This is a genomic window from Pseudolysinimonas sp. (genome assembly GCF_057350545.1).
The window spans coordinates 1-49,031 of record NZ_JBMRCP010000034.1 but is presented as its reverse complement, the minus strand read 5'-3'; the positions used below and the strand labels follow the sequence as shown (position 1 = coordinate 49,031).

At 70.8% G+C, this 49,031-nt stretch carries 46 protein-coding genes, 1 tRNA gene and 1 pseudogene; 25 read left to right on the top strand and 23 right to left on the bottom strand.

Annotated features, from left to right (window positions below; translation table 11 throughout):
• Positions 1–25 precede the first annotated feature (25 nt).
• A complete protein-coding gene (locus tag ACO1X9_RS04955; protein WP_191283440.1) occupies positions 26–508 on the top strand; it encodes a CarD family transcriptional regulator in 483 nt (160 codons plus the stop codon).
• Positions 509–554: 46 nt separating this feature from the next.
• A complete protein-coding gene (gene ispD / locus ACO1X9_RS04950) occupies positions 555–1,709 on the top strand; it encodes a 2-C-methyl-D-erythritol 4-phosphate cytidylyltransferase (protein ID WP_486349722.1) in 1,155 nt (384 codons plus the stop codon).
• 75 nt (positions 1,710–1,784) lie between these two features.
• Here the strand turns inward: ispD and ACO1X9_RS04945 are convergent, their stop codons facing one another.
• Positions 1,785–2,261 carry a GNAT family N-acetyltransferase gene (locus ACO1X9_RS04945; RefSeq protein WP_486349721.1) on the bottom strand — a complete coding sequence of 159 codons (477 nt, stop codon included), beginning with the start codon at positions 2,259–2,261 and terminating at the stop codon, positions 1,785–1,787.
• A 34-nt stretch (positions 2,262–2,295) separates the two neighbouring features.
• Here ACO1X9_RS04945 and cysS point away from each other — a divergent pair, with 34 nt between their 5' ends.
• Positions 2,296–3,711 (top strand): cysteine--tRNA ligase, encoded by a 1,416-nt coding sequence (gene cysS / locus ACO1X9_RS04940; RefSeq protein WP_486349720.1) that lies wholly within the window; start codon positions 2,296–2,298, stop codon positions 3,709–3,711.
• Positions 3,712–3,713: 2 nt separating this feature from the next.
• Positions 3,714–4,703 (top strand): 23S rRNA (guanosine(2251)-2'-O)-methyltransferase RlmB, encoded by a 990-nt coding sequence (gene rlmB, locus ACO1X9_RS04935; protein WP_486349719.1) that lies wholly within the window; start codon positions 3,714–3,716, stop codon positions 4,701–4,703.
• Here rlmB and ACO1X9_RS04930 read toward each other — a convergent pair.
• The 5 genes from ACO1X9_RS04930 to ACO1X9_RS04910 all read right to left on the bottom strand — a co-directional run bounded on the left by ACO1X9_RS04930 (position 4,700) and on the right by ACO1X9_RS04910 (position 11,272).
• A complete protein-coding gene (locus ACO1X9_RS04930) occupies positions 4,700–5,341 on the bottom strand; it encodes a helix-turn-helix domain-containing protein (protein ID WP_486349718.1) in 642 nt (213 codons plus the stop codon). The two genes, rlmB and ACO1X9_RS04930, sit on opposite strands and share 4 nt — an antisense overlap.
• Positions 5,342–5,475: 134 nt before the next feature.
• On the bottom strand, positions 5,476–7,728 hold the full coding sequence (locus ACO1X9_RS04925; RefSeq protein WP_486349717.1) for an MMPL family transporter: 2,253 nt from the start codon (positions 7,726–7,728) through the stop codon (positions 5,476–5,478).
• Between the two features lies 1 nt (position 7,729).
• Complete coding sequence (locus ACO1X9_RS04920) at positions 7,730–9,013, bottom strand: DUF4032 domain-containing protein (protein ID WP_486349716.1); 1,284 nt, start codon at positions 9,011–9,013, stop codon at positions 7,730–7,732.
• Between the two features lie 126 nt (positions 9,014–9,139).
• Positions 9,140–10,015, bottom strand: coding sequence for an endonuclease domain-containing protein (locus ACO1X9_RS04915; protein ID WP_486349715.1), 876 nt, complete (start codon positions 10,013–10,015; stop codon positions 9,140–9,142).
• A 225-nt stretch (positions 10,016–10,240) separates the two neighbouring features.
• Positions 10,241–11,272, bottom strand: a complete 1,032-nt coding sequence (locus tag ACO1X9_RS04910) for a ketopantoate reductase family protein (protein WP_486349714.1) — start codon at positions 11,270–11,272, stop codon at positions 10,241–10,243.
• Positions 11,273–11,454: 182 nt separating this feature from the next.
• Here ACO1X9_RS04910 and ACO1X9_RS04905 point away from each other — a divergent pair, with 182 nt between their 5' ends.
• From ACO1X9_RS04905 to ACO1X9_RS04895, 3 genes are read left to right on the top strand one after another with little or no spacing between them, the layout of a single operon-like run.
• Positions 11,455–12,915 (top strand): amidohydrolase family protein, encoded by a 1,461-nt coding sequence (locus ACO1X9_RS04905; protein ID WP_486349713.1) that lies wholly within the window; start codon positions 11,455–11,457, stop codon positions 12,913–12,915.
• Entirely contained in the window at positions 12,912–13,220 is a 309-nt protein-coding gene (locus ACO1X9_RS04900; RefSeq protein ID WP_486349712.1) for a Dabb family protein, read from the top strand. The genes ACO1X9_RS04905 and ACO1X9_RS04900 overlap by 4 nt, the downstream gene beginning before the upstream one ends.
• A complete protein-coding gene (locus ACO1X9_RS04895) occupies positions 13,217–14,284 on the top strand; it encodes a zinc-dependent alcohol dehydrogenase (protein ID WP_486349711.1) in 1,068 nt (355 codons plus the stop codon). Before ACO1X9_RS04900 ends, ACO1X9_RS04895 begins: the two co-directional genes overlap by 4 nt.
• Here ACO1X9_RS04895 and ACO1X9_RS04890 read toward each other — a convergent pair.
• On the bottom strand, positions 14,281–14,994 hold the full coding sequence (locus tag ACO1X9_RS04890) for a helix-turn-helix domain-containing protein (protein WP_486349710.1): 714 nt from the start codon (positions 14,992–14,994) through the stop codon (positions 14,281–14,283). The two genes, ACO1X9_RS04895 and ACO1X9_RS04890, sit on opposite strands and share 4 nt — an antisense overlap.
• Positions 14,995–15,183: 189 nt before the next feature.
• Between ACO1X9_RS04890 and ACO1X9_RS04885 the strand changes: the two genes are divergently transcribed.
• Both ACO1X9_RS04885 and ACO1X9_RS04880 read left to right on the top strand, forming a co-directional pair.
• Positions 15,184–16,572, top strand: a complete 1,389-nt coding sequence (locus ACO1X9_RS04885; RefSeq protein ID WP_486349709.1) for a M24 family metallopeptidase — start codon at positions 15,184–15,186, stop codon at positions 16,570–16,572.
• Between the two features lie 37 nt (positions 16,573–16,609).
• Complete coding sequence (locus ACO1X9_RS04880; RefSeq protein ID WP_486349708.1) at positions 16,610–17,317, top strand: SDR family NAD(P)-dependent oxidoreductase; 708 nt, start codon at positions 16,610–16,612, stop codon at positions 17,315–17,317.
• 118 nt (positions 17,318–17,435) lie between these two features.
• On the opposite strand, the gene ACO1X9_RS04875 is transcribed toward ACO1X9_RS04880, so the two are convergent.
• From ACO1X9_RS04875 to ACO1X9_RS04860, 4 genes are read right to left on the bottom strand one after another with little or no spacing between them, the layout of a single operon-like run.
• A complete protein-coding gene (locus tag ACO1X9_RS04875; protein WP_486349707.1) occupies positions 17,436–18,305 on the bottom strand; it encodes an NAD(P)-dependent oxidoreductase in 870 nt (289 codons plus the stop codon).
• Position 18,306: 1 nt separating this feature from the next.
• Entirely contained in the window at positions 18,307–19,683 is a 1,377-nt protein-coding gene (locus tag ACO1X9_RS04870) for an NADP-dependent succinic semialdehyde dehydrogenase (RefSeq protein WP_486349706.1), read from the bottom strand.
• A 14-nt stretch (positions 19,684–19,697) separates the two neighbouring features.
• A complete protein-coding gene (locus ACO1X9_RS04865; protein WP_486349705.1) occupies positions 19,698–20,375 on the bottom strand; it encodes a GntR family transcriptional regulator in 678 nt (225 codons plus the stop codon).
• Entirely contained in the window at positions 20,372–20,899 is a 528-nt protein-coding gene (locus tag ACO1X9_RS04860; RefSeq protein ID WP_486349704.1) for a VOC family protein, read from the bottom strand. Before ACO1X9_RS04860 ends, ACO1X9_RS04865 begins: the two co-directional genes overlap by 4 nt.
• A 92-nt stretch (positions 20,900–20,991) precedes the next feature.
• Between ACO1X9_RS04860 and ACO1X9_RS04855 the strand changes: the two genes are divergently transcribed.
• Both ACO1X9_RS04855 and ACO1X9_RS04850 read left to right on the top strand, forming a co-directional pair.
• Positions 20,992–23,196: an alpha-ketoacid dehydrogenase subunit alpha/beta gene (locus tag ACO1X9_RS04855; protein WP_486349703.1), complete on the top strand. Its 2,205-nt coding sequence runs from the start codon at positions 20,992–20,994 to the stop codon at positions 23,194–23,196.
• Positions 23,196–24,494: a dihydrolipoamide acetyltransferase family protein gene (locus ACO1X9_RS04850; protein WP_486349702.1), complete on the top strand. Its 1,299-nt coding sequence runs from the start codon at positions 23,196–23,198 to the stop codon at positions 24,492–24,494. The genes ACO1X9_RS04855 and ACO1X9_RS04850 overlap by 1 nt, the downstream gene beginning before the upstream one ends.
• Positions 24,495–24,610: 116 nt before the next feature.
• Here ACO1X9_RS04850 and ACO1X9_RS04845 read toward each other — a convergent pair whose 3' ends face one another.
• Positions 24,611–25,003 (bottom strand): nuclear transport factor 2 family protein, encoded by a 393-nt coding sequence (locus ACO1X9_RS04845; protein ID WP_486349701.1) that lies wholly within the window; start codon positions 25,001–25,003, stop codon positions 24,611–24,613.
• Between the two features lie 207 nt (positions 25,004–25,210).
• Between ACO1X9_RS04845 and ACO1X9_RS04840 the strand changes: the two genes are divergently transcribed.
• Genes ACO1X9_RS04840 through ACO1X9_RS04830 form a run of 3 tightly spaced genes read left to right on the top strand, consistent with a single transcriptional unit; the run spans position 25,211 to position 28,785 of the window.
• On the top strand, positions 25,211–26,242 hold the full coding sequence (locus tag ACO1X9_RS04840; RefSeq protein WP_486349700.1) for a sugar ABC transporter substrate-binding protein: 1,032 nt from the start codon (positions 25,211–25,213) through the stop codon (positions 26,240–26,242).
• 3 nt (positions 26,243–26,245) lie between these two features.
• Positions 26,246–27,772 carry a sugar ABC transporter ATP-binding protein gene (locus ACO1X9_RS04835; RefSeq protein WP_486349699.1) on the top strand — a complete coding sequence of 509 codons (1,527 nt, stop codon included), beginning with the start codon at positions 26,246–26,248 and terminating at the stop codon, positions 27,770–27,772.
• Positions 27,769–28,785, top strand: coding sequence for an ABC transporter permease (locus tag ACO1X9_RS04830; RefSeq protein ID WP_486349698.1), 1,017 nt, complete (start codon positions 27,769–27,771; stop codon positions 28,783–28,785). The genes ACO1X9_RS04835 and ACO1X9_RS04830 overlap by 4 nt, the downstream gene beginning before the upstream one ends.
• A 35-nt stretch (positions 28,786–28,820) precedes the next feature.
• Here the strand turns inward: ACO1X9_RS04830 and ACO1X9_RS04825 are convergent, their stop codons facing one another.
• From ACO1X9_RS04825 to ACO1X9_RS04800, 6 genes are all read right to left on the bottom strand, one after another.
• The gene (locus tag ACO1X9_RS04825; RefSeq protein WP_486349697.1) at positions 28,821–29,525 is read right to left on the bottom strand and encodes a hypothetical protein; all 705 of its coding nucleotides are present in this window, start codon (positions 29,523–29,525) and stop codon (positions 28,821–28,823) included.
• Entirely contained in the window at positions 29,515–31,002 is a 1,488-nt protein-coding gene (locus ACO1X9_RS04820; protein ID WP_486349696.1) for a hypothetical protein, read from the bottom strand. The genes ACO1X9_RS04825 and ACO1X9_RS04820 overlap by 11 nt, the downstream gene beginning before the upstream one ends.
• A 4-nt stretch (positions 31,003–31,006) precedes the next feature.
• Complete coding sequence (locus ACO1X9_RS04815) at positions 31,007–31,291, bottom strand: hypothetical protein (RefSeq protein ID WP_486349695.1); 285 nt, start codon at positions 31,289–31,291, stop codon at positions 31,007–31,009.
• Positions 31,288–32,091: an ABC transporter ATP-binding protein gene (locus ACO1X9_RS04810; protein WP_486349694.1), complete on the bottom strand. Its 804-nt coding sequence runs from the start codon at positions 32,089–32,091 to the stop codon at positions 31,288–31,290. Before ACO1X9_RS04810 ends, ACO1X9_RS04815 begins: the two co-directional genes overlap by 4 nt.
• A gap of 28 nt (positions 32,092–32,119) precedes the next feature.
• Positions 32,120–32,317 carry a hypothetical protein gene (locus tag ACO1X9_RS04805; protein WP_486349693.1) on the bottom strand — a complete coding sequence of 66 codons (198 nt, stop codon included), beginning with the start codon at positions 32,315–32,317 and terminating at the stop codon, positions 32,120–32,122.
• A gap of 183 nt (positions 32,318–32,500) precedes the next feature.
• Positions 32,501–33,607: an ABC transporter ATP-binding protein gene (locus tag ACO1X9_RS04800; protein ID WP_486349692.1), complete on the bottom strand. Its 1,107-nt coding sequence runs from the start codon at positions 33,605–33,607 to the stop codon at positions 32,501–32,503.
• Between the two features lie 284 nt (positions 33,608–33,891).
• On the opposite strand from ACO1X9_RS04800, the gene ACO1X9_RS04795 reads away from it, so the two are divergent.
• From ACO1X9_RS04795 to ACO1X9_RS04780, 4 genes are all read left to right on the top strand, one after another.
• On the top strand, positions 33,892–34,773 hold the full coding sequence (locus ACO1X9_RS04795) for a DsbA family protein (protein WP_486349691.1): 882 nt from the start codon (positions 33,892–33,894) through the stop codon (positions 34,771–34,773).
• Positions 34,774–34,799: 26 nt separating this feature from the next.
• A tRNA-Thr gene (locus ACO1X9_RS04790) sits at positions 34,800–34,873 on the top strand.
• A 284-nt stretch (positions 34,874–35,157) separates the two neighbouring features.
• Positions 35,158–35,409: a hypothetical protein gene (locus ACO1X9_RS04785; protein WP_486349690.1), complete on the top strand. Its 252-nt coding sequence runs from the start codon at positions 35,158–35,160 to the stop codon at positions 35,407–35,409.
• Complete coding sequence (locus ACO1X9_RS04780) at positions 35,409–36,386, top strand: DMT family transporter (protein WP_486349689.1); 978 nt, start codon at positions 35,409–35,411, stop codon at positions 36,384–36,386. Before ACO1X9_RS04785 ends, ACO1X9_RS04780 begins: the two co-directional genes overlap by 1 nt.
• Here the strand turns inward: ACO1X9_RS04780 and ACO1X9_RS04775 are convergent.
• Together ACO1X9_RS04775 and msrB are read right to left on the bottom strand one after the other, a co-directional pair.
• Complete coding sequence (locus ACO1X9_RS04775; protein WP_486349723.1) at positions 36,365–36,895, bottom strand: nitroreductase family protein; 531 nt, start codon at positions 36,893–36,895, stop codon at positions 36,365–36,367. The two genes, ACO1X9_RS04780 and ACO1X9_RS04775, sit on opposite strands and share 22 nt — an antisense overlap.
• 23 nt (positions 36,896–36,918) lie before the next feature.
• Entirely contained in the window at positions 36,919–37,335 is a 417-nt protein-coding gene (gene msrB / locus ACO1X9_RS04770; protein ID WP_486349688.1) for a peptide-methionine (R)-S-oxide reductase MsrB, read from the bottom strand.
• A gap of 187 nt (positions 37,336–37,522) precedes the next feature.
• Between msrB and ACO1X9_RS04765 the strand changes: the two genes are divergently transcribed.
• From ACO1X9_RS04765 to groL, 7 genes and pseudogenes are all read left to right on the top strand, one after another.
• The gene (locus ACO1X9_RS04765; RefSeq protein ID WP_486349687.1) at positions 37,523–41,470 is read left to right on the top strand and encodes an HtaA domain-containing protein; all 3,948 of its coding nucleotides are present in this window, start codon (positions 37,523–37,525) and stop codon (positions 41,468–41,470) included.
• Positions 41,471–41,499: 29 nt separating this feature from the next.
• Positions 41,500–42,432 carry a DUF2332 family protein gene (locus tag ACO1X9_RS04760; protein ID WP_486349686.1) on the top strand — a complete coding sequence of 311 codons (933 nt, stop codon included), beginning with the start codon at positions 41,500–41,502 and terminating at the stop codon, positions 42,430–42,432.
• A 52-nt stretch (positions 42,433–42,484) separates the two neighbouring features.
• Positions 42,485–42,766, top strand: a complete 282-nt coding sequence (locus tag ACO1X9_RS04755; RefSeq protein ID WP_486349685.1) for a DUF3263 domain-containing protein — start codon at positions 42,485–42,487, stop codon at positions 42,764–42,766.
• A 27-nt stretch (positions 42,767–42,793) separates the two neighbouring features.
• A complete protein-coding gene (locus ACO1X9_RS04750; RefSeq protein WP_486349684.1) occupies positions 42,794–43,375 on the top strand; it encodes a LytR C-terminal domain-containing protein in 582 nt (193 codons plus the stop codon).
• Positions 43,376–43,541: 166 nt separating this feature from the next.
• Positions 43,542–43,745, top strand: coding sequence for a cold-shock protein (locus ACO1X9_RS04745; RefSeq protein WP_486349683.1), 204 nt, complete (start codon positions 43,542–43,544; stop codon positions 43,743–43,745).
• Positions 43,746–43,769: 24 nt separating this feature from the next.
• Positions 43,770–44,798, top strand: coding sequence for a DUF3048 domain-containing protein (locus tag ACO1X9_RS04740; RefSeq protein ID WP_486349682.1), 1,029 nt, complete (start codon positions 43,770–43,772; stop codon positions 44,796–44,798).
• Positions 44,799–44,924: 126 nt separating this feature from the next.
• Positions 44,925–46,544 (top strand): annotated as a pseudogene (groL, locus tag ACO1X9_RS04735) (chaperonin GroEL).
• A gap of 187 nt (positions 46,545–46,731) precedes the next feature.
• Here groL and ACO1X9_RS04730 read toward each other — a convergent pair.
• The 3 genes from ACO1X9_RS04730 to ACO1X9_RS04720 form a co-directional block, all read right to left on the bottom strand.
• Positions 46,732–47,022, bottom strand: a complete 291-nt coding sequence (locus tag ACO1X9_RS04730) for a WXG100 family type VII secretion target (protein ID WP_486349681.1) — start codon at positions 47,020–47,022, stop codon at positions 46,732–46,734.
• Positions 47,023–47,031: 9 nt separating this feature from the next.
• Positions 47,032–48,756: a sensor histidine kinase gene (locus ACO1X9_RS04725; RefSeq protein ID WP_486349680.1), complete on the bottom strand. Its 1,725-nt coding sequence runs from the start codon at positions 48,754–48,756 to the stop codon at positions 47,032–47,034.
• A 29-nt stretch (positions 48,757–48,785) separates the two neighbouring features.
• A partial coding sequence (locus ACO1X9_RS04720) for a winged helix-turn-helix domain-containing protein (RefSeq protein ID WP_486349679.1) occupies positions 48,786–49,031 on the bottom strand: 246 nt, incomplete at its 5' end.

The window sequence follows — 49,031 nt, the reverse complement described above, 5'->3', positions numbered from 1 at the left end:
GGCGGTCTGCGGAAGGAACAACTCCATGCTTTTTGAGGTCGGCGAAACCGTCGTTTACCCCCACCATGGCGCCGCCACCATCATCGAGGTCAAGAACCGGGTGATCCGAGGCGAAGAGAAGCTGTACCTGAAGCTCAACGTCACCCAGGGTGATCTGACCATCGAGGTGCCGGCTGACAACGTCGATCTGGTCGGCGTCCGAGATGTGATCGGCAAGGAGGGCCTCGACCGCGTGTTCGAGGTGCTGCGCGCCCCGTTCACCGAGGAGCCCACCAACTGGAGCCGCCGCTACAAGGCGAACCTCGAGAAGCTCGCCTCGGGCGACGTCATCAAGGTCTCCGAGGTCGTGCGCGACCTCTGGCGTCGCGACCAGGACCGCGGCCTGTCGGCCGGTGAGAAGCGGATGCTCGCGAAGGCTCGCCAGATCCTCATCTCCGAGCTCGCGCTCGCCGAGAAGACGGACGAGGAGAAGGCGTCCACCGTCCTCGACGAGGTACTGGCCTCTTAAGCCGTCCTCGCCCGGGCGCACAGTTCGTCCTCGGTCGGAATCCCTCGTGCCAGAGCTAGGAATCGTGGTCGTCGCCGCGGGAAGCGGCACGCGGCTCGGTCATTCCGAGCCGAAGGCGTTCGTCGAACTCCGCGGCAAGGCCATCCTCGAGCACGCGCTCGCGGGCGTCTTCGACTCGGTCGAGCCTGCGCAGGTCGTGATCGTCGCACCGGAGTCCCGTCTGGCGGCGGCGCGCGCGATCGCACGACGAGTCGCCGGACCGGCCGAGGCATCCGTCTCGGTCGTCGTCGGCGGTGAGACACGACAGGCCTCTGTACTCGCGGGGCTCGCCGAGCTCGACGCCGACGTCGATGTCGTGCTCGTGCACGACGCGGCGCGGGCCCTCACCCCGGGCACGCTCACCGATCGCGTGGTGCGCGCCGTGCGCTCGACCGGCGGCGGTGTCATCCCGGCGTTGCCCGTCGCCGACACGATCAAGCGCGTCACCGACGACATCGTGCGCGAGACGGTCGACCGCAGCGCCCTCGTGCACGTGCAGACCCCGCAGGGCTTCCCGCGCGCAGCGCTCGACGCGGCCTACGCCGCGGCGACGACCGAGTTCACCGACGACGCCGCCGTGTTCACCGAGAACGGCGGCACGGTGACGACGGTCGAGGGTGACGCCCGCGCGTTCAAGATCACCACCCCGTGGGACCTCCGCCGTGCCGAGAACGTGCTCGGGGCGCGGACGGGCGGACTCCGCACGGGCCTCGGGGTCGACGTGCACGCCTACGACGAGACGTCGCCCCTCTGGCTCGGCGGCCTCTACTGGTCGGGCGAGCCGGGGCTCTCCGGACACAGCGACGGGGATGCCGTGCTGCACGCGATCTGCGATGCACTGCTCTCGGCGGCCGGTCTGGGCGATCTCGGCAGCCGGTTCGGCACCGCCGATCCACGCTTCCGCGGTGCCGCGAGCGAGGTGTTCGTGAAGGAGACGCTCGCCCTCGTCTCCGGCGCCGGGTTCTCGGTCGTCAACGTGAGCGTGCAGGTCGTCGCCGCGCGCCCGAAGATCGCGCCGCGGCGCAGCGAGCTCGAAGCGCGGCTCAGCGAGCTCGTCGGCGCACCCGTGACGCTCGGGGCGACGACGACCGACGGGCTCGGGTTCACCGGCCGGGCCGAGGGGATCGCGGCGATCGCGACCGCGCTGCTGTCGGCATCCTGACGATCTCGGTCGTCGAGTAGCGCCGCAGGCGCGTGTCGAGACGTCACGAGGGTCTCGACACGCCCGCTGCGCGGGCTACTCGACCGCCGAGAGGGACTTGGTCATGAAGACGCTGAACGGGTTCTCGGGATAGTCGCCGAAGGGGCCGCACTCGATGAAGCCCTCGCTCTCGTAGAGGCGGCGGGCCGGCAGGAAGTCGTCGGGCGTCCCGGTCTCGAGCCACAGCGTCGTGATACCGCGACCGCGCGCCTCGGCGACGATGTGACGCAGGATCGCGCGGCCCGCGCCCGTTCCGCGCGCCGCGTCGGTGGCGCGCATCGACTTGAGTTCGCCGTTCGTCGCGTCGAGCTGCGTGAGCGCTCCGATGACGACGAGTTCGTCGCCCGCCCACCCCGACCAGAACGTGATGCCCGCACCGCGCAGGGCGTCGACGTCGAGGGCGAAGACGTTCTCGGGCGGCGTCGAGTCGTGCATTCCGAGCAGGTGGTGGGCGACGAGCGCGCGCGTCGCGTCGCCCGTCAGGTCGTCGACGCGGAAGACGAGCTCGGGCACGTCACCAGAGTAGAGGCGCGGATAAGCTCGGGCGGTGAGCATCCGGCTGTACGACTCGAAGGCGCAGGCGACGGTCGACTTCGTCCCGCGCGAGGCGGGCAAGGTCGGCATGTACGTCTGCGGCCCGACCGTGCAGTCGTCGCCCCACATCGGGCACCTCCGCAGCGCCCTCGCCTACGACCTGTGGCGTCGCTGGCTCACCTACCGTGGGTTCGACGTCACATTCGTGCGCAACGTCACCGACATCGACGACAAGGTGCTCGCCAACGCGAGCGAGCGCGAGCCGTGGTGGGCGGTCGCCTATCGGGTCGAGCTCGAGTTCACGCGCGGCTACAACGCGCTCGGCATCCTGCCCCCCACCTACGAACCGCGGGCGACGGCGAGCATCCCGGGGATGCAGGAACTCATCGCCGTGCTGATCGAGAAGGGCAACGCCTACGTCGCCGACGACGACACGGGCGACGTGTTCTTCTCCGTGGCGTCGTGGCCGTCCTACGGCGACCTCACGAACCAGAAGCCCGACGACATGGCGGCGTCGGCCGACGCCGAGACTCGCGGCAAGCGCGACCCCCGCGACTTCGCCCTGTGGAAGGGTACGAAGGCGGGCGAGCCCGAGTCGGCGTCGTGGGAGTCGCCGTGGGGGCCGGGTCGTCCGGGATGGCACATCGAGTGCTCCGCGATGTCGCGGCGGTACCTCGGGCCGGCCTTCGACATCCACGGCGGCGGACTCGACCTGCGCTTCCCGCACCACGAGAACGAGCTCGCCCAGTCGACCGCAGCCGGGGATGCCTTCGCGACGCACTGGGTGCACAACGGACTCGTCGTCGTCGACGGTCAGAAGATGTCGAAGTCGCTCGGCAACTCGATCTACGCCTCCGAGTTCCTCACCGCGGCGCGACCGATCGTCGTGCGCTACTACCTCGGCAGTGCGCACTACCGCTCGACCATCGACTACCACGCCGGCTCGCTCGTCGAGGCGGAGGCCGCGTTCCGCCGCATCGAAGGCTTCCTCGATCGGGCCTCTACGGCGATCTCCGCGACGCCCGAGGTCGAGCAGACCGGTGCCGTCGCGGTGCCCGAGGCATTCGCGACCGCGATGGACGACGACCTCGGGGTGCCGCAGGCGCTCGGGGTGCTGCACGAGACCGTGCGGCAGGGCAACGCCGCGCTCGACGCGGCCGACACGGCACGCGCGGCGAGGCTGCGCGCCGAGGTCACCGCGATGCTCGGCGTGCTCGGGCTCGACCCGTCCGCACCGGAGTGGGCGACCTCCGCCGACGGCGGCGCGGCCGAGACGACCCTCACCGCGCTCGTCGAGCATCTGCTGACCGAGCGCGAGACCGCGCGCTCGTCGAAGGACTTCGCCGCGGCGGACCGGGTGCGCGATGCACTGGCCGCCGCCGGGGTGACCCTCGAGGACACCCCCACCGGACCGAAATGGAGCAGTTGAGAATGGTCAAGCCTGGACGACCCGGAGCACGGGGCAACAAGAAGGGCCCTACCGTCGGCACCGGCGGTCACGGCCGCAAGTCGCTCGAGGGCAAGGGCCCGACGCCGAAGGCGACCGATCGCAGCTGGCACGTCGCCGGCAAGCGGAAGGCCGCTCAGGACCGCCTCGCCGAGGCCCGCGCCAAGCACGGCAAGGGCGGCGACGCGAAGCCCGCCCCGCGCGGACGTCCTCCGAAGAAGGACGGCGACGCCGAGATCGTGACCGGCCGCAACTCGGTCGTCGAAGCTCTGCGCGCGAAAATCCCCGCGACGACGCTCTACCTCGCGTCGCGATTGGAGATGGACGACCGCATCAAGGAGGCCATCTCGATCGCCGGCAAGCGGGGCATCCCGATCGTCGAGGTGATGCGACCCGAGCTCGACCGCCTGTCGGGTCCCGACGCCGTGCACCAGGGCATCGCCCTCAAGGTGCCGCCGTACGAGTACCGCCACCCCCTCGAGCTGCTCGACGAGATCATCGCGAGCGGCAAGACGCCGCTGCTCGTCGCGCTCGACGGCATCACCGACCCGCGCAACCTGGGCGCGATCGTACGTTCCATCGCCGCGTTCGGCGGCCAGGGCGCGATCGTGCCGCAGCGGCGCAGCGTCGGCATGACGGCCTCCGCGTGGAAGACGTCCGCGGGGGCCGCCGTGCGCGTGCCGGTCGCGATGGCCGGCAACCTCACGACGACGCTCAAGGAACTCAAGGCGCGCGGCGTCTTCGTGCTGGGCCTCGACGGCGGCGGTGACGTGTCGCTCCCGGCTCTCGAGCTCGCGAAAGAGCCCGTCGTGATCGTCGTCGGCAGCGAGGGCAAGGGGCTGTCTCGACTCGTCACCGAGACGTGCGACGCGATCGTCAGCATCCCGATCGAGTCGTCGACCGAGTCGCTCAACGCCGGCATCGCGGTGTCGGTCGCGCTCTACGAGGTCTCGCGGAAGAGGGCCGCGCGCTAGGGTCCGCTCGCGCGCGACACGGGGGCGTCCCCCGGACGCCGCCGCCCCACGACGAACCACACGCCGCGCGCCGGCGCGTCGCCGCGGTTGGCGTAGAGGTGCGGGCGCACCGAGTCGAACTGCAGCGAGTCGCCCGCGCGCAGGACGAAGGTGTCGAACTCGAGCTGCAGCTCGAGCTCGCCTTCGAGCAGGTAGGCGTACTCGATGCCGGAGTGGCGCATGAGACGGCCCTCGATCGAGCTCGACGCACCCGGTTCGTACGTCACGAGGAGTGCATCCGCGGGGCCGTCCTCGCCCGAGGCGAGGCGTTCCCAGCGCACCCCGTTCTCCATCTCGAGCACCGGGTTCTGCCCGCCGTGTCCGAAGTGCGGGTCCGACGGTTCGGTGGGCGGGCGTCGCGGGTCGGTGCGCGAGCGCCGTCGACGCGCGGGCGGGCCGCCGTCGTCGAGGAGGTCGTCCATCGAGATGCCGAGGTGGCTCACCATCGCGTAGAGCGTCGAGACCGACGGCTGGGTCTTGCCCGTCTCGACCTGCGACACGAGCGACGCCGAGACGCCGACCGCTTCGGCGACTCCGCGCAGGCTCAGCCCCTGCTCGAGTCGAGCGCCGCGCAGCCTCGCTCCGATCTGCGTCGCCACGCCGTCTCCGTCCTCATCGACCGATTCGCGTCCGCGGTGTGAAGTTGCAGCGAACGTTCACCCCGAGGTGCGACTCACCCTAGCGGAATCCCGGGCCTTCGAGTTCATTCAGAGTGAACATCCGCGGCGATGGCTCAGTGGGTGAGCCCGAATCGCGTGTGCAGAGCCTTCATCCACCGCGGCGCCCACCACAGGATGCGACGCTGCCAGGTCATGAACGCGGGAACCAACAGGCAGCGCACGATCGTCGCGTCGAGCAGCACGGCGACCGCGAGCGCCGTGCCGAGCTGCTTGATCACCATGAGGTCGCCCGTGGCGAAGCCGGCGAACACGACGATGATGATGAGCGCCGCCGAGGTGATGATGCGGCCGGAGCGTTGCAGCCCGCGCGCGATCGCCTCCTCGTCGTTCACACCCTGCGCCGTGAGCTCGACGATGCGCGACAGGATGAACAACTCGTAGTCCATCGCGAGACCGAAGCCGAAGATGAAGGTGAGCACGAGAACGAGCACGTCGACCCCGTGCACCCGCTCCGCCTCGAAGTTCATGAACCCCGCGAAGTTGCCGTACTCGAAACCCCAGACGGGCACCCCGACGCTCGCGCCCAGGGAGAGCGCGCTCGCGACGAGTGCCTTGAGCGGGATGACGAGCGAGCCGGTCATGAGGAACAGCAGGATGATCGTGCCGAGCGCGAGGACGAGGGCCGCCCACGGAGCACCTCGGAGGAGGGCGTCGGTGAGGTCGACGGTCCGCGCGTCGGACCCCGTGACGAGGGCGTCTTCGAGAGCGGGGTCGGCGTCCCTGTCGGCGCGGAGCTCACGCACGACGTCGGTGCCGTTCCCCGCATCGTCGACCCGCACGACCGTCTGCCAGCCGTCACCGACCTCGACGGTCGGCCCGACCTCGTCGACGTGGGGGAGTCCGGCGACGTGTTCGGCCCAGTCCTCGCCTGTCGCCGCGTCGAGGGTCACGAGCGCGACACGCGGCGTCGTCGCGGCCGGGAAGTGCTCGTCGAGCGCGTCGATGAAGGGATACGCCGTGGCGGAGCGCGGCGTCGCGTCGAGGCTCGTGTTGGCGATCGTGAGGGTGGCGAGTGGCGTGCCCACGAGTACGAGCACCGCGACACAGCCGAGGGTGACGATCGCCGGGTGCCGTTGCACGCGTCGCGCCAGTCGGGAGAAGAAGCCCTCCTCGGGCGCGACGTCGCCGAACCGCGTGAGCAGCCGGCCGACCCCCGGCAGGCGGGTGAGCAGCCCGGGCCTCGCCAGGCGATCGCCCGTGAGCGACAGCAGCGCGGGGACGAGGGTCACGGCCGAGATGATCGCGATGACCGTGACGCCGATCGCCCCCAGGCCGACGGCGCGCACCATGCGCGGCTCGAAGACGAGCAGACCCGCCGACGCGATGAGGAAGACGAGCCCCGAGTAGAACACCGTGCGCCCTGCGGTGCCGGCGGTGCGGGTGATGGCGGCGAGCCGGGCCGCTCGCGAGGCCCCCGCGGCCGCGACGCTCGGGCGGTACTCCTCGCGGAAGCGCGACACCATGAGCAGCCCGTAGTCGATCGAGAGCCCGAGCCCGACAGCGGTGATGACGTTGATGACGGTCGAGTCGATGTCGGTCAGCTGCGTGACGCCGAAGAGCAGCCCGAGCCCGCCGCCGATCGCCGCGCCCGCCCCGACGAGCGGGATGCCGGCGGCGAGGAACCCGCCGAACACGACGAGCATCACGACGAGTGCGATCGGCAGCGCGACCCCTTCGCCCCGGCGCAGGTCGTTCTCCGACACCTCGAGGATCGAGTCGACGAGCAGCCGCGCCCCGCCGACCTCCACCGTCGCATCGGGGTAGGCGTCGCGGTATTCGGCGGCGGCGGCGTCGAGTTCGTCGTGCGCCGCATCCACGGCGACGGGATCGGGCTCAGCCGCCCCGTCGCCCTCGACCGTGAGGGTGAGGAGGAAGCCGTCACCGTCCTCCGCGAGCAGCCGGGCGATGCGCGGGTCGGGCTCGCCCGACGGGAGAGGGGGGACTCCGAACGGCGCCACGAGCGTCGCGGAGTCGAGGTCGGCGACGCGCGCGGCGAGGTCGGCGGCGATCATCCCGGCCTCGGGGTCGGCGGGGTCGACGCCGTGCACGAGCAGCGTGAGCGACTCCCGCTCGTCGGCGTCGCCGCGCAACAGGTCGTCGGCGCGCGAGCTCTCCCCGTCGACGCTCGGGGGGTCGCCCTGGAGGCGCTCGAAGAGGGTGTCGCCCGTGACGCCGCCGACGGCGGTCGCGAGCGCGGCCGCGAGCAGCAGCGCCCACGTGACGACGGTGACGACGGGATGTCGCGCGGCGAGACCGGCGAGGCGTGCGAGGGATCCCCGGGGTGCCGGGGTGAGCGGTGCCGACATGTCAGACCTTGTCGCGCCAGTCCTCGACGACCCCGATGGGCTGCGTGACCGCGTTGAACGACCCCGTCGGCGGACCCGTGACCATCAACTCGTCGCGACGGTGGCGCAGCACCTGGTCGATGTAGGAGGTGAGCGCCTCGGCGAGCGGCACGTTGCGCTTCTCGTCTTGCGACCGATACCAGCGGTGCTCGAGCAGCTGGTGGAACATCTCCGCGGGCTCGAGTCGTCCGCGGAGATCACGCGGGATGGCGCGCACGACGGGCTCGAAGACGCGCGCGAGCCACTCGTGCGCCACCTCCTCCTCGTCGAGGTCGGCACGTCCGCCCTGCGAGCGGTAGGCGTCGAGGTCGTTGAGCAGGCGACGCGCCTGGTTCTCGCCGGCATCCAGCCCCGTGAGCCGCAGCAGACGCCGCGAATGGTGGCCGGCATCCACGACCTTCGGCTGGATGCGCACCTTGGTGCCGTCCTCGTCGCGGCTGATCGCGAGCTCCTCGATGTCGAAGCCGAGGTCGTTGAGCCGTTCGACACGGCGGGCGATGCGCCAGCGCTCGCTCTCGGGGAACGACTCGGACGCCGTGAGCTCCGTCCACAGCTCGCGGTACGACGCGGCGATGCGGTCGGCGAGAGCGACGGGTTCGACGTCGTCGTCGAGCTTGCCGCCCGACTGCAGGTCGAGCAGCTCGCCCGCGATGTTGATACGCCCGATCTCGAGATCGTGCTCGCGCTGACCGTCGGAGAGGCGCCGATCGTGCAGCGTGCCGGTCTCGGCATCCACGAGGTACGCGGCGAAGGCGCCGGCGTCTCGGCGGAAGAGGGTGTTCGACAGCGACACGTCGCCCCAGAAGAAGCCGGCGACGTGCAGCCGCGCGAGCAGCACCGCGAGGGCGTCGACGAGGCGCGTCGCCGTGTCGGGGCGCAGCGACTGGGAGAAGACCGCGCGGTAGGGGAGGGAGAAGCGCAGGTGCCGGGTCACCAACACGGGGGCGAGGGCTTCACCGTCGGCCGCGGTGCGGTTCGTGATGACGGCGACGGGTTCGACGCACGGCAGATCGAGGCGGTTGAGGGTGCGCAGCAGGTCGTACTCCCGCGTCGCCATCTCCTCGGTGGTCTCCTTCACCGCGAGCACGTGCTCGCCGAGCCTCACGAAGCGCACGAGGTGCCGCGAGATGCCCTTCGGCAGCGCCGCGATCGTCTCGTCGGGCCACAGCTCGAGCGGCAGGCTCCACGGCAGGTCGAGCAGCGCCGGATCGGGGACGGCGGAGGTGATCGACAGCGCGGAGGTCACGCGTCGAGCCTAGGACGGTGGGGGTGCTTTGCGTTTTCAGGAGTTCGTGAGGCTGGAGCCCAGTGAAGTCCTCTCGTCGACCGCAGGAATGGGCGCAGGCCTCACGAAGTCCTGAGAGGCGAGAGGTCAGCTCAGTGCTCCCGGGCGGTGAGACAGAGCAGCAAGGATGTCCGCGACACACCCCGGCCAGTCAGAGCGGATGCGGCGAGTGCGCAGCCGGATGACGGGACGTCCTCTGGCAGCCAGCCCGGCATCCCGGATGGCGTCGGCCTCGCGCGCTGCGGGGGTGTCGTGGAACTCCGACCCGTCGATCTCGAGGAACAGGAAGCCCTCGACCTCGGCGTCGACCCGCCCGACCCCCATGACGACGACCTGCTGGCGGACTCGCAAGCCGATCGCACGAAGCCGCCGCACGACGATCGACTCGTAGCCGGAGCCGCTGCCCGGTGCGGCCGAGGCTGCGCGAAGACGCGACGCCGCAGGCTCGGCGGCAAATGCGCTCACGAGCGAGGCGCGGGTGACGTGCCCCGCGTCGAGCGCGGTGTCGAGGGTCGCCATCGCGGTCTCCTGGTCGCACCACGACGCGACCTGACGCAGCGCATCCAGCAGACCGACCCGCCAGCACTCGCGATTCGGTCCGGCATCCTGCCAATGCACGGCGACGTGCCGGTCACCGGTGTCGGGCGTCGCGATGTCAGTTGTCGAAATGAGCCGTAGCCTCGACGCGTTCGTGGCGACGACGACATGGCAGCGGTCGTCGAAGCCTGCCCAGAGGCCATAGGTGCGAGCCGCGCTGAGCCCGCCCAACCGGCCGCCGACACGGGTCGCGACCACGGCATCCGCGAGTGCCCGTGGACTCGCATAGTACGCACGACGCACGCGACGGAGTTCGCCCCGCCGGACCGCCGCCGTGATGTCCGTGCCGCTCAGCCCGGTCGCGAGGATTTGGTCGCGGCGCGCGATGCCGCCGAAGGCGTCGACGACCGCCGCTGCTGAGTACATCGCGGCAGACTGCAACTTTCGCTGCGGCCTCGGACTCGTGCACTCGGGCGCCGGGGGATCGTCCTGCTGGGTCCGGCCTGGGGAGGAGTCGATTCGCTGGCGCCGAACGCTCCGTTCTCAGGAACTCACGGGGCGGATGTCGGTCAGAGTGAACCGTCGGTTGACTTCAGTCGACATCAGCAACACCAAGTCCTGAAAACGGAAAGCCGGTTGGAACCCCTCGGGTCACCCCTCCGCGAGGCTCTCGAGCAGGGCGAGGTTGTCGGAGCCGGGGGTGAGTTCTCCCGACTCGATGCGGCGGGCGACCTCGAGGATGGCGGCGTTCACCGGCGTCGGGTCGCCGGTCTCGGCGCCCGAGCGCACCACGACGCCGTTGATGTCCCCGGCTTCGCTGCGGCGGCCCTTCGTCCAGTCCTGGAGCACGGTGGTCGTGGCGCCGGGACGCACGAATCCTGCGTAGAGGGCATCGAGCATCGTCGAGACGACCGATTCGGGCTGCGCGACATCGTCGGCGCGCAGCCCGAAGATCGGGAGGATCGGGTGCCCGAGCGCGCGACCGACGTCGAGCGCCTCCTGACCGGCCCGGGTCATGAGCTCCCGCATCCCGGGCACGACGAGCGCGTCTGCCATCGGCATCCCGAGCGCCGCTGTCGGCACGAGCACGCTCGCGTTGCTGACGAGCTTCATCCACTTGGCGGCGAGGATGTCGTCGACGACCGCGACGGTGCCGGCGTGACGCAGGATGCCGGCGAGCTCCTCCTCGCGACCGTGCGTCGCAGGGGTCAGGCTGCCGACCGCGAACCACGAGCGCTCGCGCGGCGTGTGCCGATGGATGACGCCCGGCTCGTACATCGTCGACGAGACCTCGATCACGGCTCCGAGCGTGCGCGCGTCGCCCGCGATGGAGCCGACATCGGACGCCGTCATCCCGTTCTGCACGCCCGCGATGAGCCCGTCGGGCGCGAGTCGGGGGAGCACGAGCTCGGTCGCCCAGCGCGTGTCGTAGGCCTTCACGAGCAGCAGCACGATGTCGAACGTGTCGCGCAGTTCGGCGACCTCGCACACGTGGTGCACGCGTACCGGGGTGATCTCGGGCTCGGCGTCCTCGGTCTCGACCCGCACGCCGTGCTCGCGCATCGCCTCGACGTGCACGGGCCACTGTTCGATGAGCGTGACGTCTTCTCCGGCGCGCGTGAGGTCGGCGCCGACCCCCGCTCCGTTCGCTCCGGCTCCGACGACGGCGATTCTCGTGGTCACGGGCGGGAGCCTAGCCGATCGTTCATGTCTGGTGAACGGGAGGAAGTAGGACGCCACAAACTCAGAGCCCGAGGGCCGACGGGCCCCGGAAAGCTTGTTCGCAACGCACACTACGTATAGCCTCACTGAACACGGGAGCGGCCCGATCGCATCCTGATCCACTCAACGTCGACTGGAGAGACATGTCCAACCCCCAGCCCCGCGCCGACGAGTTCCCCGCCGGTCGGCCCGTCGTCTTCCGCAACGCCACCGTCATCACGGTCGACACCGCGGGCACGCTCGAGAACGCCGACGTGCTCGTCACCGGCGACACCATCACCGCGGTGGGACCGAAGCTCGAGGTCCCCGCCGACGCGCTCGAGATCGACGCGACCGGCGGCATCATCACGCCCGGCTTCATCGACACCCACCGGCACATGTGGCAGACCAACCTGCGCGGCTACGGCGGCGACTGGGCGCTCAGCCAGTACTTCGTCTTCTACTACCTCCAGCACGGGTTCGCGTTCCGCCCCGAGGACATCTACGCGGGCAACCTGCTGAGCGCGCTCGAGTCGGTCGACACCGGCGTCACGACGACCCTCGACTGGTCGCATGGCCTGCGCAGTCTCGAGCACGGCGAGGCCGCGCTCCAGGCGCTGAAGGACATCCCGGGCCGCTTCGTGTTCGCGTACGGCAACCACATGGGCAGCCCGAACGACTGGGCCGCCGACCCCGCGTTCAAGAAGTTCCTCTCCGACAACATCGGCACGCACGACCTCATCGACTTCGAGATCGCATTCGACGTCACGGGCGCCCCCGAGTTCCCCGAAGAGGGCGGCTTCCTCACGGCCCGCGAGTTCGACCTGCGGGTCACCACGCACGCCGGTGTGTGGGGCGCCACGACCGACACCTCGATCGACCAGATGTGGGATGCCGGCTACATGACCGACAAGGTCACCTACGTGCACGCGACGAGCCTCGGCGAGAGCAGCTACCAGAAGATCGCCGCGTCGGGCGGCACGGTCTCCGTCGCCACCGAGAGCGAGCAGAGCGCCGGCCAGGGGTACCCGTCGACGTGGACCATCCGCCGCCACGGCATCCCCGCCTCGCTGTCGATGGACACGAGCGTGTGGTGGAGTGCCGACTTCTTCTCGGCGATGCGCGCGACGCTCTCCGCCGACCGGTCGCGCGACCACCTCGAGGCCCACGCGAAGAACGAGACGATCGTCGCCAACCGCCTCACCGCGGGCGACGTGCTCTACATGGCGACCATGGGCGGGGCGAAGTCGATCGGACGCGAGCACGACCTCGGGTCGATCACGCCCGGCAAGAAGGCCGACCTGCTGCTCATCAAGAACGACGAGTCGCCCGCGATGACGCCGATCGTCTACCCGGAGGCGCACGTCGTCTACCAGGCGGGCACCGCCGACATCCACACCGTCATGGTCAACGGCAAGGTCGTGAAGTACGACGGCAAGCGCATCGGGCTGCCGCTCAAGCCGATCGCCGACAAGGTCGCGGCCTCGGTCGAGCACGTGCGGTCGCAGCTCGGACCCGAGGCGTGGACCGCGGGCATGCACCCCGAGATCGAGCGCGACGAGCCGATCCAGAACCCGTACACGTACACCGACGGCGGCGCCGCCCAGGTGCAGGCCGAGTCGTGATCCTGCATCTCGTCGCGTTCACCTGGAAGGAGGGGGTGAGCGCCGACCAGGTCGCCGCGCTCACCTCCGCCCTCGAGGCGATGGCCGACGGGATCCCGGAGCTCGTGTCGTACCGGTGCGGAGAGAACCTGCGGCTGCGGCCGGGGGCGGACTACGCGGTCGCCGCGATCGTGCGCGACGAGGCGGGCCTCACCGCCTACCTCGACTCCCCGGCGCACGCCGCGGTGTACGAGAACCACATGGGGCGCATGCTCGAGTCGCGGATGGCGGCGCAGCTCCCCGTACCGGAGGACGCACGTCTGTGACCGAGAAGTACTCCGCCTCGATCTATCGGGGCCCGAACGACATCGTCTTCGAGCAGCGGGAGGTGCCCGAGCCCGGACCGGGTGAGGTACTCGTGAGGGTCGGGGTCTGCGGCATCTGCGGCAGCGACGCCACCGAGTACGCGCGCGGCCCCGTGCTCGCGCGTCCGCCGATGGTGCTCGGCCACGAGTTCGCCGGCACGGTCGAGCGCACCGGTCCCGGCGTCGCCGGTTTCCCGCCCGGTGCCTCGGTCGTCGCCGGCGCCGGCATCGCGTGCGGTGAGTGCAAGATGTGCCGCACGGGTCGCACGAACCTCTGCCGGGAGTACTCGACCCTCGGACTGCAGCACGACGGCGGCCTGCAGGGCTACGTCGTCGCTCCCGCGTCGACGCTCCTCGACGTGAGCGACTCGGGGCTTCCGATGGACACCCTCGGGCTCGCCCAGCCGATGTCGATCGCCGTGCATACGGTGCGACGCAGCGGGCTGCGCGCGGGGCAGGATGCGGTCATCGTCGGCGTCGGCGGGATCGGCACGTTCATCACCGTCGCGGCCGCGGCCGTCGGCGCGCGCGTGCTCGTCGTCGACCGTGACGAGGAGCGACTCGATCTCGCGATGACCCTCGGCGCGCACGCGAAGCTCGTCGCCGGCACGTCCACGCTGACCGAGAAGCTCGACGAGCTCGGGATGGAGGCCGACGTCTTCTTCGAGGTGAGCGGCAGCCGGCCCGGCATCGACTCGGTGTTCGAGGCCGCCCGACCCGGCGCGACGATCGTGCCCGTCGGCATCCAGAAGGCCCCGATCGATGTGCTGTTCTCGGACTGGACGATGCGGGAGCTCACGATCGTCGGCACGGTCGCGCACGTCTACGCGGAGGATCTGCCGGAAGCGGTGCGACTGCTCGGCACCCGGCCGGACTGGAGCGACGTCGCGGGCGAGGTCATCCCGCTCGAGGCGCTCGTGACGGACGGCATCCAGCCACTCGTCGACGGCACGGCGCGGCAGATCAAGACGCTCATCGACCCGTGGGCGACCGTGGCACGGCCGGCCGCGCACGACCGGGGCTAGTTCAGCCGATCCATCGCCTGCAGCACGTCGACGGCCGAGGTGAGTTCGGCGCCGGACTGCGGGCGTGCGTCGGCGACCGTGCCCGCGGGCGCCGGCATCGCCTGGTTGTGCTGACGGCGTCCGACGACGAACCACAGCCCGCGGGCCGGCGTCGTGCCGCGGTTGGAGTAGAGGTGCGGCCGCACCGAGTCGAACTGCAGCGAGTCGCCCGGGCCGAGCACGTGCGTGTCGAAGTCGAGCTGCAGCGTGAGCTCGCCCTCGAGGAGGTAGGCGTACTCGATGCCGGAGTGCCGCATGAGCTTGTTCTCGATCGAGCTCGTGGCGCCGGGTTCGTAGGTGACGAGCAGGGCGTCGGCCGGCCCACCCTCGCCGACGGCGAGACGCTCCCAGCGCACGCCGTTCTCCATCTCGAGCACGGGGTTCTCGCCCGCACGCTGCACGGCGGGCAGGATGGGTCCGCTGTGGCCGAAGATGAGCGGCGGTTCGCCCGGCTCGACGGGCTGGCGCGGTCCGGTGCCGAGCAGCTCGTCCATCGAGACGCCGAGGTGGTTCACGATCGCGTAGAGCGTGGAGACCGACGGCTGGGTCTTGCCCGTCTCGACCTGGGAGATGAGAGACGCCGAGACGCCGAGTTCCTGGGCGACGCTGCGCAGACTCAGGCCGCGCTCGAGACGTGCCTCGCGGAGCCGTCCGCCGATGTCCGCTGTCACGGCTCCGGATCCTCTCTGCGGAGGGTGTCGAACCGTTCAGCCCGGGCGCAATCCCCGGTTGCCTGCCCCGCGTAAGGCGATGATAGTACGCGGCTCTGTTGACGTGCTGTTCAACTATGCTAAACAGATATACCGCCCTGCTTAACGCACGGCGGGAGTGTACGCACCACGCGCCAACCGGAGGATCCGATGAAGGACACCGCTACCACGGGCATGAACGCCGTCGATTGGGAGGCGCGGATCGATTTCGATCGGCTGCGCACCCAGCGGTTGGCCCGGTTGAAGTCGCAGCTCGAGCGCAGCGAGCTCGGTGCGGTGCTCGCGTTCGACTTCTCCAACATCCGGTACATGACGGCGACCCACATCGGCACGTGGGCGATGGACAAGCTCATCCGTTTCGCGCTGCTGACGCGCAACTCCGATCCGATCTCGTGGGACTTCGGCTCTGCGGCGAAGCATCATCAGCTGTACAACCCCTGGCTCGACGTGACGACGGCCGAGATGGATGCCGACCCCAACGCGCCGCACGAGGGCGCGACCCGTCCGCGGCTCGAGGGCGGTGCCCGTGCCGGCATCTCGACGCTCCGCGGCGCGTTCCATCCCGACGCGGGCATCGCCGACGAGGTCGCCGCGAAGATCAAGCGGGAGCTCGAGAAGTTCGGCATCGCCGATCAGCCTCTCGGCGTCGACGTCATCGAGCTGCCAATCCTCTTCGCGCTGCAGAAGGCCGGCATCCACGTCGTCGACGGGCAGCAGCTCTTCATGGAGGCCCGCCGCATCAAGACCGGCGACGAGATCCGGCTGCTCACGCAGGCCGCGTCGATGGTGGATGCCGCCTACGACGAGCTCTACCGCTTCCTCAAGCCGGGGGTGCGCGAGAACGAGGCCGTCGGGCTCGTCGCGAAGACGCTCTACGACCTCGGCTCCGAGTACGTCGAGGGCGTCAACGCCATCTCGGGGGAGCGCTGCTCGCCGCATCCGCACGTGTTCTCCGACCGGCTGATCCGTCCGGGAGACCCCGCGTTCTTCGACATCCTGCACTCGTTCAACGGCTACCGCACGTGCTACTACCGCACCTTCGCGGTCGGCTCGGCCTCGGTCGCGCAGCGGGACGCGTACAAGCGCGCGCGGGAGTACATGGACTGGGCGATCGCCCTCGTGAAGCCCGGCGCGACGACGGCCGACATCGTGAGCGTCTGGCCGACCGCGCAGGAGTTCGGCTTCGCCGACGAAGAGGCCGCGTTCGCCCTCCAGTACGGGCACGGCGTCGGGCTCTCCATCTGGGAGAAGCCGATCTTCAGCCGCCTCGTCTCGCTCGACCACCCCGAGGTGCTCGAAGAGGGCATGGTGTTCGCCCTCGAGACCTACTGGCCCTCCGCCGACGGCTGGGGTGCTGCGCGCATCGAGGAGGAGGTCGTGGTGACCGCCACGGGATGCGAGGTCATCACGAAGTTCCCCGCCGAGGAGCTGCTCATCGCCGGCACGCGCTACTACTCGTTCGACGGGCCCATGGTCGCCGCGCGCGACGCCCAATCGCACCTCAACACCCCCGAAGGGCGCGGCGAGAAGAAGCCGTAGCACCTGTCTCCCACCCGACTCGCAGCGAAGGAGCCGCATGTCATCCCGCACCATCCTCATCGTCGGAGGCACCTCGGGCATCGGGCTCGAGCTCGCGAAAGACGTCATCGCCCGCGGCGACAAGGTCGTCATCACGGGCCGCGACGACGAGAACTGCCGCACGATCGCCGAAGGTCTCGGCCCCGACGCCTCGCACGTCGCGCTCGACATCTCGGAGCCCGAGTCGATCGCCGGGCAGCTCGCCGGGCTCGGTCGCATCCACGGTCTCGTGCTCGCCGCGATCGAACGCGACGCGAACACGATCCGCGACTACGACATCGCGAAGGCCCGCCGTCTCGTGACCCTCAAGCTGGTCGGCTACGCCGAGACGGTGCACACCCTGCTCGACCGCCTCGAGCCGTCGCGCGAGACCGGCATCGTGCTGTTCGGCGGCCGGGCGAAGGACGCCCCGTACCCGGGGTCGACGACGGTCTCGACGATCAACGGCGGCGTCGAGGGGCTCACCCGCACGCTCGCCCTGGAACTCACGCCCATCCGCGTCAACGCGATCCACCCCGGCATCATCGGCGACAGCCCGTTCTGGGCGAACAAGCCCGAGGGCGTGCTCGACCAGTACACGAGCCGCACCCCCGGCGGGGAGCTCGCGACGATGGGCGACATCGTGGATGCCACCCAGTTCCTGCTGCGCAACCAGGGCATCTCGGGGGAGAGCATCTACATCGACCGCGGGTGGCGCCTGACGTAGCAACGCCGGGGGGCTTTCCGTTTTCAGGGCAGTGTGGGGCTCAAGTCAACAGAAGTCGTGTCGCCGTCCCCACGAGCAGACTCCTGCAACACGAAGTCCTGAAAACGGAAAGCAGCGCTCAGAAGCGCTGCTGCCGGGTGATCTCGGCGACGCCCGACCAGTCGACGTCCTTGAGGTCGTCGGCGGCGAGCGCGGCATCGAACATCCGACGCAGCACCGGCGCGGTCGGCAGCTCGATGCCCGCCTCGGCCGCGATCGTCTCGGCGAGGCCGAGATCCTTCGAGCCGAGCGCCATCGTGAAACCGGGCGGCGTGTAGCGGCGTTCCGCGATCATCGCGCCGTAGCCCGTGTAGACCGGACCCGGGAAGAGCGTCGACGACAGCAACTCGGTGAACTGGGCGGCCTCCACTCCGTTCGCCTCGACGAGCGCGACCGACTCGGCGATCGCCTGGAACGCGTGGATGATGTCGTAGTTGACGGCCGCCTTGACGACGTTCGCGATCCGCGGCTCGGCGCCGACGGTCCACACCCGCTTGCCGAGGATGTCGAAGTACGGGGCCGCGCGTTCGAGGTCGGCTGCGGCGCCCGCGGCGATGATGTTGAGCTCGCCCGCCGCGGCGACCGTGAAGCGGCCGAGCACGGGGGCGGCGAGGTAGGCGACGCCCGCCCCCGCTGCCCGCTCCGAGAGACGGGATGCCGCGGCCGGGCTGAGCGAGGCCATCGCGATGTGCAGGCGGCCGGCATCTCCCGCGAGGTTCCCCGCGGAGAGCACGCTGTCGGCGGCCTCGTCGTTGGCGAGCATCGAGAACGAGATCGGGGCGGCGAGTGCCTCGGCAGGTGATGAGGCAGCCACGGCGCCCGCCGCGACGAGTTCGTCGACCGGCTCGGCGGAGCGGTTCCAGACGGCGACCTCGTGCCCGGCGTCGACGAGGCGGCGCGCCATCTCTCGGCCCATCGTGCCGAGGCCGAGGAATCCGAGGCGCGCCACGTCAGGCCTCCCAGACGGTCTTGAGGTTGCAGAACTCGCGGATGCCGGCCGCGGCGAGCTCGCGGCCGAAGCCCGAGTTCTTGATGCCGCCGAACGGCAGCTCGGGGTAGGAGATCGTCATGCCGTTGACGAAGACCGCGCCGGCCTCCAGCTCGCGCGTGAAGCGGTCGCGCTCTCCCGGTTCTTGAGTCCAGACGCTCGACGACAGCCCGAAGTCGGTGACGTTGGCGAGGGCGATCGCCTCGTCGGCATCCTTCACCCGGTATACCGTCGCGACCGGGCCGAAGGTCTCCTCGAGGTGGAGGCGCATCGCAGGCGTGACGCCCGTGACGACGGTCGGCGGGTAGAACCAACCCGGCCCGTCCGGGATCGTGCCACCGGTGAGGATGTCCGCACCCTTCGCGCGCGCGTCGTCGACGAGCTCGGCGAGCTCGTCACGGCCGGAGGCGGTGGCGATCGGTCCGATCTGCGTCTCGTCCGACAGAGGGTCGCCCATGCGCAGCCCCGCCATCGCGGCCGTGAAACGCTCCACGAAGTCGTCGTACACGGCGTCGTGGATGAGGAAGCGCTTCGCCGAGATGCAGGACTGCCCGTTGTTGACCGTGCGCGCATCCACCGCCGTCGCGACCGCCTTCTCGAGGTCGGCACTCGGCATCACGATGAAGGGGTCGGACCCACCGAGCTCGAGCACCGACTTCTTCACCTGGGCCGCGGCCGTGGCGGCGACCGATCGGCCGGCGGGCTCCGAACCGGTGAGTGTCACGGCGCGAACCCGACGGTCTTCGATCACCGCCTTCACCTCGGCCGATCCGATGAGGAGCGTCGTGAACGCGCCCTCGGGGAACCCGCCGCGCGCGAACAGCTCGTCGAGGTAGAGCGCCGACTGCGGCACGTTCGAGGCGTGCTTGAGCACGCCCGTGTTGCCCGCCATGAGCGCGGGGGCGGCGAAGCGCACGACCTGCCAGAGCGGGTAGTTCCACGGCATCACGGCGAGCACGACGCCGAGGGGCTGGTAGCGCGCGACGGCCCGCGACGCTCCGACGGCCAAGGGGTCGTCGAGCGGCTCGTCGGCGAGGAAGCCCTCCGCGTGCTCGGCGTAGAACCGCATGCCCTTCGCGCACTTCTTCACCTCGGCCCGGGCGGCACCGATCGGCTTGCCCATCTCCCGCGTGAGGATCTCGGCGAGCGGTTCCAGGTCGGCGTCGAGCAGGTCGGCGGCCGCGCGCATCCACTCTCCGCGTTGCGCGAACGTCGTGCCCTTGAGTGTCTCGAACGCGGCCGCGGCGAGGCCGAGGCGGCGCTCCACCTCGGCGGGGGTGTGCGCCTCGAAGGTCTTCTCGGTCTCGCCGGTGGCGGGGTTGACGGTTGCGATGGCCATGCGTTCCTCGTGCTCTACTCGAAAATCTCGGGATGCCGCGCGAGCTCGAGGCGCGTGCGACGGATGTGGGCTGCCTGGATGCGTTCCGCCTCCTCGATGTCGCGGCGACGGATGGCCGCGACGAGGAGGTGGTGGTCGTGGTGCACGTCGCGTTCCCCCACGGAGCGGAAGACCCGGGTGAACGCGCGGCGGTAGTGCTGGGTGCGGTTCCACAGCCCGAGCACGAGGTCGCCGAGCACCGCCGTGTCGGCGGCGGCGTAGCTGCCGAGGTGGAAGTCGCGGTCGAGCGCCAGGAACTGTTCGACGTCGTCGGCCGTCTCCATCGCGTCGGCGAGTTCGCCGAGGTGCTCGATCGCACCCTCGTGGAGCAAGGGGATGCTGTACGAGAGGAGCAGCGGCTCGATGCGCTCGCGGAGGCGGTAGAGCTCCTCGCAGTCGGCGAGGGAGAGCGTGGCGACCCACGCCCCCGTGTTCGCCACGAGGGTGAGCAGGCCTTCGGCCTCGAGCATCCTGAGTGCCTCGCGCACGGGCAGCCGGCTCGCACCGTGCCGGTCGGCGAGGTCGTCTTGGCGGATGCGCGTGCCGGGTGCGTACTCGCCGGCGAGGATGGCGTCGCGCAGTTCCGCGGCGATGCGAGCGCCCGACGCCCCGTGGGACGCCGTGGGCGGCGCGGCATCCGTCACAGCGCTCATTCTGCCGGATGCGCGGGATGCCAGAGCTTCACGGGGCTGTCGGCCTCGTAGGCCTTGCCGCCGGGATAGCTCACGAGCTCGAACTGCAGACCCCAGGGGGCGCGGAAGTAGATCCAGCGCTGGCCTGCCGACGCTCCCGCGCTCGCGATGGGCACGCCCATGACCTCGACGCCGTGGGAACGCAGGTGCGCGACCGCGGCATCGAGATCGTCGACGTAGAGCCCGATGTGGTGGCCGCCGATGTCGCTGTTGCGCGGCGGACCGGCCTGGCCGTCGGCGGCGTCGTAGTGGAAGACCTCGAGGTTGGTGCCCGACCCGAGCCGGTAGAACCGGATCTCACGGATGACGGTGCGCGGATGCACGCCGAGTTGCTCGGTCATCCAGTCGTCGTCGGCCTGTTTGGGGCCGAGGGTGTAGACGTGGTGGGCGCCGAGCACGTCGACGAGGAAGCGCTCCGCCTCGTCGAGGTCGGGCACCGTGATGCCGAAGTGATCGGCGCCGCGCATTCCGGGCATCCCTGCCATGTTGGATACAATAGCAGGGTCTGTACGGAGGTCAACCCTGTGTTCCGGGCGTATCGCTTGCACATTGGATTCAATCCGAATACTCTGCCGCCATGCCCAAGCGACGGAGCCTGCAGACCGGGACGCCCTGGATCGAACTGACGACGACCGCGGCCGACTGGAAAGCCGCCGATCCGGCGCTCCTCGCGACGATGCTCGGCCAGCTGCACCTCATCCGGGCGTTCGAGGAGACCGTTCTCGAGCTCGCCGCCGAGAGCCTCGTGCACGGACCCGCGCACTCGAGCATCGGCCAGGAGGGCGGCGCGGTCGGCTCGATCGTCGGACTGCGGTCGACGGATGCCGTCAACGGCTCCCACCGAGGGCACCACCAGTTCCTCGCGAAGGCGATCACGCACGTCTCGGGCGGCACCCTCGACCTCGACGACCTCGTCACCCCCGACATCCGCACCGTGCTGCGTCGTACTCTCGCGGAGATCCTCGGGCTCGCCGACGGCTACTGCCGCGGACGCGGCGGCTCGATGCACCTCCAGTGGTTCGAGGCCGGCGCGCTCGGCACCAACGCGATCGTCGGCGGCGGTGCCGCGATGGCCGCGGGCAACGCGTGGGCGCAGAAGCACTCCGGCACCACCGACCTCACGATCAACTACTTCGGCGACGGCGCGAGCCAGATCGGCTCCGTGCTCGAGTCGATGAATCTCGCCGCGACCTGGAAGCTGCCCGTCGCGTTCTTCATCGAGAACAACCTGTACGGGGTGTCCACCCACGTGTCGGAGATCACCGCCGACACTCGACTCTCCGTGCGCGGGCAGGGCTTCGGCATCCCGGGGTGGCGCGTCGACGGCATGGACCCGCTCGCCGTGCACCTCGCGATGGAGGAGGCGGCCGAGCGGATGCGCGCGGGCGAGGGTCCCGCGGTCGTCGAGGCCGAGGTCTACCGCTTCTTCCACCAGAACGGCCCGTACCCCGGGAGCGCCTTCGGGTATCGCACCAAGGACGAGGAGCAGACCTGGCGAGCGCGCGACCCCCTCGAGCGCGTCGCGACCGAGATGACGAAGCTCGGGTTGCTCGACGCCGACCGCGCCGCTGCCGTGCGCGCCACCGCGCAGGAGGTCATGGCCGAGGTGTCCGGTGAGCTCGTCGAGGCCGACCCGGAGAACCCGGGGAAGCGCCGCATCCGCCCCGCCCTGTGGCCGGATCCCGGATTCGTCGACGTCGGCATCCGCGGCGACGGCAGCGAGCTCGCCGACCTGCGGGTGGCCGAGCCGACCGCGCACACCGGCGGCTGGACCGACATCAGATTCGTGGATGCCGTCGCCGGCGTCATGGACCGCCGGATGGAGCAGGACCCTCGCATCGTCGTGATGGGCGAAGACGTGCATCGGCTCTCCGGCGGCACCAACGGTGCCACGAAGGGACTCTTCGCCAAGTACGGCGAGGGCACGCCCGGGGACGGGCGCGTGCTCGGCACCCCGATCAGCGAGAACGCCTTCACGGGCCTCGGCGGCGGGCTCGCGCTCGACGGCCGCTTCCGGCCCGTGGTCGAGTTCATGTACCCGGACTTCATGTGGGTCGCCGCCGACCAGGTGTTCAACCAGATCGGCAAGGCGCGCCACATGTTCGGCGGCGACAACCCGGTGCCGCTCGTGCTGCGCACCAAGGTCGCGATGGGGTCGGGTTACGGGTCGCAGCACCTCATGGACCCGGCCGGCATCTTCGCGACGGCCCCGGGCTGGCGCATCGTCGCGCCCTCGTCGGCCGCTGATTACGTGGGGCTCATGAACGCCGCACTCGCGCTGCAGGACCCCGTGCTCGTGATCGAGCACGTCGACCTCTACGGCACCGCCGATCTCGTGCCCGAGGGCGACCTCGACTACGTCATCCCGCCCGGCACCGCCGCGATCCGCCGCGCGGGGTCGGACGTGACAGTGATCTCGTACCTCTCGATGGTGAAGCACTCGCTCGAGGCGATCGAGCAGTCGGGCGTCGACGGCGAGCTCATCGACCTGCGCTGGCTCGACCGCGCGTCGATCGACTGGACCACGATCGAGGAGAGCGTGAAGAAGACGAACGCCGTGCTCATCGTCGAGCAGGGCGCGCAGGGCACCTCCTACGGCGGCTGGCTCGCCGACGAGATCCAGCGTCGGCTGTTCGACTGGCTCGATCAGCCCGTGCAGCGGGTCACCGGCAGCGAGGCGAGCCCGAGCATCTCCAAGGTGCTCGAGCGCGCCGCGATCGCCCGCACCGAAGAGGTCGTCGCCGGCCTCGAACGCGTGCGCGCAGGAATGGGTGGTCGCTGATGGCCAACGTCGTGCGCATGCCGGCCGCGCTCGCCGGCGTCACCGAGGCCGCCATCCAGACCTGGATCGCGCAGCCCGGGCAGCAGGTCGCCGTCGGCGATGTGCTCGCCGAGATCGAGACCGAGAAGGCCGTCGTCGAGTACGCCGCCGAGGTCGCCGGCACCGTCGGGCGGCTGCTCGTGCCCGCGGGCGACACGGTGGATGTCGGGGTGCCGATCGCGGTGATCCTCGCGGACGGGGAGGGTGACGACGCGATCGCCTCGGCGCTCGCCGCCGCCGGCGCGACGGAGGTGGCCGCGACGGAGGCCGCCGCGACCCCCGAACCCGCCGCGGTGTCGGCGGCACCCGAACCCGAGACGGCGCCCGCGACACCCGCGCCCGCGGCATCCCAGAACCCTTCGGCGGAGGCGTCGGTGGCGTCGTCTCCGCCGGAGGCATCGGCCTCCGGTCGCCTCGTCGCGAGCCCGATCGTCCGTCGGCTCGCACGCGAACGCGGCATCGACCTCGCCGGCCTCGCGGGCACCGGCCCGGGTGGGCGGATCGTGCGCCGTGACCTCGACGGCGCGACGTCTGCGCCGACCCCGGCCGCGGCATCCGTCACCCCGACAGCCGGGGGAGCCCTCGGCACGCCCGAGAAGCTCACGGGGATGCGCAAGGCGATCGCGCGGCGCCTCACCGAGAGCAAGACGACCGTCCCGCACTTCTACGTCACGGCACACTGCAGAGTCGATCGGCTGCTGCAGCTGCGTGCCCAGGTCAACGAGGCCGCGCCCCGCAAGGTGAGTGTCAACGACTTCGTGCTCAAGGCCGTCGCGGGCGCCCTCGTCGACGTGCCCGCCGCCAACGCGATCTGGGGCGGCGACCACATCCTGCGCTTCACCGGCGTCGACGTGGCGGTCGCGGTCGCGGTCGACGGGGGACTGCTCACGCCGGTGCTGCGCGGCGTCGACCGGCTCACGCTCGTCGAGGTGAGCGATACCGTCGCCGAAATGGCCTCGCGCGCGCGGGAGGGCCGACTGCAGCAGCACGAGCTCGAGGGCGGGAGCTTCTCGGTGTCGAACCTCGGGATGTACGGGGTCGACGAGTTCTCCGCGATCCTCAACCCGCCGCAGTCGGGCATCCTCGCGGTGTCGGCGGCGAAGCAGCAGCCGGTCGTCGACGACGGACAGCTCGCGGTGGGCACCGTCATGTCGGTGACGCTGTCGGCCGACCACCGCGTCATCGACGGGGCCGTCGCGGCGGAGTGGATGGCGGCGTTCGTGCGACGGATCGAGAACCCCGTCTCGGCGCTGCTCTAGCCCCCCCGCGGGTTGAGTGCCGCGCGCAGCGCGGTGTATCGAAACCCCCACCTGCGAGTCACCCGTGGGGGTTTCGATACACCCGGCTGCGCCGGGCACTCAACCCGCTGGTCGGGTCACTTCCCCCAGGTGGCGGGAGGCGTGTGGTGTCCTGCACCGAAGTGCCAGTACTCGCGCAGCGTGCGGCACAGTCCGGCGTCATCGAACTCGAGCCAGAACTCGCCCGCGAGGGTCACCTCGGCTCCGCCGTTGCGCAGCGTCACCCACCACTCGACGGCGGCGCGCGAGCCCGCGACGATCGCCTCCCCGGTGCGGAACTCGATGTCCTCCTGGGTCGCGGTGACCCGAGTCCAGTAGTCCCGCACGCCGACGCGACCGACGAAGGGCTCGGCGTAGGGCTCCTCGAGGTAGGTCGAATCCTCGGCGAAGAGCGCGGCCGCGGCGTCGGGGTCGCGGGTCTCCCAGGCGACCCGGTAGGCGTCCAGCCAGGCGTCGACGTTCAGCGTCATGCTTGCTCCCTTACGGTTCAGTCGCACTACACATTGCCGGGCCGCGATCCCCACCGCAACCCCGCAGTTCGACGGCAACGCACACCGTTGATCGATTTTCCGCCAACTGTTTCACTCAAAACGCACAGCCATGTACAGTGACGCTGAAAGGCAGTCGACGGGTCGCAGGAGATCCGCCGGTTCCCGCCCGATTTCAAAGGAGAAGTCATGAGGCAGTCACGCTCCACCACCCTGCGCCGCATGGCGACGATCGGCACGGTCGCCGTCGCGACCGTCGCGCTCGCCGCCTGCACCGCCCCGGCCGACGGGGGAGGTGGCGGCGAGGAGGAGCGACTCCAGATCGCCTACATCTCGTTCGCCGTCGCCAACACCTATGACGAGCCGATGCTCGCCGAAGCACAGCGCGTCGCGGACGAGAACAACGCCGAGCTCACCGTCTTCGACGGCAACCTCGACCCCAACCTCCAGGTCACCCTCATTCAGGACGTCATCGCGTCGGGTCAGTACGACGGCATGATCGTGCAGCCCGTCTACGGCCCCGCGATCTACGACGTCGTCGGCGAGGCGATCGAGGCCGGCATCACGGTCGTCAACATCGACCAGATCCTCGGCGACGACTTCACGAGCGGCGCGACCCAGCTCGAAGGGCTCTCGGCGAACGTCGTGTTCGTCGGCTCGATCCTCGGAGAGAAGTTCGGCGAGCAGGCCGTCGCGGCGTGCGCGTCGAAGGATCTCGATCCGTGCAACGTCGCGTACCTCCACGACCTCAAGACCTCTGCGGTGAGCATCGCGCTGTGGGATGCCTTCCAGGAGGTGACCGCGGGAACCCCCGTGACCGTCGTCGCCGAGGGTGAGACGTTCTGGAACCCGGCCGCGGCGCAGACCGCCGTCGCCGACATCCTCACCGGCAACTCGGACATCGACGCGATCGTCACGTCCGACCAGGGACTCCAGGGCGCCGCGCTCGCGATCGAAGCAGCGGGCATGTCGATGAGCGACTTCCTGCTCGTCGGCTACGGCGGGTCGGTCTGGGGTCAGGAGCACGTCGCCGACGGGTCCGTCTTCTCGGACGTGCTGATGGCGCCCGCCACGACGGGTCGCCTGGGCATGGAGGCGATGATCGACGCGTTGCGCAACGGCAACAACCGCGGCGACATCGACCCCTTCGAGGGCTTCCCGAACGACGGTGTCATCACGCAGGACACGGCCGACCAGTTCACCGGCGAGTGGGCCGGATAAGCAGTGCCGACTGATTCGGTCGCCGGCACCCCGCAGCTCCTCATCGAGCTGCGGGGTGTCGGCAAGTCCTTCGGCGGCCTGCCGGTCCTGACCGACATCGACCTGCGGCTCGAGCCCGGCTCGGTGCACGCCCTCGTCGGTGAGAACGGGGCGGGCAAGTCGACGCTCAGCAAGATCATCTCGGGGCTCTACACGGCCGACACGGGCGCCCTGCTCGTCGACGGCGAGGAGCACCGGTTCAGCAGCCCCCGAGAGGCGCTCGACCGCGGGATCGCGGCGATCGCCCAGGAGCTCGCCCTCGTGCCCGGACTCTCGGTGGCCGAGAACGTCTTCCTCGGACGCGAGCCGCGCACGCTCGGCTGGGTGAGCCGCCGCAAATTGCGCAAGGCCTACGTCGCGCTCGCCGAGCGCACGGGCTTCACCCTCGACCCGGATGCGCTCGTCGGCTCGCTGCGCACCGCCGACCAGCAGAAGGTCGAGATCCTCCGGGCCCTCGCGCGCGGCGCGTCGCTCATCATCATGGACGAGCCGACCGCTGCCCTCTCCGCGCACGACACGGAGCTGCTGCACGGGGTCGTGCGGCAGCTCGCGGCCTCCGGTCACACCGTGCTGCTCATCTCGCACTTCCTCGCCGAGGTGCTCGAGCTCTGCGACACCGTGACCATCCTGCGCGACGGCCACCTCATCCGCACCGCGGCGGCCGCCGACGAGACCGAGGCGACGCTCATCGAGGGAATGCTCGGCCGCACGCTCGGGTCGGGGTTCCCGCCCAAGCCCCCGGCCCCGGCGGGCGAGGGCACGGTGCTCTCCGTGACCGACCTCGTCGCCCCGGGGGTGAACGGGGTATCCCTGTCGATCCGCCCCGGCGAGATCGTCGGACTCGCGGGCCTCGTGGGCGCGGGACGCAGCGAGATCGCGCACGCGATCTACGGCGCCTCGCCTCGCCACGGCGGCAGCGTCGAGGTCGACGGCGTCGAGTGCGGCGCGTCGATCCCGACGGCCCTGCGCAGCGGGATCTTCCTCATCGCCGAATCGCGCAAGGAGCAGGGTCTCGTGCTCGGGCGACCCATCCGTCAGAACGTGACGCTGTCGAATCTCGACCAGGTGGCCACGGCCGGCTGGCTGCGCCCCGCGCACGAGCGACGTCAGGCCCGCGGCATCCTCGAGCGCGTCACCGTCGCCGGTGACGACCGTCGCAACGTCGCCGCCCTCTCGGGCGGCAATCAGCAGAAGGTGCTCTTCGCCCGGGCTCTCCAGCGCGCCCGCAAGGTGCTCATCGCCGACGAGCCCACGCGCGGCGTCGACGTCGGGTCGCGGCGCGCCATCTACGACCTCATCGTCGAGCAGGCGGCGCAGGGCATCGGCGTGCTCGTCATCTCGTCCGACGTCGAGGAGGTGCTCGGCCTCGCGCACCGCATCCTCGTGATCCGCGGCGGACGCGTCGTGGGGGAGTTCGCCGGCGACCAGATGACGGAAGAGAACATCATCACCGCGGCCTTCGCGGACCCGATCACGAGCGAGGACTCATGAGCGACACCATCGGCATCAAGACCATCGACGTCGCGGCGACGCCGAACCTCTGGCAGCGGGTGCCGTGGCGCTCGATCGCCATCGTCTTCCCGTTCCTCGCCGTGTTCGTCGCCCTGTCGATCGGCAGCCCCGCGTTCCTCGGTGCGCAGAACATCGGCAACGTGCTCGATCGGCAGTCCGGCATCCTGATCGTCGCCGCCGCGAGCACCCTCGTGCTCATCGCGGGCGGCATCGACCTGTCGATCGGCGCCACCTACATGTTCACCGCCGTGATCTGCGGAACCGTCATCGTCAAGGTCGGCGGCGCCGCCGGGGCCGGGCTCGGGATCACGGCGGGCGTGCTCGCGGGCCTCCTCATCGGCATCGCGAACGGTCTGATCAGCACCTACCTCAAGGTCAATCCGCTCATCGCGACCCTGGCGATGAGCTTCATCATCCTGGGCGCCACGAAGCTCGTGTCGCAGTTCGGCAAGCAGGGCATCGGCCAGATCCGCGTCGACTTCCCCGAGTTCCGCTGGCTCGCCACGACCAAGCCGCTCGGCATCTCGCTGCCCACCTGGATCGCCCTCGTCATCATCGTCATCCTCGCCGTGGTGCTCTGGCGTACGACCTTCGGGCGCTACATCTACGCGGCGGGCGGAAACGCGGAGGCAGCGCGGCTCGCGGGCATCCGCGTCAACGTCGTGCGCGTCTCGACGTTCGCGCTGTCGGGTGCCGCCGCCGGCGTCGCGGGCGTCATCGACCTCGCACGCACGCCGTCGGCTCCTGAGAACGACGCCATCGCGACGACACTCACCTTCACGGTGCTCGCGGGCATCGTCGTGGGCGGCACCTCGATCCTCGGCGGCGAGGGCGCGGTCTGGCGCACCGTGCTCGGCATCCTGTTCATCGCCATGCTCTACAACGGCTTCACGCTGCTGCGGATCGACCCGCTCTTCCAGGGCATCGCGCTCGGCGTGATGATCCTCCTGGCGGTCGGCTTCGCCGCCTGGTCGCGCCTGCGACGACGCTGACCGGCCGCGCCGACCGGCCGCGCTGACCGGCGGCGCTAGCCCCGCGCGCCGGTCGCCCGACGGCGCCTCGCTGCCGAGATGCTGCGCAGCGAGGCGCCGTCTCCGAACGGCAGTGCGAGCGCCGCCAGGTGGCCGAGCGCGATGAGCGCGCCGAGCAGCACCGGGTAGGGCGCGACGCCGACGAGCGGCAGCGACGTGACCGCCACGAGCGCGGGTGCCGCACCTCCTGCGACGACGACGGCGCCGTCCGCGCGGCTGCCGTCGGCTCGTCGCACGACGTGGCAGCTCGCGCCTCGCACGACGACGAGCGCGGGGCCCGCACGACCGAACACCATGCGGTAGACGACGACGTGTCCGAGTTCGTGCACGAGCACGCTCACGAGTACGAGGAGGGCGAGCGCGGCCGCCGCGGCGAGGCCCGAGGATGCCGACGCGAGCCCGGCGAGAAGAGCGGCGACCGCGGCGAGCAGCAGTGGCGCCATGCCGGACGCCTGGTGGCGGAGCGTGGCGAGCGTCGCCGCCCCGATGCCGTGGGGAAGCGGGATCGCCGCGGAGGTGAACCAGGGCGGCAGATCGAGGCGACGCTCGCCGAGCGTGAGTGCGGCGCGCTGCGAGACGAGCCCGAGCTCGAGCGCCTCGAGTGAGCCGACGGGCGCAGAGCACCCGAGGCCCGGATGCTCGACCGTGGCGCAGCGGAGGCGGACGCCCTCTGTGACGCGGCGCCGCAGGCTAAGCCGCATGTGGTCGACCTCCCGTCCGCAGCCGCGCGCTCGCGAACAGGGCGCCCGTGAGCACCGCGGCGACCGCCAGGAGCGGCAGCTCCGCCGCCGCGCCGAGCGCCGACGTCGCGGCGGAGAGCCCGAGAGCGAGGAGCACGGACGCGAGCGCGAAGAGCAGGCCGCCCGCGCTCGCCGAGAGGGGCTGCTGCTCGCTCCACGGCACGAGGGATCCGCAGGCGAGGGCGAGCGTGAGGACGAGCAGCCCGCGAACGGCGAGACCGCCCACGGCGGCGGGCTCGACGAGTCCGAGGAGGAGGAGCGCCGCGACGGTCGGCGCCGCCAGCGCGAGCGCGACGAGGGCGACGGCGGTGAACTGCGGGAGGAGGCGGGCGGCGGGCCGCGCCGTGAGCAGGTCGGGCACCCAGTCGAACGGCAGGGTGCGGCCCGGGACGTGCAGCGCGAGGATCGCGGGCAGTAACACGACGGCTCCCGCGAGCGACGGCACCACCGACGCGGCGTGCGGGAGCCGGGCCACGAGGGCGACGCCCGCGACGGCGACCGGGATGACGAGCGCGACGAGCGCGGGCTGCGGGGTGCGGAGGAGCACGAGGAGCTCGAGCCAGAGCAGCCCCCACCCCGTCGTCGCGCGGAGCGGGCGTGTGCCTCGGGGGACGACGAACCGGCGCGGAGGCGGGGCGGGACGATGCACGCGGGCGGCCAGCACGGTGATGCCGACGGCGACGGCGACCCAGGCGAGCGGCGTCAGCCACCCGAGCACACTCGGCGCCCCCGTCGCGGCGGTGGCGAACGCGCGGTGGGGGAGGAAGCCCGCGAGCCCGGGGTCGGTGTCGGGTGAGGGTGGAGGGAGGAGCACGTCGGGCACGGTCGCAGCCAGGGTGGCGGCCAGGGCCGCGGAGCCCGCGAGCGCGGTCGCGTGGGCGTGGGGCAGTCGGGCGACGCGGGTCGCGGCCGTCTCGACGAGCGAGAACAGACCCACGGCGACGAGCAGCACCGTCGTGACGAGCGCGAACTCGGCCGCGAGCCCGAGCGCGACCTCGATCGGCTGCCGGGAGGTGCGCACGACGACGACGGCGGCGGTGCTGGAGATCGCGAGCGTGTAGCCGAGCGCGAGGAGGAGCGTCGGCAGCAGTTGTCCGATTCGCGCCGCGACCGGCCCGACGGGCAGCAGTGTGAGCAGGTTCTGGAGCGCGGTGCGTGTCGGGGCGGCGACGCACAGCGCGACGCCGAGAGCGCCCGCGGTCAGCGCGGCACCGCCGAACGACGTGCCGACGAGGGCTGACCGCAACTCGGCCGGAAGTTCGTCGGGCAGGTTCGCCGCGGCGACCGCGGCGAGCAGCCCTCCGAGGGCGAGGGCGCCCGCTCCCGTCACGACGAGCGCCGCGACGACCCGCCGGACGGGAACGGCGAGAAGCCGTGCGATCTCGCGGAGCCAGAGCAGCAGGGCGACGGCGGCGATCGTGGGGGTGGACCGCGGCATCCCTCTACCTCCGCGAGGCGCGTCGCCGCCCCGCGACGGTGGCGACGGTGTAGATCGCCGCGAACACGAGGATGATGACGCCCGCCCCACCGGGGTCGGGGACGAACTCGAGCGCGGTCGTGCCGTTCGGCTCTCGGAGGGTCCACACCTCGACGACGAACGGGATGGTGACTCGGCTCGACGTCGCGAACGCCAACACGAAGGCGGACGCGACTGCGAGGACGACGAGGCACACGCCGATTGCGAGCCCGGCGAGAGTCTGGAGGAGGATGCGGAGGGGAAGGGTCACGGGGAGCTCTCCGGGTGGGGATGCGGACGGGCGGGCAGGTGGGCGAACACCGCGTCGATACGCTGGAGGCGGTGCTCGGCCTCCTCGGCGCGGCCGGTGACGGCGAGGAAGACGTCGTCGAGGGTGCGGGCAGCGGGGTGATCGGCGAGGAGCCGGTTCGGCGGACCGGAGGCGACGACCGAGCCCTGGTCGAGGATCGTGACGATGTCGCAGTCGCGGTGTGCACGGAGCAGGTCGTGCGTCGCGACGAGCACGGCGCGACCCGCGCGGGCGAAGGCCACGAGCAGGGCTCGGAGGGCGACCGCCGACTCGGGGTCGAGTCCGCGGAACGGCTCGTCGAGCACGAGCAGCAGTGGATCGTGCATCACCGCGGCGACTAGCTGCAGCTTGCGGCGCATGCCGTGGGAGTAGTCACCGACCGGCCGGTCGAGCGCGTCGGCGAGGCGCACGAGGTCGGCGAGCTCGGCGGCGCGCGCCCGGTCGTCGCGCCCGCGCAGGGCGTCGTGCACCGCGAGGTACTCCCGCCCGGTGAGCGCGCCGGGCAGGGGGAGGTCGTCGGGCGCGAAGCCGAACAGCCTTCGTGAGCTCGGGGCCGCGACATCGACGCCGCCGACGAGCACGGTGCCACCGTCGGGCTCGAGCAGCCCGGTGACGAGGTGGAGGCAGGTCGTCTTGCCCGACCCGTTCGGACCCAGCAGCCCGTGGATCGTGCCCGGCTCGATCGCGATCGAGACGTCGTCGAGCAGCGTCGTGCGCCGGTAGCGCTTCGTGAGCGCGTGCGCGTCGAGGATGTCGTGCATCGTCGTCCTGCCTCCCCTCGTCTCGCGCCTACTTGGCGCAGTAGACCTTCCACGTGCCGCCGGAGCTCCAGGCGGGCATGTCGAGAGCCGGCCAGCCGCCCTGCGTCTGGCAGTAGATGAACCACGCCGTGAGCAGGCCCATCGCGATGACGGCCGCGATGGGAATGAGGATGAGCCACACCGGTCGGTCGGCGCGGATCGTCGGGTGGGTGAGGAATGTCGACATCCAGTGCTCCTTCTCTGTGACCCCGCGGAGACGGGGAATGCTACGGATGAGTAGCATCACCGGCACGCTACCGGGATCGTCGCACGGACGGCAACGGCTCTCCACAGAGGCACCATCGACGGTGCAGAAACGCCGAAGGCCCCCGCCTCGGAGGAGACGGGGGCCTTCGGGAGAACCGGTGTGTTACGCCTTCGTGGTCGCGGCGACCGGCTTCGACAGGCGCTCGCCCGACTCGACGTCGAACGCGTGGATGTGCGCGGGCGTCGGGTTGACGACGATCTTGTCGCCGGGGTTCGGGTGGTTGCGGCCGTCGACGCGCACGACGATCTCGGTGCGGGTGCCGTCGAGGTCGGTGTGGCCGTAGAGGTAGCCGTCGGCGCCGAGCTCCTCGACGACGTCGACCTCGACCGGGAGACCCGTGCCGGTGGTCGAGACCGTGAGGTCTTCGGGGCGGACGCCGATCGTGACCTTCTTGGCCTTCGTGCCCGACGTGACCTCGCGCTCGATCTTCGCCGTGCCGGTGCCGAACTTCAGGCCGCCGTCGACGATGTCGGCGTCGAACAGGTTCATCGCGGGGCTGCCGATGAAGCCGGCGACGAACACGTTCTGCGGGCTCTCGTAGAGGTCGCGCGGGGTGCCGACCTGCTGCAGCACGCCATCCTTGAGCACGGCGATGCGGTCACCCATCGTGAGCGCCTCGGTCTGGTCGTGCGTGACGTAGACCGTCGTGACGCCGAGCCGACGCTGCAGGGAGGCGATCTGCGTGCGGGTCTGCACGCGGAGCTTGGCGTCGAGGTTCGAGAGCGGCTCGTCCATGAGGAACACCTGCGGCTGACGCACGATCGCGCGGCCCATCGCGACGCGCTGGCGCTGACCGCCGGAGAGCGCCTTCGGCTTGCGGCCGAGGTAGGGCTCGAGGTCGAGGAGCTTCGCCGCCTCGAGCACGCGCTGGGCGCGCTCCTCCTTGTTGATGCCGGCGATCTTGAGCGCGAAGCCCATGTTCTCGGCGACCGTCATGTGCGGGTACAGCGCGTAGTTCTGGAACACCATCGCGATGTCGCGGTCCTTCGGCGGCACGTCGGTGATGTCGCGGTCACCGATGAGGATGCGGCCGGAGTTGACCTCTTCGAGGCCGGCGAGCATGCGGAGGGTGGTGGACTTTCCGCAACCGGACGGTCCGACGAGGACGAGGAACTCGCCGTCGGCGACCTCCAGGTCGATCTGGTCGACCGCGGGGCGGGTGGAGCCGGGGTAGATCCGGCTGGCCTTGTCGAACGTGACGGTAGCCATGATTCAGTTACTTCCCTTCATCGGCAGGTACGTGCCGAACGATCCGTGGTGAATGGGTGAGGCGAGTCCGACGTCGTCGGCGGACACCCCCCGATTATGGCACGTCGCGCACGAGCCGCCGACCGGGCGATGGCGTTCAGGCGTCGTCCGGCGCGCTCCCAGCGAGCCGTCCTAGGCTGCCGAGTCGGCGCGCGGGTCACCACCGCGTTTGCCGCAGACCGCGGCCGTGCAGTATTTTGGCGCCGCCCTCTGTCACCCCACCGAGGCCATCGATACGAGGTTCCATGAGCGAGTCGCGCGAAGCCGCGCGGGAGCGCGCACGCGAGCTGCGCGCCGCCCACCGCAAGAGCGACCGACGCCGTCGCATCACCGTCACCCTCTCCCTCGTCGGCGGTGTGCTCGTCGTCGGCCTCATCGTCACGCTCGTGCTCATGACCGCGCGGGGGCCGGCAAGCCGCGGACCGCAGAACATGCTCAGCGACGGCATCAAGATCGGCGTCGGCTTCGTCGCCGCCGAGACCCCGGCACTCCGCGTCGGCCAGACGCCCGTCGCGTCCGAGGCCAACCCGAGTGACCTCGTCGACATCAAGATCTATTACGACTACCTCTGCCCCAACTGCGGCCTCTTCGAGGAGCGCAACGGCGATCAGCTGCGCGAGTGGATCGCCAACGAGGCGGCGACGGTCGAGTACCACCCGATCGCGATCTTCACGTCGAAGTCGCCGACCGAGTACTCGCTCCGCGCGGCCAACGCCGCCGCGTGCGTCGCCGAGTTCGCGCCCGACGACTTCTTCGCGTTCCACGAGGCGCTCTTCGCGAACCAGCCGGAGGAGAACACCGACGGCCTGTCGAACGAAGAGCTCGTCGCCCTCGCGGGCGAAGCCGGCGTGGGTCCTCTCGGCGCCATCGAGGACTGCGTCGACGACGAGCGGTTCCGCCGGTGGGTGAAGGATGCCACCACGCGTGCGCTGACCGGTCCGATCGCCGGCACCGACGTCGCGGCGATCGAGTCGACGCCGACGATCATCGTCAACGGCCAGGAGTTCGCCTACACGACCGCGTTCGATCCCAACGAGTTCGCGCAGTTCGTCGCGCGCGCCGCGGGGCTGTCGTTCAGCGAGAACCCCACGCCGACGCCCACCCCCACCGTGACGCCGACGCCGTAGACTTGGTGCCGCGCTCAACGGCGCACGCCCCCTTAGCTCATCTGGTCAGAGCGTCAATCTTGTAAATTGAAGGCACCGGGATCGACACCCGGAGGGGGCTCTGTCCGGCGGTGGTTCTAGCGTGCGGCCATGAGAGTCTGCGCGCGCTGCGGAACTGAGACGACCAACCCGAAGTACTGCTCCCGGAGTTGCGCTGCGACGACGAATAATCACGGCGTGCGCCGACACGGTCGTGATCCCGGTGAATGCCGGTACTGCGGCGCGCGATTGACCACTCACGCGGCTTCTTACTGCTCGGGAGGATGCCACCAGGAGGCTCTCGCGGAGCGACGCATCAGGCGTTGGCTGGCCAGCGGCCTCCCGGGTCACCAGACCCTGACCGGGGTGATCCGCGAGTTCATCATGATGTCCCAGAACTACGGCTGCGCGATCTGCCACCGGCCACCCGAGTGGAACGGCGCCCCGCTCGTGTTCGTGCTCGACCACATCGACGGGGATGGCAGCAATCACGTGCGTTCCAATGTCAGGATGATCTGTCCCAACTGCGACAGTCAGCTCCCGACTTTCAAGGCCCGCAACCGCGGGAAGGGCCGGCACTTCCGCCGCGAGCGCTACAGAGCGGGTCTCTCCTACTGATGTCGTCACCCTCCCCGGTCCCGTCCGAGACGACCCGCGCGCGCCTCGCGATCGCGTTGCTCGCGGCCTTCGGCACCGGGGTGCTCGTGGCGCTGCAGACGCGCCTGAACGGCGAGCTCGGTCAGCGCCTCGGCGACGGGTTCCTCGCGGCTTTCATCTCGTTCGGATCGGGGCTCCTGCTGCTCGCGCTCGGGCTGCTCCTCTGGCGACCGGGTCGACGCGGCGTCGGACGCGTCGTCTCCGCGCTGCGCACGCGCGACATCCCGTGGTGGCTCGTGCTCGGCGGCGTCGGCGGTGCCGTCTTCGTGCTCGGCCAGGGGCTGACGGTCGGACTGCTCGGCGTCGCGATGTACACGATCGCCGTCGTCTGCGGGCAGACCGTGAGCTCGCTCGTACTCGACCACCGCGGGCTGGCCCGGATGGCGCCGACGCCCGCGACGCCGCGTCGGATCCTGGGGGCCGGTCTCGCCGTCGTCGCGGTGGGCATCGCCGTCTCCGACCGGTTGCGACCCGACATCCCCCTCTGGGCGCTGCTCATCCCGCTCGTCGCGGGGGTGCTCGTCGGCTTCCAGCAGGCCGTCAACGGGCAGGTGCGGCAGGTCGCCCGGTCGGCCTTCGCGGCGACGTTCGGCAACTTCCTCGTCGGAACGGCCGTGCTCGGGGTCGCGCTCGCCGTGCACGTCGCGCTCAGCGGATGGGAGCCGACGTTCCCGGGGGAGTGGTGGCTCTACCTCGGCGGCGTCAACGGCTGCGTCTTCATCGCGGCGCAGACCGTGATCGTGCGTACGACGGGTGTGCTGCTGATGGGACTCTCGGTGCTGGCCGGTCAGCTCCTGGCCTCGGTCGGCTTCGACCTGCTGCTCCCGCTGAGCGGGGAGGGGCTGCACCTCGTCACGGTCGTCGGCACCGGCCTCGTGCTCGTCGCGGTGCTCGTGGCCTCGATCCCGGGGCGTCCTCAGCGCAGCGTCTCGAGGTAGTCCTTGGCCTTGACCGGCTTGCGGCGACCCGACTTCTCCTTCTTCGCCTTGCCCCCGACGTAGAGCCACCCGAGGAGGCGCTCGTCGGGCCCGAGCCCGTGCATCCGGTGCACCGCGGCCGCACGGGTATACAGGCCGGTGCGCCACATGACGCCCCACCCGGCCTCGTCGAGCACGAGGCTCAGGGCGTGCGCGACGCCCGAGGCGACCGTCTCCTGCTCCCAGTCGGGCACCTTGTGACTCTTCTTGGGCGAGACGACGACGGCGAGGAGGAGCGGCGCACGGAGGGGCTTCTGCGCCATCTTCTCGGCGGCGTTCCCCTCGAGCCCGGTCGCCTCGGCGATCGCCGATCCGAGCCGCGCCCGGGCGTCGCCGCGCAGCGCGATGACGCGCCACGGCCGCAGCGACGCGTGGTCGGCGACGGAGGCTGCGGCCTCGATGAGCGGGAGGAGCTCACGCTTGGTGGGCGCGGCATCCGTCACCGACGGTTGGGAACGGCGGCGCCGCATCCCCTCCGCGATGGGTCCGGTCGTCACGACTCGGCGCTGAACCCGAGCGACAGCGAGTTCATGCAGTACCGCAGGCCGGTGGGCGTGCCGAAGCCGTCGTCGAAGACGTGGCCGAGGTGCGACCCGCAGCTGGCGCAGCGCACCTCCGTGCGGGTCATGCCGAGCGAGGTGTCCTCGATGAGCTCCACGGCATCCGGATTCACGGAGTCGTAGAACGACGGCCAGCCGCAGCCGGAGTCGAACTTCGTGCCGCTCTTGAAGAGCTCGGCGTTGCAGGCCGCACAGGTGTACAGGCCGGACCGGCTTTCGTCGAGCAGCTCGCCCGTCCACGCACGCTCGGTGCCGGCCTGACGGAGCACGCGGTACTGCTCGGGGGTGAGCTCCTCGCGCCACTGCTCGTCGGTCTTGTCGACGGCGTAGTCCTTGCCCGTGGTGTCCATCTCGTGCCCTCTCGTCGCGGCACCCGGAGCGGCCGCCGTCCTATTCAACCGGAGGATGCCGCGTTCCGTTCCCGAGTGAGCGCGCCGTTCGGTGACTTAGGTAAGGCTTCCCTTTGACAAAGAGATGAGGTGTTCTCTACGGTCGAAGTTAGCTGAGCCTTAGCTAACTCCCCGACGAAGGAACTCGATGAGCACCCCCGCGCCCCGCCCCGTCCTGAAACCGCTGGCGATCCTGGTGAGCTTCCTGCTCGCCCTCGCCGGCTTCACCCTCCCCGCGCTGCCCGCCGCCGCCGCCTCGGGCGAGGTGAGTGGCGCGACGCTCGACTGGGGAGTGCGCGACTCGTTCCGGAGCTACCTCACCGGACCGATCGCCCACGGGCACTGGACGGCTTCCGGCGTGACCGACGCGACGCCCTTCGGCTGGAGCGGCGGCACGGGATCGGCGCCCGGCGGTGCGGGGACGGTGACGTACCCGGGCTCGATCCAGTTCCAGGGTCACCAGGGCTTCGGTGTCGACGCGGCCGAGTACGCCCTCGACCTGACGTTCAGCGAGGTGCGGGTGCGCATCACCGGGGCGGCGACGGCCGAGCTCGTGCTCGATGCGCGCAGCCGCGGCCTCGCCGATCCGACGACCTTCGCCGAGCTCGACGACGTCGTCTTCGCGACCCTGAACCTCGCGGGAGGCACCGACGCGTCGACGTCGGGGATCGTCGCCTGGAGCGGCGTCCCCGCGACTCTCACCGCCCAGGGCGCCGTAGCGTTCGGAGGCTTCTACGCGGAGGGCGCCGCGCTCGCGCCCGTGACCTTCTCCTGGCCGGTCGAGGCCGCCGCCCCGACCACCGTCACCCCGGTGCTCACGGCGAGCCCCACCGGCACCGCCGTCGCGGGCACCTCGGTCACCCTCACCGCGACCGCGACTCCCGCCGTGTCGGGCACCGTGCAGTTCTTCGACGGCGCGACGGCGCTCGGCACCCCGGTCGCGCTCGCCGGAGGCGTCGCGACCCTCACGACGTCGACGCTGCCGACCGGATCGCACTCGCTCACCGCCGCGCTGACGACTCCCGACGCCGGCTACGTCGGCGCGACGTCCGCGCCCCTCGCCTTCGAGATCACCTCCGCCGGCGTTCCGGTCGACCCGGGGGTCACGCCGGGCAACGTGCTCGGCGGCACGACGACGTGGGGCATCTCGACCTACCTCAACGCGGGCAGCCCCGGCCGCGCCAACCCGTCGCCGGGTGACTACGTCGCCCCGTCGACCTACGACGCGATCACGAAGCTCAGCACCTGGGGCGCTGCGGTCGGCTCGGTCGATGAGGATGGCTCGGCCGTGCTCGGCTTCTCCGGCACCTCGGTCAACTACGCCTCGACAGGCAACGCCTGGCTCAAGCTCGCCGACCTCCGTGTGGACCTGGATGCCGACGGCAACGGCACCGTCTCGGCGCTCGTCTCCTACCGCACGGGCGGCGACCTCGCGGCGGCCCCGACGCGCGGCCCCGAGCGCGTCGACGTCGTGGCGCTCGCCGGCAACACGAGCGGCGCGAACCTCACCCCCGGCAGCGCGGCCTGGTCGGGCCTGACCGGCACCTGGGATGCCGACTTCCTCTCGTTCCTCGCGGGCGACTCCGGCGCCGGCATCGCGGCGTTCACCTACGCCTCGACGGTCACCAACGACGCCTCGCTCAACGCGGGCGCCCGCCTGCCGTCGACATTTGCCTTCGCGGTGACGCTCGACGAGCCGACGGTCTACGTGCCGACCGAGTACGACCTCGGCGGCGCGACGTGGGGCATTTCGACCTACCTCAACGCCGGCAGCCCCGGCCGCGCCAACCCGTCGCCCACCGACTATGTGGCTCCGGCGACCTACGACGCGACGACGAAGCTCAGCACCTGGGGCGGCGGCAGCGGCACGATCGAGGTCGACGGCTCGGCCGAGCTGGCGTTCAGCGGTGCCTCGATGAACTTCGCCGCGACCGGCAACGCCTGGCTCCGTTTCGCCGACCTCGCGGCGGAGCTCGATGCCGACGGCAACGGCACCGTGTCGGCGCTCGTCTCCTACCGCACGGGCGGCAACACCGCCGCGGATCCGACGCGAGGTCCGACCCGCCTCGACATCGTCACCCTCGCCGGCAACGACGTCACGGCGGTTCAGGATGCCGACTCGGTCACCTGGGCGGGTCTCGCCGGCGTGTGGGATGCCGACCTCCTCACCTTCCTCGCGGGCGACGGCGGCAACGGCATCGCCGCCTGGACCTACGCGTCGACGGTCAGCAATGACACGTCGCTCAACGCCGGCGCTCGACTCCCCGCGACCTTCACGTTCGAACTCGGCCAGACGCCCGACCCGGTCGCCACCGCGGCGACTCTCGCGGCGTCGCCGTCGGAGACCGCCGTCGCGGGGACCACGGTCGCGCTCACCGCGGTCGTCGCACCCGCGGTCGCCGGCACGGTGACGTTCACCGACGGAGCGTCGACGCTCGGCGCCGTCGTGCTCGCGGACGGCGTCGGCACCGCGACCTGGTCGCTGACGGCGACCACCGGAGCGCACGCCTACCGCGCATCGTTCGCGCCGCTCGACGGCTCGGCCTACCTCGGGTCGCAGTCGGCGGTGGTCGCGCAGACCGTCTCCGCCGTGCTGCTCCCGGCTCCCGGGTCGCTCACCTGGGGAGTGAAGGCGAGCTTCCGCAGCTACGTGCTCGGCGACATCGCCCACGGCACGATCACGTCGGCGGGCGGCGCGTCGCCGGTGGCCGGTGGCTACTCGTTCCCTCAGTCCTCGTCGGATGTGGGGGGCAGCGGGCTCGGCTCGGTCGCCTACCGCGGCAACGTGACGTTCACCGGCCACGCGGGTGCGCTCAACCTGCGTGTCGCCGACCCGATCGTGCGCATCACGTCGTCGACGTCGGCCGTGCTCTCGGTGTCGACCGCCGGCGGGCGTGTCGACATGGCGACGATCGACCTCGCGCGCGGCGTGCGCAGCGTCGGCACGGGCGGTGCCGTGACGTACCTCGGCGCTCCGGCGACCCTGACGGCCGCGGGGGCATCCTCCTTCGCCGGGTTCTACGGCGCGGGCGAAGCACTCGACCCGGTGAGCTTCACCGTCGGGTCGAACAACCCCGTCAACGGAGCGGGCTCGAGTTCGTCGAACCCCGCGCCGACGACCCGCACGCCCGCGGCCACCCCGCCGGCGACGGAGGGGATCACGACGTCGCAGGACGAGGTCTTCGTCGAGGGCGGCGAGTACACCTTCACGGCGGGCGGCTTCCAGCCGAACGAGACCGACATCCTCATCGTCGTGTACTCGACGCCGACGGTGCTCGCGACCGACGCGACCGCGGATGCGAACGGCGTGGTCACCTGGACGGGCGCGTTGCCCGCGGGCCTCACGGGCGAACACACGCTCACGTTCCAGGGCTCGGTCGATCGCGGCATCGTGCTCGACATCGCGACCGCCGAGGTCGTCGGCTGCACGGTCGCGGGCGCCGAGTTGAGCTGGGGGTTCAAGGAGTCGTTCCGCGCCTACATCGACGGCTCGATCGCCGACGGCGAGTGGGCGACGGCGGACGGCGCCACCTACGAGACGCCGCTCTTCACGTGGGCGACGGGCACGGGCGGCTACGACACCGAATCCGGGGATGCCGACCTCGCCTTCACCGGTGCGGTGCGGTTCACGGGTCACGGCGGTGTGCTCGACACGACGATCGCGAATCCCAGGGCCGTGATCGTCGGCGACCGCGCCGTGCTGTTGCTCGACGTGTCGGGCACGACCCAGGACGGCACGGCGGTGTCGTCGACCGGGGTCGAGTTCGCCGAGCTCGACCTCGCGGCGGCCGAGCAGGTGGGCGGCGGCGACCTCCTCGCCTTCACCGGCATCCCGGCGGTGCTGACCGAGGCGGGTGCCGCCGCGTTCGGCACCTACGAGGCGGGCAGCGAGCTCGACCCCGTCGACCTGCTCATCACGGTCGACCCGGCGTGCGCGCAGCCCGCGGGCGCGGTCGAGGAGCCCGGCAGTGGTCGGGAGATCGAGACCACGTCGGAGACCGTGCCGCTCCTCTGGATCGTGCTGGCGATCGTCCTGGCACTCGCGATCGCCGTCGCCGCGGTGATCCTCCTCCGCCGGGCGCGTCGCACCGCCTGATCGGACGACGTCGGGCTGGGCCTGGCAGGATGACCGCCATGCCCAGCCCCACGGCCGACTGGTACGACCGGGCATCCCGCGACCTCGCCGAGCATTCCGCTCTCCACGCCGCGTGGGCGGCCGGGGTCGCCTCGGACGACGCGGTGGTCGCGCTCCTCGACCGGCTGCCGCGGGAGCGCCGTCAGCCGTCGCTCGTGTTCTCGGTCGCGACCTGGCTGGGGGCCGTCGCCGGTGACTACCCGGGATTCCGCACCTGGCTCGTCGAGAACTGGCCGGCGGTCGAGGCTGCGGCGCGCGAACGCCGCACGCAGACCAACGAGGTGGGTCGCTGCGCCCCCCTCGTGGCGGGGCTCGCGCGCATCCCCGGACCTCTCGCGCTGCTCGAAGTCGGGGCGTCGGCCGGCTTGTGCGTCATCCCGGAGCGTTACGCGTACCGCTTCGGCGACCAGCCCGTCCTCGGCACGGGGTCGCCCGTCCTCACCTGCGCCGTCGACGACCCCGCGCTCGCCCCGACGACCCTGCCCGACATCCGCTGGCGCCTGGGCGTCGACCTCCATCCGCTCGCGGCGGACGACGACGAGGATGCCGGCTGGCTCGAGGCGCTCATCCCGCTCGACCGGGAGGATCGCCGGGAGCGACTGCGCGCCGCGCTCGACACCGCCCGTGTCGACCCGCCGCGGGTGATCGCGGGGGATGCCCTCGAGTCGCTCGCGGACGCCGCGGCGGGGGCGCCACGTGGCCTCACCCTCGTCGTCGCGTCGCTCGGCACCCTCGTCTACCTCGCCCCGCAAGCGCGGGCGGGGTTCCCCGCGGCGGTCGCCGCCCTCGGGGCGCGGCTCGTGACCCTCGAACAGAGCGGGATCGCCGATCCGACCGCGTTGCCGGGCCGCTTCGTGCTCGCGCTCGACGGCGAGCCGATCGCGGAGGCGAGCCCGCACGGCGACCGCCTGAGCGCCCTCTGAGCGTGCGGCGGGGCATCCCGAACGTCCGTTCCCGCGCACCTAGGATCGCCGCGTGACCGACCCCCGGCCCGCGGAACCACCGCGCAGCGAGCTCGACGAGCTCGAGCTGCGGGTGCTCGCGTTCGAGCGCGAATGGGCCGACCGGGTCGGCAACCGGGAGGGGGCCATCCGCTCGGAGTTCGGCGTCTCCCCAGCTCGGTACTATCAGATGTTGTACGCGCTCATCGAGTCACCGCTCGCGGTGCGGCACGATCCGCTCCTCGTCCGCCGTCTGCAGCGGTTGCGCGACTCGCGGCGCCGGGCTCGTGCCCGTACGTTCTCCTCTGACCACTAGAGCCGACAGCCAGGACACCGCGACCAGATGGCCACCACACCCCGGGACCGTTTCGACGACCTCCCCGCCGACCTCGTGCGCGTCGGCGCCCACCGTGCCCCCGCGAAGCGCGGCCGCGGCTGGATCGCATTCGCCTGGGCCGCCCTCGCCACCGGCGTGCTCGTCGTCGGCGGGCTCTACGGGCTCTCGCGGGTCAACCCCGACATCTCGTTCGACCTGCCGGCCCTGGGCGGCGGCGACCAACCCGGTGTGACCGAGACGACGGCTCCCGCGGTCGAGCCGATCACCGATCCGGCCCTCGTCGACCCGGCCCTCGACGTGTCGTTCTCGATCCTCAACGCCTCGCCGACCGACGAGCAGCAGGTCGCCGCTGAGACGCAGCTGCAGACCGCGGGCTGGTCCGCCGAGCAGATCTCGTCCGGCAACGCCTCCGCCCGAGACATCGAGTCGACCGCGATCTACTTCAACGGCGCGCAGTACGAGGGCGTCGCGCGAGGGATCGCCACGATCCTCGGTACCGATCTCGCCCTCGTGCGCAACTCCGACGCCTACCTCGGTGCGCCGATCACGATCGTGCTCGGCGCCGACTACGTGCCGCCGGCCCCCTGACCGGTCCTTCTGAGACGGGCGTGTTTCGCCCGTGTTTAATCTGCGCGACAAGGCCCCGAATCGCCGGGTTCTCGGGCCTGCGGGGCCGAATCTGCCGGCGCAGCGCGGCTAGCATTCCGTGCACAGGGTCGCGGGAGGCGACCGTTTCGGCAGCAGGGAGTTCCGGATGGCGCAGGGCACCGTCAAGTGGTTCAACGCGGAGAAGGGGTTCGGGTTCATCACGGTCGATGACGGGAGCCAGGACGTCTTCGTGCATTTCTCGGCGATCGACATGCCGGGTTACAAGGTGCTCGAGGAGGGCCAGGCCGTGACGTTCGACGTGGGCGCCGGACCGAAGGGTCCCCAGGCCGAGTCGGTGCGTCCGCTCTGACCGCGCGCCACCTAGCATGACCGCATGGGTCGGGTCCGGGATTCTCGCGCGGGTGCTCTCGGAGCGTTGATCCTCATCGCGGTGCTCGCCGCGTGCGCGACGCCCGAACCGATGCCGACCCCGACGCCGACCTACACCTCGACGTACGAGACCCCGCCGCCGATCGCGCTCACGCCGCTCACGGGCGAGCTCGTCGAGCCGGGCGCGCTCACGGCGCCGTCGCTCGCAGCGAAGGTCGACAACCATCCCGACGCTCGACCCCAGCAGGGCCTCGAGCACACCGATCTCGTCTTCGAGGAGCTCGTCGAAGGCGGGCTCACCCGCTACGTCGCCGTCTGGCACTCCGACGTGCCGGCCGAGATCGGGCCGATCCGCAGCATCCGCCCGATGGATCCCGACATCGTCTCGCCGCTCGGCGGCATCATCGCCTACTCGGGCGGGCAGTACCGCTTCGTCGTGATGATGCAGGACACCGACGTCTACAACGCCATCCACGGGCAGGACGACACCGAGGATCTCATGTTCCGTCAGCGCGGCCGCCCCGGGCCCCACGACGTCATCGTGAAGGCGCCCGAGCTCATCGCGCGTCACCTCGACCTCGCAGCACCGGCCCAGCAGTTCGGCTTCTCTCCCGACCTCGCGAGTGCGTCGGCGGTCGTCTCGGGAACCCCGGTGCAGACGATCTCGCTGCGCTTCGGCGCGGCCTCGGCTCCGAGTTGGGAGTGGGACGAGGCGCGCGGCGTCTGGGCGAGATCGCAAGACGGTACGCCCGATCTCGACCTCGCCGGGGTGCCGTACTCGGCCGTCAACGTCATCGTGCTGCGGGTGCCCGTCACGGTGTCTCAGAGCATCCCGAAGACCGAGCTCATCGGTTCGGGTGAGGCCTGCGTCTCGACCGGCGGGAAGACTCTCTGCGGAACCTGGTCGAAGGACTCGCGGACCTCGCCGATCCGGCTCGTCGACGGCACCGGCACCATCATCCAGCTCGCGCCGGGCAACTCGTGGATCGAGCTCGTGCCCCTCGCGGGCAGCGCCACCTACACCGCGCCGTAGCCGCGCCGACACCCCGTCGCTCCGCGCCGCGCGGCTTGCACTCCCCCCTGCCGAGTGCCAAGATGGGCTCTGGCACTCGCACATGGTGAGTGCCAGCACTACGTCCGGGAGGGACGACACACACTCATGGCAAAGATCATCGCTTTCGACGAGGAGGCCCGTCGCGGCCTCGAGCGCGGCCTGAACATCCTGGCCGACGCCGTCAAGGTCACCCTGGGCCCGCGTGGCCGCAACGTCGTTCTCGAGAAGTAGTGGGGCGCCCCCACGATCACGAACGACGGTGTCACCATCGCCAAGGAGATCGAGCTCGACGACCCGTACGAGAAGATCGGCGCGGAGCTCGTCAAGGAGGTCGCGAAGAAGACGGATGACGTCGCCGGCGACGGCACGACCACCTCGGTCGTGCTCGCTCAGGCGCTCGTCCGCGAAGGCCTGCGCAACGTCGCGGCCGGCGCCGACCCCATCAGCCTCAAGCGCGGCATCGACAAGGCCGTGGAGGCCGTCGAGACCGAGCTCCGGAGCGTCGCGAAGGAGGTCGAGACCGAGGAGGAGTACGCGGCCACCGCATCCATCTCCGCGGGCGACCCCGAGATCGGCAAGATCATCGCCGAGGCGATCACCAAGGTCGGCAAGGAGGGCGTCGTCACCGTCGAGGAGTCGCAGACCTTCGGCACGACGCTCGACTTCACCGAGGGCATGCGCTTCGACAAGGGTTTCCTGTCGCAGTACTTCGTGACCGACCCGGAGCGTCAGGAGGCGGTCTTCGAAGACCCGTACATCCTGATCGTCAACTCGAAGATCTCGAGCATCAAGGACCTGCTGCCGGTCGTCGACAAGGTGATCCAGTCGGGCAAGCAGCTTCTGATCATCGCCGAGGATGTCGACGGCGAGGCTCTCGCGACCCTCATCGTCAACAAGATCCGCGGCATCTTCAAGTCGGTCGCCGTCAAGGCACCCGGCTTCGGTGACCGCCGCAAGGCGCAGCTCGCCGACATCGCCATCCTCACGGGCGGCGAGGTCATCAGCGAGGAGCTCGGCCTCAAGCTCGAGAACACCGAGCTCGCCCAGCTCGGACAGGCGCGCAAGGTCATCGTCACCAAGGACGAGACCACGATCGTCGACGGCGCCGGCGAGAAGGCGCAGATCGACGGCCGTATCGCCCAGATCCGCGGCGAGATCGAGAAGACCGACAGCGACTACGACCGCGAGAAGCTCCAGGAGCGCCTCGCGAAGCTCGCGGGCGGCGTGGCGGTCATCAAGGTCGGCGCGGCGACGGAGGTCGAGCTCAAGGAGCGCAAGCACCGCATCGACGACGCCGTGCGCAACGCCAAGGCTGCGGGCGAGGAGGGCATCGTCGCCGGTGGTGGCGTCGCGCTCATCCAGGCCGCGAAGGTCGCGTTCGACAAGCTGAAGCTCACGGGCGACGAGGCGACCGGCGCGAACATCGTCAAGGTCGCGATCGAGGCTCCGCTCAAGCAGATCGCGCTCAACGCGGGTCAGGAGCCCGGCGTCGTGGTCGACAAGGTGCGCAACCTCCCCGTCGGTCAGGGCCTCAACGCCGCGACCGGCGAGTACGTCGACATGCTCGCGGCCGGCATCGCCGACCCGGTGAAGGTGACGCGTTCGGCGCTCATCAACGCCGCGTCGATCGCCGGCCTGTTCCTCACGACCGAGGCGGTCGTGGCGGACAAGCCCGAGAAGTCGCAGCCGCAGATGGGCGACCCGTCGGGTGGCATGGACTTTTGACCGAAGGTTGAGGCTCCCGTAGGGAGGCTCAACTGCAGGTCAAAGGTCGAGGAGCGACGCCGCAGGCGACGCGTCTCGAAACCTCTCGCACTGCGAACAAGCGGGGCGGTTCCTCTCTGGGACCGCCCCGCTTTCTCGTGCGCGGGGTCTCGACACGCGCCTGCGGCGCTACTCGACCACCGAGGGACTAACGGACGAAGAGTCTCGCGTTCTGCAGTTCGATCTCGGCGTAGTGCTGACCCGCCTGCGCGAGCGCTGTGGTGAGCAGCTGGAGGCTCTCTTCCACGCGCCGCTGCGTCGCGGTCCAGTCGGTCACGACGGTCTGGAAGGCCGCGGCGGCCTGCCCCGTCCATGACCCCTGGAGCTCGACGAGTCGGGAGTGCAGCCCCGTCACATCGCTCTGGATTCGGCTCGCGGCCGCTTGGACCGAGACCGTCGCCGCGGCGACCGCCTCGCTGTCGATCTGGTATCTCGTCATGCGCCGAGGCTAGGAGGGGCGCGCACGGCCCTTCGGTGCCGGGCGCGCGGCAGGGGACGGCTCGGGCGCGCTCTCACTGGGGAGGAGTGGCAGGCTCACGCGGAAGGTCGCCCCGCCACCTGGAGTCTCGACGACCTCGACGTGACCCTCGTGGTTGGCGACGATGCCCGCGACGATCGCGAGTCCGAGGCCCGAACCGCCCGTGTCGCGGGTGCGCGAACTGTCGGCGCGGAAGAACCGCTGGAAGATCTTCTCGCGCAGCTGCGGCGGGATGCCGTCGCCGTGGTCGACGATCGAGATGACCCCGTACCCGCCGGCGCGGTCGACGTCGACGACGATCTCGATCGGGCTGTTGTCCTTCGTGAACCGCATCGCGTTGCCCATGAGGTTCGCCACGACCTGGCGGATCTTGTTCTCCTCGGCGAACACGATCGGTCCGATGGGAGGCAGGGGAGCGGATGCGGGGGCCGGGCTGGCGGCATCCCGCACGGGGCGACGTCGACGCAGGCGCGCGAGGGTCGCCCCCGCGAATCCGAAGGCACCGGCGCTGAAGCCGGCGCGTCGCGCTGCCGGGGCGACGCTCGCGACCGCGGCCTCGGCATCCGCGCCCGGCTCGGCGGGAGCCTCCTCGCCCGGCGCGTCCGGCTCAGGCTCCTCGGGCACGACGACGGTGATGCGACGTTCGGGGGCCGAGGCGGCGGCATCCAGCGCGGCGTCCTGCGCGATCGGCAGGAGGTCGACGGCGACACGCTGCAGCGGACGCGCCTCGTCGAGGCGGGCCAGCTCGAGCAGGTCTTCGACGAGGCCGCCCATGCGGATCGCCTCGCGCTCGATGCGATCCATCGCCTGGGCGACGTCGTCGGGGCTCTGGAGGGCGCCCATGCGGTAGAGCTCGGCGTAGCCGCGCAGCGACACGAGGGGCGTGCGCAGCTCGTGGGAGGCGTCGCCGACGAATCGGCGCATCTGGTCGACGGTGCGCGCGCGATCGGAGAACGCCCGATCGATGCGGGCCAGCATCGTGTTGAGGGAGCGGGACAGTCGCCCGACCTCGGTGTTCGGGGTCGCGCCGCCGAGTCGCTGGCTGTAGTCGCCCGCGGCGAAGCGCGCCGCCGTGCGTTCGACGTCGCGCAGCGGCATGAAGGCGCCCGTGACGAGCAGCTGTGTCGCCATCGCGCCGAGCACGACGACGGCGATCGCGAAGAGCAGGAAGATCGCGGCGTAGCGCCCGAGCAGCGCATTCGTCTCGCTCAAGGTGCGGGCGACGACGAGGGTGGCCTGCGTCGAGCCCGGGCCGACGGCCGCCGGGTAGGCGACGACGCGCCACTCGACCGTGCCCGACGCGTCGAAAAGTGTGATGGGACCCTCGAGCGCGACCACCTGCGTGATTCCGAGGCCGGCGACGACCGGCGCGACCTCGGCCTGCTCATCGGTGAGGTTGTCTTCGATGAGCTCGCCGGCGGCCGACACCGCCGCGACGTAGTTCTGCGGGAAGCGGTCCGCGTCGCCGAACGCGCGGATGCCGTCGAGACTGATGCCGGACGGGATGCGCTCGGCGGCCTGATGCACGGCTTCGTCGACCCGCTCGACGAGGTAGGTGCGCAGCACCGTCATCGTGCCGGCGCCCGCGACGATGAGTCCGAGGGTCAGCAGGAAGACGGTGACGCCGGTGACCTTCGCGCGCAGCGAGATGCCGTTCCACCAGCGGTCGAACGACGCCGAGACGGGATTCGCCACGAGGCTCCTCCCGGGGATGCGGCCGAGGGTCAGGCCTTGGCGGTCTTGAGCATGTACCCGAATCCGCGCTTCGTCTGGATCATCGGCTCGGTCGAGTGCTGATCGAGTTTACGTCGCAGATAGGAGATGTAACTCTCCACGATGCCCGCGTCGCCGTTGAAGTCGTACTCCCAGACGTGGTCGAGGATCTGCGCCTTCGACAGCACGCGGTTGGGGTTGAGCATGAGGTAGCGCAGCAGCTTGAACTCGGTCGGGCTCAGCTCGACCTGCTCGTC

Bases quoted from the DNA above. Each gene is read 5' to 3' on its own strand.
- ACO1X9_RS04955 (WP_191283440.1), top strand. From the start codon at position 26: ATGCTTTTTGAGGTCGGCGAAACCGTCGTTTACCCCCACCATGGCGCC.
- rlmB (WP_486349719.1), top strand. From the start codon at position 3,714: ATGGTCAAGCCTGGACGACCCGGAGCACGGGGCAACAAGAAGGGCCCT.
- ACO1X9_RS04925 (WP_486349717.1), bottom strand. From the start codon at position 7,728: ATGTCGGCACCGCTCACCCCGGCACCCCGGGGATCCCTCGCACGCCTC.
- ACO1X9_RS04915 (WP_486349715.1), bottom strand. From the start codon at position 10,015: ATGTACTCAGCAGCGGCGGTCGTCGACGCCTTCGGCGGCATCGCGCGC.
- ACO1X9_RS04905 (WP_486349713.1), top strand. From the start codon at position 11,455: ATGTCCAACCCCCAGCCCCGCGCCGACGAGTTCCCCGCCGGTCGGCCC.
- ACO1X9_RS04885 (WP_486349709.1), top strand. From the start codon at position 15,184: ATGAAGGACACCGCTACCACGGGCATGAACGCCGTCGATTGGGAGGCG.
- ACO1X9_RS04880 (WP_486349708.1), top strand. From the start codon at position 16,610: ATGTCATCCCGCACCATCCTCATCGTCGGAGGCACCTCGGGCATCGGG.
- ACO1X9_RS04870 (WP_486349706.1), bottom strand. From the start codon at position 19,683: ATGGCCATCGCAACCGTCAACCCCGCCACCGGCGAGACCGAGAAGACC.
- ACO1X9_RS04865 (WP_486349705.1), bottom strand. From the start codon at position 20,375: ATGAGCGCTGTGACGGATGCCGCGCCGCCCACGGCGTCCCACGGGGCG.
- ACO1X9_RS04860 (WP_486349704.1), bottom strand. From the start codon at position 20,899: ATGGCAGGGATGCCCGGAATGCGCGGCGCCGATCACTTCGGCATCACG.
- ACO1X9_RS04855 (WP_486349703.1), top strand. From the start codon at position 20,992: ATGCCCAAGCGACGGAGCCTGCAGACCGGGACGCCCTGGATCGAACTG.
- ACO1X9_RS04850 (WP_486349702.1), top strand. From the start codon at position 23,196: ATGGCCAACGTCGTGCGCATGCCGGCCGCGCTCGCCGGCGTCACCGAG.
- ACO1X9_RS04845 (WP_486349701.1), bottom strand. From the start codon at position 25,003: ATGACGCTGAACGTCGACGCCTGGCTGGACGCCTACCGGGTCGCCTGG.
- ACO1X9_RS04840 (WP_486349700.1), top strand. From the start codon at position 25,211: ATGAGGCAGTCACGCTCCACCACCCTGCGCCGCATGGCGACGATCGGC.
- ACO1X9_RS04830 (WP_486349698.1), top strand. From the start codon at position 27,769: ATGAGCGACACCATCGGCATCAAGACCATCGACGTCGCGGCGACGCCG.
- ACO1X9_RS04825 (WP_486349697.1), bottom strand. From the start codon at position 29,525: ATGCGGCTTAGCCTGCGGCGCCGCGTCACAGAGGGCGTCCGCCTCCGC.
- ACO1X9_RS04820 (WP_486349696.1), bottom strand. From the start codon at position 31,002: ATGCCGCGGTCCACCCCCACGATCGCCGCCGTCGCCCTGCTGCTCTGG.
- ACO1X9_RS04810 (WP_486349694.1), bottom strand. From the start codon at position 32,091: ATGCACGACATCCTCGACGCGCACGCGCTCACGAAGCGCTACCGGCGC.
- ACO1X9_RS04805 (WP_486349693.1), bottom strand. From the start codon at position 32,317: ATGTCGACATTCCTCACCCACCCGACGATCCGCGCCGACCGACCGGTG.
- ACO1X9_RS04800 (WP_486349692.1), bottom strand. From the start codon at position 33,607: ATGGCTACCGTCACGTTCGACAAGGCCAGCCGGATCTACCCCGGCTCC.
- ACO1X9_RS04795 (WP_486349691.1), top strand. From the start codon at position 33,892: ATGAGCGAGTCGCGCGAAGCCGCGCGGGAGCGCGCACGCGAGCTGCGC.
- ACO1X9_RS04780 (WP_486349689.1), top strand. From the start codon at position 35,409: ATGTCGTCACCCTCCCCGGTCCCGTCCGAGACGACCCGCGCGCGCCTC.
- ACO1X9_RS04775 (WP_486349723.1), bottom strand. From the start codon at position 36,895: ATGCGGCGCCGCCGTTCCCAACCGTCGGTGACGGATGCCGCGCCCACC.
- msrB (WP_486349688.1), bottom strand. From the start codon at position 37,335: ATGGACACCACGGGCAAGGACTACGCCGTCGACAAGACCGACGAGCAG.
- ACO1X9_RS04765 (WP_486349687.1), top strand. From the start codon at position 37,523: ATGAGCACCCCCGCGCCCCGCCCCGTCCTGAAACCGCTGGCGATCCTG.
- ACO1X9_RS04760 (WP_486349686.1), top strand. From the start codon at position 41,500: ATGACCGCCATGCCCAGCCCCACGGCCGACTGGTACGACCGGGCATCC.
- ACO1X9_RS04750 (WP_486349684.1), top strand. From the start codon at position 42,794: ATGGCCACCACACCCCGGGACCGTTTCGACGACCTCCCCGCCGACCTC.
- ACO1X9_RS04745 (WP_486349683.1), top strand. From the start codon at position 43,542: ATGGCGCAGGGCACCGTCAAGTGGTTCAACGCGGAGAAGGGGTTCGGG.
- ACO1X9_RS04740 (WP_486349682.1), top strand. From the start codon at position 43,770: ATGGGTCGGGTCCGGGATTCTCGCGCGGGTGCTCTCGGAGCGTTGATC.
- ACO1X9_RS04730 (WP_486349681.1), bottom strand. From the start codon at position 47,022: ATGACGAGATACCAGATCGACAGCGAGGCGGTCGCCGCGGCGACGGTC.